The following is a 52,025-nucleotide window of genomic DNA, read 5'->3' as shown; positions in this document are numbered from 1 at the left end:
ATACTTGCCTTACATCACCCACCTAAAGGAAAGGGTCTTACGGCAATTGTTGATAAACAAGATAAAAAACGATTTTTTTACCTAAAGATCACTGGGCGCACTTGGCGCCCAGTTTTGTATCAATTACTTGGTGCTCGGCGTAGTGTCTGCTGCACTGCCTTTACCAGCCCAATAGGTTGCCAATAAAGGCCCTGAAATATTGTGCCAAAAACTAAAGATAGCACTTGGCACCGCCGTTACTGGACTCGCCGCAAAATGCACGCCCGCCAAAGCAACACCCAGGCCTGAGTTTTGCATACCAACCTCAATCGAGACCGCTTTCTGATCGGCATAATTTAGGCGGCAAACTTTCGCTACGATAAAGCCGATCAAATAACCCAAGCCATTATGCAAAACAACCACTGCAAAGATTAGCAGCCCCGATTCGATAATGCGATCTTTGGAGGCACCCACCACAAAAGCGACAATCAGCACAATACCGATGACGGACACTAAAGGCATCACCTCACCATAGGAGGCGGCCTTTTTACCCAACACAGAGCGCACAATCAAACCTAAGACGATGGGTACCAGCACAATTTGTAAAATGCTTTTAAACATAGCGACTGCGTTAATATCAAGCCATTCGCTTGCGAGCAAAAAGAAAATCGCTGGCGTCAAGAGCGGGGATAGCACGGTAGACACTGCGGTCGTACTGACGGATAAAGCGGTATTACCACGTGCCAGATAAGTCATCACATTAGACGAGGTACCCCCAGGGCAACATCCCACCAGAATCACCCCAACCGCTATTTCTGCCGGTAGTTGAAATAGAATGCACAGCCCATAAGCTAATAAGGGCATGATGGTGTACTGAGCTACCGTCGCTATCAGAACAGACTTCGGCTGCTTTAGAACACCTTTAAAATCATCAACCGTCATGGTGACGCCCATACCGAACATGATCACCCCCAAAATCAAGGCAATATAGGGTCCTACGAAGCGAAATAGCGTAGGATTTATAAAGGCAATCGCAGCAAAAAGTAAAACCCACAGGGCAAAGGTTTTTTGAACAAAACGACTAAAACTTATAATCATCGAACTCTCTCTTTCCAATCAAAATACCACTAGTATATCCTAGTGTTAAATTGTTACCTTCGACAAGCCGCCGCTAGTCGCTTATTGTTGCCTGATAGAATGAGCAAGTGCGCAAAATCGCTCACGTTTCAAATGATGTTTTAATTTTTTCTTTGGCGGTGTTATGACGGGATCGTTTTTAGATGCGATGCTCTTCTCGGTGGGCGTCACGCTACCTAGTATTTTATTATTGGTGTTGGGTTGGTATTTACGTCGTTCCGACCAAATTGATCAGCGCTTTTGTGATCAAGCATCAAAAATCGTGTTTAATTATTCCCTGCCCGCACTACTCTTTTTTAGTATTTATCGCAGCGATACCGACTTATTGGAAAACCTTAATTTGATCCTAGCCGGTGTGGTTACGATCATGAGCCTCTTTCTAGGTGCGGAGCTGGTGGCACGTCGCCTGGTTAAAGCGCCTCGCGATCATGGCGTGTTTGTACAGGGTGTATTTAGAGCCAATATGATGATTATTGGCTTAGCATTTGTTAGTAGTGCCTACGGCGCTAACGGTGTTGCCATTGCCGCTATTTTTGGTGGTGTGCTCACGCTATTACTTAATGTGCTTGCCGTGATTACGCTCAGCAAAGCCACTGGCAACAAAAAATTCAACCCCTTATTAATGGCTCGCCAAATCGTCACTAATCCATTAATTATCGGGATCCTATTGTCGCTCGCTTGTAAATGGCTGCATGTGCCCATCCCTTCACTCATTGCCGAAGCCGGCGGTTATGTGTCGAGTCTGGCCTTACCCCTAGCCTTAATTTGTGCGGGCGCAACGCTAGATTTTAGAAAAATCTTCAGCGCAAGCGATATTGCCATGTGGTCTAGTGTGGGTCGCTTAATTGTCGCCCCCATCGTAGCCGTGATTGTCGGCTTAGTCTTTGCTTTGAGTAGCATGGAGCTCGGTGTGATGCTACTGATGACCGCTTCTCCCGCCGCTGCCGCTAGCTATGTTATGGCCAAAGCAATGGGAGCTAATGACGTTGCCGCTGCCAATATCATTGGCATCACCACAGTCGGCGCCATGCCAACCATGGCCGTCAGCTTAACCCTATTGCGATTTTTTGGATTAATTTAGCAAAGCCATTACGCTCTCGAACACACAAAAAATAACCGACCAACTTACTAACACGAAGTTGGTCGGTCATCCTAGCAGAAGATGCGGGGGAGCCATCATGCTGCTAGCTCAAGCTTATTGTTAAGGGTCCTTGAGTAACCCTCCTTGCCGCATCCTCTTAGCCTGCGATAGGCTCCACCTTGGCAGGTAAGCCATTACGCACGACCGCACCGGACACACTATCAACCCAGATATTTTCATGGTTGCGGGTCGGATCGGTTAAGCCAATATCGTTAATATTGACCCCGGCACGAATAAAGGGTGCATCAGGCCAGGTGTGATCACCGATTTGGTGCGCACGACCGCCCAACTCAGTGTGACCGAAACCATGCTCAATGCCCACACAACCGCGCATCACGCCTGGGTACACGATAATCGTACCTTCAACCGCTCCGCCTGGAGTTGAGACCTTGGCCACTTGACCGGTGGTTAAACCAAAGCGCTTGGCATCATCCGGGTGAATAATCATCGGATTATCCGGCTTTAAAATCGTCAAGGAGGTACCGATGGTATACGGACTTAGCAACTGCGATTTAAAGCTCACCAATAATAATGGCCAATCCTCTTCGCTATAAATCTCACGCATCGGTGTACCGTTAGAGAAGTGCGGCTCACGGAACTGTGCCGTGCCCCAGTTATGCTCGCCGTTAAGGTAGTTTCTGGAGCTGCCGACATTCTCATTCCAAATCCACAGTACATTGCTAAAGCGATGCTTTTGCCACTCAGGGTTGTTTTTATCCTGCGCTTGATCGGCATTTTCAAAGCGTCCACCGCGGGTGTAGAGATAAGCAATTTTACGCCACTCTTCTGGCTTTAAACGGCTTTCTAAATCTGCGCGCATACGCTCTACGCCGGAGAAAAGCAAGTCTTCATCAGTCGCATCAGGCACTGGCTTGCCGCCGGCATACGCAATATTGGCCCCGCCACGGAAGTACCAGTCCTCAGCCGTTTCTAAGGGTACCGGATTACCATCAGCGTCCTTTAAACCCTCCTTACCAAAGCCCGGTAAGCCCATGTACTTAGCTAGCTCAATATGGAAGCTCTCCACCGCAATCGGCTGACCACTCGGTGTTTTGGCTGCGGCGGCTTCGACCACAGGCCAACGTGCTGCCATGGTTTTTGTAGGCACACCGTTCCACGGCGAGACCCAACCCCAGCTTTCATACAGCAAGCTATCCGGCACAATGTAGTCGGCATAGCAGTTTGTCTCATTAATAAATGGATCGATTGAGACAATCAACGGAATTTTCTTCGGATCGAGTAACTGCTCTTCAAACTTTTTCTTGAGACCAGCAATACCGTACACCGGGTTACACATCCAAAGGATCAAGGCATCCAATTTGTATGGATAGTCATTGGCAATGGAAGCAAACCACTCCGTACCTAAACCCGGCGCATTAGGGTACCACTGGGTTGGTGCCGGATAGAGAGGCTCACCCGCTTCCTTACGACGTTTAAACTCGCTGGTACGCTCAAACGGTACATTACGACCAATAGGAATACCGCGTGGCTGCACCTTGCCCTCAAAATCAACTAAGTTATAACGAGGACCGGCACTTGCATCACGGAAGCCGCCACCGCCCATCACAAAACCACCCTTGGTATTAAGGTTACCAATGAGCGTATTTAAGGTCACCACCGCAAAGGCATTGTAGAAGCCATTACCTGACATCATGCCACCGTGCGCCACAATACTGGCATTGGTGCCGTGTGAGGTAAACTCATCAGCCAAGCCTTCAATCACTGGTACTGGAATACCACAATAGGCTGACGCCTCCTCAATGGTCTGGCGCATAGCGGATTCTTTGAGTAGCTGTAAGGCAGTTTTTAGCTTGATATCTTTGCCGTTTAATAATAAACCCTCTGGCGCTTCTAATTGCGCTGGGCTCATTAGATTAATCGCCGACTCAAATTCATTATGCTCATTGAGCACAATATATGGGTCATCATCACCGTAGCGCTTTTCTTCCTCAATCTCTACGCCAATATCGGAACCGCGTAAATACTTACCGTAACGCGGATGGCTCGGCTCCTGAATCACTAACCAAGCAGCGCTACAGTACGATGGAAAACCACGCGACTCAGCATATTCAGGGTTAGCACAAGATAAATAGTCCTTGTTATGACGGTCATTTTCAAAAATCCAACGCATCATCGCCATCAATAAGGCACTATCCGTACCTGGGATAATTGGCACCCAGTTAGAACGGTCACCGGCGGCGCGGTTATCGGCATTACTCAGCACGGGGTCAATGATGACGTAATCCATTTTACCGTCCGTACGTGCTTTGGCAATTAACTCACCCGTGCGACGGAATGGGTTACCGGTTGCACCCGGCGCGGTACCAATAAAGATAACAAACTCCGCATTTTCCATATCCGGCTTAGCGTGCGGCATGGCTCGGTGATCCCCGAACACTGCACCCGAACCTGAACGCCAAGAGCCACCACACCAAGCACCGTGACGCACAAAGTTTTGCGTACCGAATGACTGGTTCCAGAAGCGACGTATTAAGGCCTCACGACCATCGTTGACCGAGGTGATAACCCCCACTTTATTCGCAATGGGACCAAATTCTGGGGCCTCTGCTTTGATCGGCGTTTTTAAATCGCGTAATTCTTTAAAGCCTTTGACATGACCTTCACCAAACAAATCACCGCCTTCGGCCACTTCACGAATTAATTGCTCAAAGGAGATGGGCTCCCATTTACCTGAGTTACGTGGACCCACACGCTTGAGGGGTTGCAATACACGGAATGGCGAGCTATGGTGCTCTTTTACCGCATTACCACGACCGCAAAGCGTGGCACGATTTCGTTGCCCTAACTCCTGATGCTGTGAGGTAGCGATAAAGCTGTCTTTAACCGAGGTTTCATAGGGTAAGTGATTGGCCGCTGCCAATGGATGGAAAGGGTTACCGCCCACTCGTAGCACACGACCTGTTTCCTTATCAATGCGCACACGCACACCACAGATGGTGGTACAGCCTAAGCAAGTGGTGTAACTAACCTGCTGCTTCGGATTCAGCGTGATCTCACCAGTCTCTTTATTCACACGATACTCCGGCTCGTGCGAATAACCGTTTAACTTATCCTCTTTGGGATCTTTTTTTGCCAGCATCCCATGAGCCATACGACTAAGAGTTTGTGAAAAACCCAGCGCACCGGCCGCCAGACCACCGGCTGCAATCATTTCTCTACGCTTTAATTTCATGATAGTACTCCTAGATTAATTCTCTTCTAAATCCAACTGTCTTAAAGGCACGAGGGAAGTTAAGACGATATACACAAAGACACATAAACCTAAGGTGCCAACAATCCCCAATAAACCATCTGGACCCCACGGTAGGGTGTAGCTATAAGAACCAGCACCGGTTTTAGGAATTTCCTGACCACCCATAAACACGGTCCAGCGGAACATCCATACCGTAATCACCGTCAATAAGCCTAATAACAAGCCATTACCAGGGAAGCGCCAAGCCATTAATAAGGTGGCAAACACAATCAGCACGCCAACGATGGTAAATAGCTCCCAATGATTAATAAAGGTAATTAAGCTCATGGCCTGAGCAATTTTCGGGCTTAGACCGCTAAAGCCTAAGAGCAACCAAATACCGCCTACCACCACCATCGCTAATTGGGCCCAGAAAATCACCTTTACCAAAGGATTCATCACCGCTTTATCGCCGCGATTGGCAGTAAAAAAGTTTAGGATTAAGGCAGCACCCGCAGCACCCGCCATGGCGGTTAAGACAAACTGCACCGGTACCGCAAAGTTATTCCACATCGGGCGTGATTTAATCACCGCGACCTCCATCCCGGTGTACACCATCACTAACATGGCGCCAATAAAAGCAAATAAGGCAGCTACCTTAAGCCAAGTCGCCTTAGGTTGCTTTTTAAGCGTCACCCAAGCAGCCAATTTAGCGTAACGGTGATTCGCTGCAGCGGATTCTTTGAGTAGGGGCTGCAAGGCTAAAAAGCCGTAAATTACCATCCACGCCACATAGAACACCAAGAAAATCGAACCCCACGACATCCATGACGTTTTTTGGAAATGCAAATAGAAGTTCATAAAGCGTCCCGGCTGGTGTAAGTCAGCCAATAGCGCAACGGGTGCAATTAAGCCACAGGTGAGCATAACAATCAGGGCATAGTTAGACGCCACCTTCCACTGAGGCTTTTTAAATACAACCCCCGGTAGGGATAGTAAGAATGAGCAATAGCAAATACCAATTAAAAAGAAGTACTGCACTGCCCACGGTAACCAACCCACTTTGTGGGTGATGTTTAAGGTTTCAATAATTTGTGCTTCCATGATTCTCTCCTACGCCCTAAGCCTTAGCCGCTTCACCACGATTACGTGGCTTCCATAGGGTGCTATCACCCTCGATTTTGTCGGTAAAGCGATCGTCTAAGCCAATGTAGTAAACGCGTGGTTCCGTTGACATTTCCGGTTTCAACACTTTAAGTTCGGACTTATGCTCTTCCATACGTTGGCGAATTTCACTCTCAGGATCGTTTAAATCACCAAAGATACGGGCGCCGCCCACACAGGTTTCAACGCAACCAGGTAACAAGCCCGCTTCAACGCGGTGCAAACAGAAGGTGCATTTATCGGCTTTATGCGTTACGGGATTAATAAAGCGCGCATCGTATGGACAGGCTTGTACACAGTAGGCACAGGCCACACAGCGGTCGCTGTCGACCACCACAATACCGTCTTTACGCTTATAGGTTGCACCGACCGGACAAACTGGCACGCAAGGTGGCTTATCGCAATGATTACAGAGTCGCGGCAAAACGTAGGAGCCGGCCTGTTGTTCTGTCGGATCATCCGACATTTTGACGCTGTAGGAGGAAACAATGGTTCTGAAGTTGCCCTCAGGCACGGCATTTTCCTGAATACAGGTCATGGTACAGGCTTGGCAACCGATGCAACGACGCACATCGATTAACATGGCCCAGTATTTGCTCGCATCATCGGGGGTGGAGGCGGTTGCCACCTTAGGCATTGCCACGGCACCCGCCGTCACCACGGGTATCCCCTTTAAAAAGCTACGACGCGACTTTTCGACTTGGTGTTTACAGTTGACGTGAGTATTCATTTTTAACTCCTTTTGTTTATATGCTTATTCTAGGAGTCGGCTATTTTTTTGCCTATCGGAAGTTCTTACCCTCACTAGATGAAATCATCTAGTTTTGGGGCTTTTTAAGAAAAATTAGCGCTAACACTTGATGTAGATCAATTGACGTACAATAGTAAAAAAGCTTTGTTATGCTGCTCTTGTTGAAGCGGCATAGCGTTTAATTTATAAGCTAGAGCGAGTAAAATACCCGCATCGCTATTTTTTTTAAGGAACGCATCCATGACAGCACAGGAACAATTCCTACAAGCAACCGCATCCCTACAACCGATTAAGGATGAAAGTTTATACACCCAATTTTTAACGGATTTTACCGATATCAAGCCGGGCAAGCCCTTGGCTGTATTTCGCCCTAAAAGCACTGAGCAGGTGGCCGCCATTATGCGCGCCTGCACCGAGTATGGCATTAAGGCAGTGGTGCAAGGTGGCCTCACCGGTCTAGCCGGCGGCGCCACGGTGCAAGATGATGAAGTCATCATCAATATGGGACAAATGAATCAAGTAGTGGAGTTCGACGAGGTTGGCGGCACCCTCTGCGTTGAGGCCGGTATGGTGTTAGAGGAGCTATGCCAATTGGTTGAGGCCAAAGACTGGTACTTCCCACTGGATCTGGGTGCGCGCGGCAGCTGCCGTATCGGTGGCAATGTTAGCACCAATGCGGGTGGTAATCGCGTGCTACGCTACGGCACCACACGTGACTTAGTGATGGGGATTGAGGTCGTGCTACCTGATGGTACCGTACTCAATATGTTGCGACGCCTGATCAAAAATAACACAGGCTTAGACTTAAAGCACCTCTTTATCGGCACAGAGGGTCGCTACGGTATTATCACCAAGGTCATGTTACGACTCTTTCCAAAACCGCAACGACGCTACTCCGCCCTCCTGGCCACTGACAGTTTTACGCAAGTCACGGACTTATTAAAGGCCGCCCGTGCTCAACTGCCTGAGCTTTCTAGCTTTGAGCTTATGTGGAAAAACTACATCTCGGTCGCGGCCGAGGTCACACAATCTGAGATACCTTTTGAGGGCGCTTATGCGCATTACATCTTAATTGAAATTGAAGGCGCTGATGACGAGCAATTAGAAGAAAAATTCCAGCGCTTTTTAGAGCACGCGATTGAAGCAGGCCTAGCTGATGACGCCATTATTCCGCAAAATATGACCCAGGCTAAAGCGCTATGGGTATTACGTGATGCGGCTGCGGAGGCCATGCGTGCGCGTGCCCCCTACGTAGCCTTTGATATTGGCATCCCATTGCGAGATATGCCTAAGTTTATCGAGGAGGCGGAGGCTGCTATTGCTGCTGCCTACCCACAGATAGAGTGTCAGTTATTCGGCCACTTGGGCGACGGTAACTTACACCTTACCACGGGTAAAATGCGTGAGGAGGACTATATTCCGGTTGAGCAATTAGTCTATGAAATCGTTGAAAAACATCATGGCAGTGTCACTGCGGAACATGGTATTGGGGTGATTAAAAAGCCATTTTTGCACCATAGCCGTAGCGGTGAAGAGCTACTGTTAATGTCGCTCATCCGTAAACTACTTAACCCGCACAACACCCTGAATCCAGGGCGTGTGATTGATTAATGCATTCAGGAGAAAGCGCATGTTAGCCAAAGCACTTAGAAACGGCTTAGGGTGTATCCTTGCCAGCGTCGACCAACTGACGCGACCTACACCACGACAACGCAGCGCAGAAGCGCAGGCAGAGGTTAATGCACGCACCGCCAAGATGTGCTTATACCAGTTTCACGGCTGCCCTTTTTGCATTAAGGTACGCCGTGAAATGCATAAGTTGAATTTAGCGATACAAACGCATGATGTGAATAAGGATCCGCAAGCCGAGCAAGCATTAATTAGTGGTGGCGGTAAACGCACCGTGCCTTGCTTACGCATTGAGCATGAGGATGGCACGGTACAGTGGATGTACGAGTCGCAAGATATTATTAACTATTTACAGGATCAGTTCGGCTCACTTTAAGTCCTGCTATTGAGCGGGAGAGACGGTCGTAGTCGCATTGCTAGAGGATTTAATTAAGTCATGATAAAACGTATTGCTGTGATTGGCTACGGCGCCATTGCCAAGGATGTCTTAAAGGCATTGCAGGCATTGATAGACACGCATCACATTGCCATCTTAGTACATACGCGCTCAGCACTCAGTGATGCCGACTTAGCAAACCTACCCACGACAGCCGAGGTTACGCAGGAGCCGGCACGGCTTTGGTCATTTAAGCCAGACTTAGTGATTGAAGCAGCGGGACAGGCAGCGGTGGCCCAATATGTGCCTGCCTGTTTAAGTGCCGGCGCCGATGTGTTAATCAGCTCCATTGGCGCCTTGGCCGATACGGATTTGTACGCCGAGCTACTTAAAGTGGCGCAGCAGTTTCAGCGCCGTATTCTCCTGCCGGCTGGCGCCATTGCCGGTTTAGACTATCTCCAATCCATTCAAGGAGCAACAGCGCTACAGGTTATTTACGAATCACATAAACCGGTGGCTGCGTGGTTGCCAGAGCTTGTAGCATTAGGCATTGCACCGGCATCGGTGCAGGAGCCTTTAACGCTGTTTGAGGGTTCGGCCGCTGAAGCCGCTAAACGCTACCCACAAAATCTTAATGTTGCCGCCACCCTCGCCTTGGCCGGGATTGGCATGGAGCAAACACAGGTGCGGGTAGTGGTCGATCCTCACATTCAAGAAAATCAACACCATATTTTGATCCGCAGTGAATATGGCGAAATGCGTCTGCAACTCAGCAATACCCCTGCACCGAGTAATCCTAAATCCTCCTGGGTGGTTGCGCAAAGCATTGCTGCCGTGGTGAAAAAAGAGTTTGCGCAGTTAAGAATTGCTTAAACAGCGACTTGCGAGGCTTTGACTGCTAGTACCAACGGCCTAGCGTGCGTTGAGAGCCTAAGGCGGTTGCTCAGGAGCTGCGTTAGAGGCTCGCCCAACACCCTGGTTGCACCCCTACCCCCCTAATAAACACCAGCTATCCTATTATTTTTACGCTTATTTTTATCCTATCAAGGGTTATTCCTGATTGTTCAAATATGGCAAAAGCTATATAAAACAACCGCAAAGTATAAAAGGTTGCACCTTTTTTACGCCGTTTGCAACCCACCTTAGGAGAATGTGATGAGTGCCACCACCTTGGGCGTCAAGGTTGACCCCGTTTTAAAAGAGCGTATCCGTGAGGCCGCCGAACGCATCGGTCGTACCCAGCATTGGTTTATTAAGCAATCCATTTATTCCATGTTGGAGGAAATTGAGGCCGGACGTCTACCCGCCTCCCTGCAACATGCCTTAGCCTCAGAGGCTGTCAGCCTAGCGGATTTAGAAGAGGCCGGTCTTAGCCCGAGCAATGAGGAGCAGCGTCAGCCCTTTTTACATTTTGCACAAAACATCGCCGCCCAATCGGTTTTGCGTGCCGCCATTACTGCCGCCTATCGTCGTAGCGAGCCAGAATGTCTACCGATGTTATTGGCCTTGGCCGATCCCGGCGAACAAAAAAATGCCATTTTACAAACTGCCCGCAAACTGGTTGATGCCCTACGCAATAAGCGCATCGGCAGTGGCGTCGATGGTTTAATTCATGAGTACTCTCTGTCCAGCCAAGAAGGCGTCGCCTTAATGTGCTTAGCCGAAGCCTTGTTGCGCATCCCAGATAAAGAAAGCCGTGACGCCTTGATTCGCGACAAAATCAGCCGTGGTGACTGGCAATCGCACCTCAGCTCCGGTTCTTTATTTGTAAATGCCGCAACCTGGGGTCTAATGATCACTGGCAAACTTGTCTCCACCAACAGTGAAAAGCGGATGTCATCTGCCCTCAGCCGTCTCATCGCCAAAGGCGGTGAGCCTTTAATTCGCCAAGGGGTAGATCGAGCGATGCGACTGATGGGAGAGCATTTTGTCTGCGGTCAAACCATCGCCAACGCCCTCGCCAACAGTCGCAAATGGGTTAATAAAGGCTTTAACTACTCCTACGATATGCTGGGCGAAGCAGCGATGACGGATGCCGATGCCTTAAACTACTACGCCGCCTATGAGCAAGCGATTCACGCCATCGGTAAAAGTGCCGCCGGCTTGGGTATTTATCAGGGACCGGGCATTTCCATTAAACTCTCCGCTCTGCACCCGCGCTACTCGCGTTCACGCTACGATACCGTGATGACAGAGCTGTATCCACGCTTACGCGACTTAACCCTGTTAGCGCATCGCTACGATATCGGCATTAATATTGATGCCGAAGAAGCCGATCGCTTAGAGCTCTCGCTTGACCTCTTAGAGCGTCTCTGCCATGAGCCGGCACTTAGTGGCTGGAATGGCATTGGCTTTGTGATTCAAGCCTATCAAAAACGCGCGCCGTTTGTAATTGATTACGTTATTGATCTGGCACGCCGCACTAAGCGCAGACTGATGATCCGCTTGGTCAAAGGCGCTTACTGGGATAGCGAAATCAAACGAGCGCAAGTTGACGGTTTGGAGGGTTACCCAGTCTATACGCGCAAAGTGCATACCGATGTGTGCTATCTCGCCTGCGCACGTAAGCTATTAGATGCCCCAGAATTTATTTTCCCGCAATTTGCCACGCATAATGCACAAACCGTGGCCTCCATCTACCATATGGCGGGCAATAACTACTATCAGGGGCAGTTTGAGTTCCAATGTTTACATGGTATGGGTGAACCGCTATACGAGGAGGTCGTGGGCGCCAGCAGTGCCGGCAAGCTCAATCGTCCTTGCCGTATCTACGCCCCCGTTGGTTCTCACGAAACGCTACTGGCTTATTTGGTGCGTCGTTTATTGGAAAATGGCGCTAACTCATCCTTTGTTAACCAAATTGCCAATAAAGAGATCGCTATTGACGGCTTAATTGCCAACCCGGTTGATGTCGCTCGTGCCATTGAACCGTTAGGCTCAGCCCATCCAATGATTCCGGAGCCGCGCAAGCTCTATCAAAGCCAAGGTGAGGATCGATTAAATTCCCTCGGCTTAGATCTATCCAATGAGCATCGCTTAGCCTCACTATCGGCGGGTTTATTAGCGAGCGCCCTAAAACATCGCTTAGCCCTACCAGCAAGCTTTAAGCATGGTGAAGACAGTGAAACATGGCCAGCGGCGGCGCAAGCACGATTAATCGATATTATTAATCCGGCCGATCAGCGCGATATCATTGGTCAAGCCGTATTTAGTAATGCGGAGGAAATCGCTGCTGCCTTAGCACGTGCCGAGCAGGAACAAGCGATTTGGGCAGTCACACCAGCCCAGGAACGTGCCGACTATCTACTTAAAGCAGCCGATTTACTAGAACATGAAAGTTCGGATTTTATTGCGCTAGCGGTACGTGAAGCGGGCAAAAGCTACCCCAATGCCATTGCCGAACTACGTGAAGCGGTGGATTTTCTACGTTACTATGCACGCCAAGTGGCAGAAAACTTTGAAATCGACACCCATCCACCCTTAGGCCCTGTGCTATGCATTAGCCCGTGGAATTTCCCCCTAGCCATTTTCTTGGGGCAAATCAGTGCGGCCTTGGCAGCCGGTAATGTGGTGCTTGCCAAGCCAGCAGAACAAACACCCTTAATTGCTTATTATGCGGTGAAGTTACTACATCAAGCAGGCGTGCCGGAAGCAGCGCTACAACTACTACCTGGTGAGGGGGATGTGGGGGCTGCGCTAGTGGCAGATGCACGTATCCAGGGGGTGCTCTTTACGGGCTCCACGGCGGTTGCCAAAGCCATTGCCGACACCCTATCACAGCGTTTAAATGCAGCGGGTCAGCCGATTCCTTTGATTGCCGAAACCGGTGGTCTTAACGCCATGATTGTGGATTCCTCTGCCTTGGCTGAACAAGTGACTGCCGACGTGATTAATTCGGCCTTTGACTCGGCCGGTCAACGCTGCTCCGCCTTACGCTTATTATGTGTGCAGGAGGATGTGGCAGAAGCCATTATCACCATGATCAAAGGGGCCATGAAGGAATTATGCTTAGGCAACCCTGACCGCTTACGCACTGATGTGGGGCCAGTCATTGATGCGGAAGCACAAAAGAACATCGCCGATTATATTGAATCAATGCGAAGCAAAGGCTTTAAGGTTGAACAGTTGCCTCGCCCTGCGCACACAAATCACGGCACCTTTATTCCGCCCACCATCATTGAAATCAATCAGGCAGGCGATTTGGAGCGCGAAGTCTTCGGTCCCGTGCTGCATATTGTGCGCTACCGTCGCGAGCAGTTAAATGACTTAATGACGCAGATTAATGCCAGCGGCTACGGTCTGACCTTTGGCGTGCATTCACGTATTGATGAAAGCATTGATAAACTAACTGCACAAATCAAAGCAGGTAATGTCTATGTGAACCGCAATATTGTCGGTGCGGTGGTGGGCGTACAGCCCTTTGGTGGTCAAGGGCTGTCTGGTACAGGCCCGAAAGCAGGTGGACCGCTCTACCTACATCGTTTAGTACAACAAAGCCCAGCCTTAACCCTGGATCCTGATGCATTCAACGAGGAAACCAGGGATGCGGCGGCATTCAATGCGATTCAACATTATCGCGAGTGGATTAAGACGCACGCTGAGGCCGAGGAAGCCGCCCTAGTGGAAAAAACTTTAAATCAGCAGACCCTGGGCTATAGTCAAACGCTACCCGGCCCTACTGGTGAGCGTAATATTTACCGCTTATTACCACGCGGTCGTGTGCTATGTATGCCAAGCACGGCATTAGGTTTTAAAGTGCAATTGGCTGCGTGCCTAGCGGGGGGTAATCAGGCCGTCTTTGTGACGGAGGCAGCCTTAGATAGTCAGAATTTACGAGCACAATTACCGCCGGAAGTTCAAGCCTATGTTGAGCTACAGCCCGCCTTAGAGCCATTACTCAAGGATCAGGCGAAGCCACTGGATGCGGCCTTATTTGAAGGTGACAGTGACCGCTTAAAGCCTTTAGCACAGGCCTTAGCCAATTATGAGGCAGCCATTATTCAACCGCAAGCACTGAGTAGCGAAGCCCTGAAAGCGGGGCAACTGTACCGTGCCGAAAGGCTCTGCGTTGAGCGCTCTCTAAGCATTAACACGGCCGCAGCAGGAGGTAACGCCACCCTAATGACCATGATTTAATCTGAGAGCAGGCAGTGAGGGCTTGAAACATGTTGTGCGCAATTGCTGAAAGCACGGATTTCAAGCCCGATAAGGCTTGATTATTTTAAATAAATACTTTTAAATAAACACACTTTCACTTTTTTCCAATATGCAAAGGAGATTGATATGCATGGTGCAGTGAGCTCATCGATTATTATCGTCTTCTCGATTTATATTATCGGGATGGTACTAATCGGTTATTTAGGCTACCGTTCGACTAAGGACTTATCCGACTATATCTTAGGCGGCCGCAGTCTAGGTCCTTTTGTGGTGGCATTAGCAGCCGGCGCTTCCGATATGAGTGGTTGGCTGTTGATGGGTTTACCAGGTGAGGTATTTACAGCCGGTATTTCCGCTTCGTGGATTGCCATCGGCTTAACCATCGGTGCTTATATTAACTGGTTACTCGTTGCTGGTCGTTTGCGTGCCTACACCGAAACAGCGGGCAATGCCCTCACCCTATCGGACTATTTTGCTAATCGCTTTGAGGACCGTAGCAACTTGCTACGCATTGTATCGTCCATTGTGATTTTGCTATTCTTTACGCTCTATTGTGCCTCCGGTGTGGTCGCTTCGGCACGCCTCTTTGAGAGTATGTTCGGCTGGGATTACAACACCGCCATGCTCTTAGGTGCGTTATTTACCATTGCCTACGTTTTTATCGGCGGTTTCTTAGCCGTCAGCTGGACCGATGCAGTGCAAGCCTCCATGATGTTTACCGCCTTAGTGCTAACGCCAATCATCGTGCTGAATCAAGTGGGTGGTGTTGAAGCGGCTTCAAGCATCAGCTTGGACTTTAACCCCAATAGCTTAAGCATGTTCTCAGGGGTTAGCGCCATCGGCATCATCTCCTCTTTAGCATGGGGTTTAGGCTACTTCGGTCAACCGCATATCTTAGCGCGCTTTATGGCCGCTGAATCCATTAAAAGCATTCCGGCAGCGCGTCGCATCAGTATCACATGGATGATTTTGTGCTTAGCGGGTGCCGTCGCCGTGGGCTTTTTCGGTATTGCTTACTTCTCGCCAGTCGAGACCATCACGGATGAGGCTACCTTGGCCGCTGCTAACCGTGTCTTAGAGAATCCTGAGCGTGTCTTTATTGAGTTCTCCGTACTGCTGTTCCACCCTTTAATTGCGGGTCTACTACTAGCAGCGATTTTAGCAGCGGTGATGAGTACCTTATCAGCGCAATTATTAGTATGCTCTAGCTCGCTGACCCAAGACATTTATAAGCCCTTTATTCGTCCGGGCGCTAGCCAAAAAGAATTGGTCTGGTTCGGTCGCTTTATGGTGTTAGCAGTGGCCTTAGTTGCTATCTACCTCGCCAGAGATCCAAACAGCAAGGTGCTAGGCATGGTGAGCTATGCGTGGGCTGGTTTCGGTGCCGCTTTCGGTCCGATTGTGATCCTCTCCGTCTTCTGGTCGCGTCTAACGGCTAAGGGTGCCTTAATCGGTATGATTGTCGGTGCAGCCACCGTGTTGCTATGGAAAAACTATGTTGACAGTCAACTCTATGAAATCGTACCGGGCTTTATCTTGTGCGGTTTAGCTGCGATCGTCATGAGCTTAATCGACAAAAAACCATCGGCCACGATGCTACAAACCTTTGATAAGGTCAATCAAATCATGATCGACTCACGTCGCTAGGTCGATTGCTGACGATTGGATAAAGCGCCTCGCTTACCCCATGGGTGAGCGAGGTTTTTTAATCTAAGCTGTGGGGATCGGCCTTTAGCATCAAATGAGCTAGTTCTGCGGCACTGCTGATCTCCGCCTTTTCCATCACATTTTGACGATGAATATGCACCGTTTTTTCGCTAATATCTAATTGCTGCGCAATTAAGCGATTGGATTGACCACGGGCAAGTAAATTGGCCACCTGCTTTTCGCGCGGCGATAAGCGCGCCAAAATCTCTTCGGCCTCCTGCTGACGTTGTAGATTTTCCCTCGTTTGCTGAGCAAAACGCACCGCTGCCGCCACCTCATCTAACAGCACTTGGTCTTTAAAGGGCTTACTTAAAAAACCATATGCACCTAACTTCATGGCTTGCACGGCCATTTCAATATCACCATGACCCGTCAGAAAAATGATCGGCGTAATCCAACCCAGCTCATTTAACTTAAGCTGTAATTCCATACCGCTCATCAAGGGCATACGAATATCCAATAAGATACAACCCGCCTCCGCGACCGGTTCGGGATAGACCTCTAAAAACTCAGCCGCCGAGGCAAATGCTTCGACGCGCCAGTCCAAATCCTCTAATAAAAAAACCAAGGAACGACGAAAGGCATCGTCATCATCAATGACAAAAACTAGATTCGTATCTATGGCGTCCATGGTGGTCCTAATAATGCGTGTAATGAATAATTAAGGATAACGACAAATTACTGATCAGGCAAACTTAAGGTGAAAATTGCGCCATTTAATGCCATCCCAGCGTGCCCCGACAAATGATCAGCAGGGGGCGCTAAATCGACCTCCAACTTACCGCCATGGGCCTCGGCAATGGTTCTACAAACCGACACGCCCAGACCCAAACCCTCAGCCTTACTAGTGTAAAAGGTTTCAAATAGATTGTCATAGGCTTCAGCGCTTAAGCCTGGACCATTATCCTGTACCGTAAGATGTACTTGATGCTCCGTTTGCCAGAGGTGTAGGTACATCATCGACTGCTCGACCTTCGCTTCAACCATCGCATCATAGCCATTTTTTAAGAGATTAATTAAGGCTTGTTGAATTTGCACCGGATCCACGGTCAAGCGCTTATCGGGCGCCAAATGGTCAATTATCAGGACATCAGGCGGCATGGACAGCATACCACTAAATAACTGCACCGCCTCCTCACATACCTGACGAATCGGCAGCTTTTCTAAACGCATCGGTCGTTTACGGGCAAAGGAACGCACGCCCTGAATGATATTCGACGCCCGTTCAGTTTGCTCGATAATTTCATTGGTGGCCAAGCGTAAATCGTCCTCACTTAATCGCTGCTTATCCAAACGGCGTAACAGACTGCGCGAGTAATTGCCGATGGTCGCCAAAGGCTGATTCAATTCATGCGCCAAGGTTCCGGACATTTCCCCCAAAATCACCAATTTTGCTTGGTGATTGGACTGTGCCTGCACCTCATTAATACGGTCTTGTAAGGCCTTTTGATATTCCAACGCGTGCTCTAAGGCAGCGGTTCGTTTACTGACCAAATAACGTACCCGCGCGGTATACAAACCACCGCAAGCAATTAACACTAAAAGCGCTGCTAAGAGCCACCAATAGCGCTTAAAATAGTCGAATAGTGGAACCTCAGTGGGTTGATAAAACACCAATTCCAGCTCTTTAAACAAATCAAAGAGGTCAAGCGCATTGCCCAAAACCGACCACAACATGGCACCGCTACCACCATCATACGGCGGGGCATCTAACAAGCTGCGCAGTAACTCACGATGCTGCTCCAGTTGCTCATTTTTCACACCAGAAAATACCCAGCCAGGATAGAGGCGAGTGCTCACCAGGCAAGGAAAATCGCTATTTGCCACTGGCTCAAGCACCTCAAAGCGGCTCTGCCAATCAGGCATATTTTCCAACACGCAAGCACGCAGCACGCCCGTGTCGGCTTGACCATTTGCCACCGCCTCCAGCACACGGCTCATGGGAAAGCCCACAGTCTGTAATTGCATTTGCTTTTCAGGATTAACGCCGCGTGCGCGAAGCTCACGCAAGATCATACGATAACCACCAAAGGCCTCATTACTCACAATCGCCATACTGTGACCGGGCAAATCCTCAAAGCGCTGAATAGCGTGGTTATCACGCCGTTTAATCAATACCGAACCCAAACTATAAGGCGATAATGGCTTGGCGGCATAAACTTGCACGAGCATATTATTAATGCCATAGTCATAGTGCAATTCGGAATACAGCCCGGGATTGCTTATCACATAGTCCACCGCTTGATGGCGCACCAAGCTAATCAGCTCATCATGCTCCACCGCAATCAATTCAAACTGATACTGAGGCAAGTCCTGACGCAACCAGTCCAACATAAAGCGCCACTCTTCTAAGGTATGCTCGGTGCCCAAATAGCTTTGCGCCGCAATGCGTATCAATGGCTTCTGCGCTAAATCATGCGCTGACTGGGACTGATTGGCAACAGAGGTGGGCGGCTGTTGAACACTCGCAGCTTGTGCAATCACCGGTGTTAACAGAAGTAGCAGGCTTAGGCAAAGTACAGCGAGCAGCCTGCTTATAGTTAACAGGCATTGATTGCTCGCTTGTGTTGGCTGATTTAATACTTGTTCACAATGCTTCACCGCACTCACCATGTATAGGAAAACTCTCATGCTGACCCTCGCTGTAGGCATAGCTTCAGCCTTCTCACCCAGTAGTATAACCTGAGCCAAAAGCTTGCACTTTACATGTTTCAGCAGTTGCAGGCTTAGGAGGTGCTCTATTGGCACTAATCTTGAGAGGGATAGTACCTTATCCATCAAATCTTAGGGGCGACTTCTTTCCACTGCCCTGGCTGTAAATCACCTAAAGACCAAGGACCAATTCGCACTCGCACCAAACGCAAGGTCGGCAGCCCCACCGCCGCTGTCATACGGCGCACCTGTCTATTTTTCCCCTCTGTAATCGTCAATGCCAACCAGGCGGTCGGGATAGTGGCTCGATAGCGTATCGGTGGTTGCCGCGACCATATATCTGGCGCTGCGATTAATTCCACTTGAGCGGGCAAAGTCATACCGTCCTTTAACATCACCCCCTGACGCAACGACTCTAACTGCGCTGCTGTCGGCTCACCCTCTACTTGCGCCCAATAGGTCTTTTGCATACCGTATTTCGGTTCCGCGATACGAGCCTGCAAACTGCCGTCATTTGTTAGCAATAATAAGCCTTCGCTATTTCTATCCAATCGACCGGCAGCGTACACCTGCTGAATCGGAATATAGTCCTTTAAGGTGCGACGTCCCGCCTCATCCGTAAACTGCGTGAGCACATCGTAGGGCTTATTAAAAAGAATCAATCTTGGTGTTTGCTGTGAGCGCTGTGACTGGCGAGTGCGTTGACCACGATAAGGACTACGTTTTTTATAATCGCCTTGCATTATAATTGCTCCAATGCCGCACCCAAGGCCTTAAGTGGCTCAGCTACCTGCTCAATTAACTGCCTCAAATCAAGGCGCGATGAGGGCACACTCGCATTGAGCGCATACAAACCATTTTTTGCGGCATCATTACGCACGGGGATCGCAATGGCCGTAATATCATGCGAAAACTCGCCCACCGAATAACAAAAGCCATACTGCTGATACACTTCCATTTGTCGTTCTAAGAGCGCTTTTTTAGGACCATAATCCTGCGCTAACAAGGGGCGTAAATGACTCGCCTCCAACAGTATCCGTTGCGCTTCAGTTAAGGCACAATAATAAACCCGTCCAATGGCGGTATCAATCAGCGGCACCGTCGATCCCACCGTCAACTGTACAGCCAGTCGCGCAGGCGAACGAATACTTTCCAGGTAAAGCATCTCCCCACTCTCTTCAACCGCCAGACTCACCGAGACCTCGTACTTTTCCGCAAACGCCATTAATAAGGGCTTAGCATCACGCACCAAATGATCGCTATGGAGCGCAAAGGCGCCTAACTCACGTAGGCGTATATCACTCACATATAAACCGGTCACCGGATGCTTACGTAGAAAGCGCATTTTAATCAGGGTATTCAATATACGACTGACGGTGGCCTTAGGTAATTGCGTCATCTCCGTGATTTGTTGATGCGAAATACCATGGCTATAAAAACGCAAGGCATATAACACCGCCAGTCCACGTGCCAAGGAGGTAATAAACTGACGGTCCTGCTCCGCTTCGCTCTGCGCAATCGTTGCTAATAACTCATCTAACACTTTACAAAACCATTTAAAAAGAGTAAATTTAAGCCTAATGTTCCGCTAAGTATATCATTAATTTCGCACAGCGAAACTATATTTTTTTAAACCGGCTGAGGAGAGTTAACACTATGTCACGAGCACCTTTTAAATGGGAAGACCCTTTTTTACTAGATGAGCAGCTTACTGAAGAAGAGCGTATGGTCGCCGAGAGCGCAGAGACCTTCTGTCAGGAAGTATTAATGCCCGGTATTCTTGAGGCGAATCGCAATGAGCATTTTGATACCGAGCTGATGAAGCGCATGGGTGAGTTGGGACTATTAGGCGCAACCATTGACGGTTACGGTTGTGCCGGTATGTCACATGTTTCTTATGGCCTTATTGCTCGTGCAGTAGAGCGTGTAGACTCCGGTTATCGTTCGGCTATGAGTGTACAGTCCAGCTTAGTGATGCACCCAATCTGGGCTTATGGTACTGAGGAGCAAAAGCAAAAATTCCTACCTAAATTAGCCAGCGGTGAGTATATCGGCTGCTTCGGTTTAACTGAACCCGATGCAGGTTCCGACCCCGCTTCCATGAAAACCCGCGCCCGCAAGGTTGAGGGCGGTTACTCGCTAACTGGCAATAAAATGTGGATTACCAATAGCCCAGTGGCTGATGTTTTCGTAGTTTGGGCTAAAGACGATGCCGGCGAGATTCGCGGCTTTATCCTTGAAAAAGGCATGCAGGGCCTATCTGCGCCTAAAATTGAGGGCAAATTCTCCCTCCGCGCTTCCATTACTGGTGAAATCGTGATGGACAATGTCTTTGTCCCAGAAGAAAATGCATTCCCCGATATCCGTGGCCTTAAAGGTCCTTTCGGCTGCTTAAATAAAGCTCGCTACGGTATTGCTTGGGGCGCCATGGGTGCCGCCGAATTCTGCTGGCATGCCGCCCGCCAATATAGTTTAGACCGCAAACAATTCGACCGTCCTTTAGCGGCTACTCAGCTATTCCAATTAAAACTAGCCAATATGCAGACGGAAATCAGCTTAGGGCTACAGGCCGCTTTACGCGTGGGCCGTTTGATGGATGAAAACCGTGCTGCCCCAGAAATGATTTCCCTCATCAAGCGTAATAACTGCGGTAAGGCCTTAGATATCGCTCGTATCGCCCGTGATATGCACGGTGGTAACGGTGTGTCCGATGAGTTCCATGTTATCCGTCATGTGATGAACCTAGAAGCCGTTAATACCTACGAGGGTACGCATGATGTGCATGCGCTGATTCTTGGACGTGCCCAAACAGGCATTCAAGCCTTTGCGGCGCGATAATCACTACCTCCTATGCGTCCCTGTGCCTGCCCTGGCTGTGATTAACACGCGGGCAAGCGCAGGAGCGCAGCTTATACTACCGCATGGTTGATTATCTTAAGAGTAAATTATGACGACGTCCGCCCTTGCTGGCATCAAAGTGCTTGATTTATCACGGGTACTGGCTGCACCTGGCTGCACACAAATTCTGGCTGATTTGGGGGCTGAGGTCCTAAAGATCGAGCGACCCGTTCAGGGTGATGAAACTCGCCAATGGACACCGCCCACCTTTGAAGATGGCACTTCGGCCTACTTTGCCACGGTTAATCGTAATAAAAAATCCCTCACCATTGATATGAGTCGCCCCGAAGGTCAGGCAATAATACGTCGTCTGGCCCAAGAAGCCGATATTCTGGTAGAAAACTTCAAGGTCGGCGGCTTAAAAAAATATGGCTTAGACTATGAATCGCTCAAAGCCGTCAATCCGCGACTGATTTACGCTTCCTTAACCGGTTTTGGACAATACGGCCCCGATGCCCATAAGCCTGGCTATGACTATATTATTCAAGCTTTATCCGGCTTAATGAGCATTACTGGTCCGGCCGACGGCATGCCGCATAAGGTAGGCGTGGCGGTGGTGGATTTATTTACCGGCTTACAGCTTAGCATCGGGATTTTAGCCGCCTTACGTGCACGCGAACAAAGCGGATGCGGTCAACAGGTTGATGTGTCATTACTAGACAGCGCCTTGGCGATGACAGCAAATATCGGTCAAAACTACCTCGCCAATGGCAAAACGCCTCAGCGCTTGGGCAATGCCCATCAAAGCATTGTGCCTTATCAAGTATTTGAAGTGGCCAATCAACAGCATATGGTCTTAGCTTGTGGCAATGACAAGCAATTTGCCGCGGTCTGCCAAGTGATGTCTGAAGCGTGGGATCAAGATGCGCGTTTTGCCACCAATCCGCTGCGCGTTCAACACCGCAAGGAGTTGATTCCCTTGATGCAGCATGTGTTTTTAAGCAAATCACGAGATGAATGGATTCGCCTATTTGAAGCGGCAGGCGTGCCTTGCGGTGCCATCAATACCATTGATGAGGCCCTGCAATTGCCGCAAGCCGTGGCTCGTGAGATGACAGTCTCATTTGAAAATAGCCCAGTGCGCGTCTTAGGCAATCCGATTAAACTTTCCGATACACCGGTGCAGTATCAAAGCCCACCACCTCGCTTAGGGCAGCATACGGAAGAGGTGCTAAAGACCTTTTTTGATAGCGCAGAAATTGCGCACTGGAAAAAAGACGGCATTATCTAAAACCTAGCGATTGCTCAGCACCAGTTTGACTAGGGTGAGGCTGCGGTCTTGCCCTAGTTAAGGATGTACTCAAGCACGAGAAGGCGCCCGTTATGGCGCGAGGACTGGCTCTTTAAACAGCCTTGATTGCAAATAATCACGCACTTGTGCCGATTCTAAACCGTACACAGCAGCCAAATTTTCTACGCTTAACACATCTTCACTGCGTCCCAAGGCAAAAGGACGTCCAGCCGCTAGCAGCAAAGCCGTATCCGCCACGCGCGCCGCATGCTCTGGTTGATGCGTACAAAGCAAAATCGCTAAGCCCTGTTGCCTGAGTTGCTGAATTTGCTCCAACACCAAAATCTGATTAGCAAAATCCAAACTGGCCGTTGGTTCATCCAAGATCAAGGCCTGCGGTTGTTGTGCCAAGGCGCGTGCCAACAACACCAATTGTTGCTCACCCCCGCTCATTTGCGGAAATAAGCGCTCGGCCAAATGACTAATGCCCAGACGTTCCAATGACTGTGCTGCTATTTCCCGATCGGCTTTGGAGGGCGAAGAAAAAAAATCAACATAGGCACTACGCCCCATCAACACCATATCCAAGGCACTAAAGGAAAAGCTCATACTACTTTGTTGCGGCACAAAGGCCAGCGTTTGAGCTATCTCACGACGACGCCATTGTGCCACATCCTTTGCCAATAACTGCACCGAACCACCCAGACTCGGTAACAGCGCTAATACCGTTTTTAATAAAGTGGATTTACCGCTGCCGTTGGGACCTAATAAACACAGCACCTGCCCCGCCTCTAGTTCAAAACTAATCCCCTCGGCAACCCGTTTATTGGCATAACCAATGGCCAAATCACGTACGCTTAAAATACTTGCTTGCTTAGCCATCAGTGCGTCTCTTTAATAACAAATAAAGAAAAAAAGGCGCGCCGATTAAGGCTGTCAGCACACCTAAGGGCAATTCAATCGCTGCCGCATTTCGTGCCACATTATCCGTTAAAACTAAAAAAATCGCCCCTATCATCAAGGAGGTTGGCATCAATCGCGAGAACTCGGGACCAACGATCAAGCGCGCAATATGCGGTATAACCAGACCAACCCAAGCAATAATACCGGTAAAGGACACCGCAGCGGCCGTCAGCAAGGTCGCACATACAATCACCAACACCCGCAATAAAGCCACATTCAGCCCCAAAGCTTGTGCTTCCATCTCGGACAAACTGAGTAAATTAATGCGCCAACGTAGTAAAAATAAGGGGATCAGCGCCACAACCATCAAGGGTGAGGCCCACAACAACTCCTCGCTCGACACCGCATTTAAACCACCTAGCAGCCAAAAGGTAATGGTAGCTAACTGCGAATAAGGATCGGCCAATATCTTAAGTAAAGAAATACCTGCGCCTAGTAAACTCCCTACAGCAATGCCGGCTAACACCAGTAATAACACAGGATCATAATGACGGCGACTGCTAAGCGAAATCAAATAAACCACAGCCACTGCGATCAAACCGCCAATAAACGCAAATAATTGCACCGTGGCCAAAGGCAAGGACAGAAAAATGGCCAGCACCGCCCCCAAACTCGCCCCAGCAGAGACGCCTAAAATATCCGGTGACACCAAAGGATTACGAAACATAGACTGATAACTGGCACCGGCAACCGCTAGCGCAGCACCCACCAGTATCGCAGCCGACAAACGCGGCAGGCGTAAATTCCATAACACCACATCAGCGTTGCTACCCTCACGGCCGGCGGTCACGAAACTATGCCATAACTCAGCCAGGCTTAAAGGGTATTTGCCGCTCATCAAAGTGAACAGTGAAAGGGCTACCAAAAGCACAAAAAGTAAAGCAAACAACCCCACAGACCGAGTTTTTGCTAACATCGTCACTCCCTAGCGCTCGTCGAAAATGACAGGCGCAATCAAAAAAGAACGGATTTGCTCATCATCCAACGACACAACATAAAATAAGCGATAAAACTCCCTTATTTTAGCGATTTGTTCAGCTTCTGGTGCTTGTTTTAACCACTGACTTAACCACAATAGCCCTAACAGTCGATTAACCCCTGGTGGCTCATCTAGCGAACCAAAGGGCAGCGATGGCACAAGATACACTTGTTGCTTTTGTACCGCTGGCACTTTACGCCAGAGCGGATGCTCATAGACGGTGGCTAAAAACGCCTCGCTATGCGTCAAAATCACGTCTGGTTGCCATAGCAACACTTGCTCCATGGACACTCGGGCTAAACGCTCACCTGCCAGCTCATCAGCCACATGGTGAATGCCTAGTGTTCTCAGCAGCTCGGTATGGATGGAGTGACTCAGACCAGTTTCTAAACCATCTACCGAACGTGCCATATAAACCCTATGGTAGTTATAAGCGGAAAAACGGCTGTGCTTAGGATCGTGCAAAGCAAGGTCTAAACCACCAGCAGCTTCCTCTATCTTCGTTATTGGTAAAAAATATAAATACTATAAAATCGCTCTTAAACGATATATCCTAAATAAATAACGAAATTAACATAGAGTAACAACAATAACAAGCAATAACATTTCTTATCACGAAACGCTTACTTTCTAACAACAAAAATCCAAGCCTTCCTTCGAAGGCTTGGGTTTTGAAGCTAGTCCACATCCTTTTTATGCTAGAATTGCTTAAACAACAAGGATGATTAGGGATGTCATGCTGAGATACATTGGCGCAAAAGCGCTGCTGCTTCAAGAGATAGAAGCACTACTGAACAAACATATCAACGGTACCGAAGAAAGCTTCCTAGACCTATTTGCAGGTACAAATATCGTCGGTAGACATTTTAAAAAGGACTACCGAATTATCACTAATGACTTACTATACTTCTCCTATTGTCATAGTAAGGCTGTGATTGAGAATAATTTACCACTTCTGTTCAAAGGCTTAGGCTTCGATCCTTTTGTGTATTTAAATGACAAGAATAATGTCCAGCAATATAGAGGGGACTTATACTACACGAAAAACTATACTCCTCTAGGTGAGGCAATGTATTTCAGTGAAGATAATGGTAGGCGTTTGGACTTTATTCGCAATACCATTGATGAGTGGTTTAGCGAGAAACGATTAGAAGAGCACGAGTATTTTTATCTCCTTGCATGTTTAATAGCAGCTGTCCCGCCAGTAAGCAATACAACAGGCACATATGGCGCCTTTTTAAAGCATTGGGATAATCGAGCCTTAAAACCGCTACAGCTCAACCCCTTAGCAGTATTAAACAATAACAGAGCTAATCAGGCCTACAACCAAGATGCTAACCAGCTGGTGAAAGAGGTTTCGGCAGATATCGTATACATTGACCCGCCATATAATAATAGACAATATGCGGCTAACTACCATGTGCTCGAAAATATTGCGCTCAATACAAAACCACGTTTAAAGGGGGTCACAAGACTTTTTGACTGGCAATCAAAAAGAAGTAACTACTCCACATCAAACGGAGCCTTAGCGGCGATGACAAACCTTATCGATAATATTGAGGCCACTCATATTATTATTAGTTACAACGATGAGGGAATCATAAACCACGAGGATATGTTGAATTTACTAAAAGAACGTGCTATTGATAAACGCATAGATGTAGTTAAAATTCCTTACCGTAAATATCAATCCAAAATTTCCTCAAAAAAAGCCGATCTAAACGAGTATCTCTTTTATATCAAGAAGAAAGAATTACAGCAAAATAAGCAATTTTTTTTAAGAAGTCCAACGCATGAGGCAAGCACGTGGACACCAAAAAGAAATGCTTATATCAAAAGCCCTTTGAACTATATAGGAGGCAAATATCGCCTGCTAAGTCAAATTATTCCTTTATTCCCAAAGCATATTGATACCTTTGTGGACTTGTTTTCTGGCGGTGCTAATGTGGGCATTAACGTGCCTGCTAAAAAACATATCTTTAATGATATGAACACTAAGGTTAATGAGATGTTCATTTTTTTTGCTAGTCAAGATACGGAACGTTGTATTGCGGCCATCAAAAACAATATCGAAAAATATGACTTAAGCAAAACAAATGAAGAAGGTTTTTTGAAGTTGCGTGAAGCTTACAATGCGCAGCCTAATCCACTCGACTTATATACTCTGGTGTCGTACAGCTACAATTATCAGCTGCGATTTAATAATGAGATGAAGTTCAATAATCCATTTGGTAGGAATCGAAGCTCCTTTAGCCAAAATATGGAAAATAATTTGCGTGCGTTTAATAATAAGCTACAGACCTTAGACTATCAGTTTACTAGCGATTATTTTGACAATGCGGACTTAACATTTTTAGATAGTAATGACTTTGTGTATCTTGACCCGCCATACCTAATCACCACTGGAAACTATAATGATGGCAACCGTGGTTTTAAGAACTGGGGTGATGAAGAAGAGCGTAAGCTTTTGAAGCTTTTAGATTACCTAAACGCTAAAGGTGTTAGATATGCGCTTAGCAATGTCATTTCTCATAAGGGCAAGGAAAATTACTTACTAAAAGAATATCTTAATAATACAAACACAACTGTGCATCAAATAAATTCCTCTTATGGAAACGCCTCTTATAACACCAAGAAAGAGGCCAGCAAAGAGGTTTTAGTGACAAATTATTGTCCTACCAGCTTTGAACTCTTAAACTAAGTTAGTAGTCAATCGATCTTTGATGAATTAGATTGATTGACAGCCTCTACTCAAAACTGATCACGCTGTTATTAAAATAAGATGGTAAATCGTTAATATCGATTTTACCCTTTTGAATCGCATCGGCTCCGATTAAAAACTGCCGTGCGCTTAGCGCCCCGCCTCTATAACCCGTTTCATAATTCAACTGATTAATCTGTGTATCGAAGTTTCTTTGAAATTTACCTGATATCCATAAAAAATAAAAGTTATTCGCTGGAATATGCTCATTAAATGAGCGCCACCATAATGACTGATTCCTCTTCGGGTCTCTTTTCTTGTTATCTTCGATATAGCGGAACATTTTATCTGCCTCAGCTCTACTCCTCGAATAAACACCTTTATACGCTTTAGTGTCAACAATGATGCCGAAGTTTTGATTAAAGGCTATACCATCGGGCTTTAAACCACCTCCTAAATGGATAGACTCTAATTGATAGTAATCCTTAAAAACCTCTGCACTTAAAATTTCTAAATCCCGATTTTTGGAGCCATCAAAAGCTATTTCTAATATTGAAATATGTCGTTTGCTGAGAGCCGTATTTTTGTAAAAATATGCTTTCTCTTTCTGTAACGCAATATCAGAAATCTCCTCAGTTACTTCAACTATTGGAATATCAAAATCTTTGATCTCGTCCAATAATTTAATTCTATCCGAATCAAGCTCTATTCTTAAGCCAAAATTAATTAAACCCTCGATATCCAGGTTCATGATGGCCGGCTCTGTATAAAATCCAAGATATTGCATCCGTTTTATAATTTCGTTTGCAGAGCTCGTTTTTTGTAGGTTTTTAATAAGATGCGCTCTCCTTGTCCTTATATAATCGACGCTAGAAACATCAGTAGCCAAAAACTCCCACATTAGAAATTTTGCTTGTTTTTTATGCCTTGATTTACCAAGCGACTGATTATAACGGTGAATACCCTTTGCAGTAATACTATACTTTTGAAAGAGCGCTATCCCTTCTTTTTTTACTGATTGCGTTTTCACAAGACCTAACTTGTTCAGCCAACTACAAATCATTCGTGCATACTTGTCACTCGTCCCCTCCACATTCGAACGTATTTTTGTCCGCTCCTTAGGGTCAGTTTCTTCCATCAAATAGTCCAACATCACTTCTTCACCGTACGAAGTGAAGCCACTTTCACCTATAAAACCCAAACGGTTGCCAATATAAAACTTATTTTTTGGTTCATTAGCATCAGATAAGAGCTGTAGCACTCTAGTTGCAGGAGGATATGACAATAAGGCTGTAATTAGGATGTCTTGTTGCTCTTCTGAATCATTGTCGGACTCAGAAAACTGCTTGCCTAATTCAGTTATTTTAAAGCTGTCATTCTTGCGGTCTACTTCTACAAAGTTAAGACTAACTGCCCATCTAAGAAAGCCATCTGAAGTCCAATCGTCAACATATGCTTTTGCTGTTTTTTTATGAGTTTGTGGCAATAGTGAAATCTGTATCAGTCCATTCGCTACCGCATCAGCCCTTTTCCCTGCTCTCTCATTATTTTTATTACGGCTGCTGCCAACAAGCTCTGCATATGTAAACTCCTCAACAGCATGATTAAACTTTTCTTGTAAAGAGCTTCTTAGCTGAGGGAAATAAATTTTTTGATTAATCCAATCGTCTCTTAATAATTGATAATGTCTTGAACGATTATCGAAAATTTGTACAGTGGTTTTGAGCTTATTAAAATCCGATGGATTTTGAATCCAACCATAAGTTCGACGTTTAAAATTAATAGACATGGACATAACACAAAAGCAGCTTTAAAGGTTCAAACTAATTTCTTATTCAACAAAGCAACGGTAACACTATATGGTCACCTAGCAATCATTATGCCTTTAATTGTATTTAATTATTAGCTTATTTTAAGCTTATCTGAATGTGTGCATCATGGCTCTAAGGGTAATACTCTCTTTTTCAAAAGCTGCATCAAAGCAAGTCGAAATGCATATATAAATTAATGCACCTATTACCCATCTTTTATACCCACACCTACTCTGTCGCAACGGCAACCACCCTAGGGGAGTATTACCCAAGCCCTCCTTCGAAGACTTGGGCTTTAAAGCTAGTCATTTGATGGCTGTTTAAACGGCCATTGCTTCAACGATAGGTTCTTTATTTTGTTGAAACCAAGCTAACTGCTTCTGCAAACTAACCACCTCACCAATCACTATCAATGCTGGACGAGGCACTTCAGTTGCTAGCTGAACTAAATCACTCAACACACCGAGTCTGACCTCTTGCGCTGCCGTGGTACCGCGACTAATAATCGCTACCGGCGTATTAGCGTCACGACCATGAGCAACTAATTGCTCCTGTATCACCGTCGCTTTCAACGTGCCCATATAGATCACCAAGGTTTGCTGACTCTTGGCCAAGGCCTGCCAATCATTAGCGTCATGATCCTCCGTACCATGGCCACTAATCAAAATAGCGCTATGTGCAAGCTCTCGATGAGTTAAAGGAATACCTGCATAAGCCGTGGCGCCGAGTGCCGCACTAACACCGGGCACCACTCGATAAGGGATCCCTTCAGCAGTCAACACCTGCGCTTCTTCACCGCCCCGACCAAAGACAAAAGGATCGCCACCTTTGAGACGAACCACGCGTTTACCCTCTTTGGCTAATTTCACCATCAATGCGTTGGTATTTTCCTGAATCACATGGTGCGCGCCAGCACGTTTACCGACATTCACCCGATCTGCATCACGACGCACTAACTCTAGCACCTCAGGTGAGACTAGGGCATCATACAGCACGACATCTGCGGCTTGTATCGCTTGTAAAGCCTTTAAGGTCAGCAAACCCGCATCGCCCGGACCCGCCCCCACGAGCACCACCTCGCCAAGCGGTTTTTTCTTCTGATTAATTTGAGCCTGCAATAGCGTCTCACGCATAATTTGATCAGCGCGTTCCTCGTCGCCCACCTCAATGGTTCCGCTTAATGGACCGATAAAGATTTCTTCCCAAAAATAACGACGCTTAGCAAGAGTTTTAAGCGTACGTCTCACCTCTTGGCGCCACTTCTCAACAAAGCTCGCCCCCCTGCCGATATGTTGAGGCAAAATGCGCTCAATCCGCTCACGCCATAAACGTGCCAACACCGGTGCCGTACCGCCACTACTGATCGCAACTTGTAAGGGGTGCCTATCGATCACCGCAGGCGTAATATAAGAACAATGCGCTGGACTATCCACCACATTGCAAAGTTTAGACCGAGCCTCTGCTGCTGCAAAAACACGTTGATTTAAGGCCTCATCATCGGTTGCCGCTACCGCTAAATACACTGGCGCTAAGAGTTCAGGAGAAAACTCCTTGCCCAGATACTCAATGGTGCCCTCTTCTTGCCAACACACAAATCGCTCAGATAACTCCTGCGCTACGACTTGGATGCGTGCGCCGGCTTTTAATAATGCGAGCGCTTTACGCTCAGCCACGACACCAGCCCCAACTAAAAGCACAGGTCGGTTCTGTAAATTCACAAAAAGTGCAAAAAAACTTGGAGAGTCACTCATAACAAACGCTTAATCATTTAAATAAAAAACAGACTCTTCATTAAAGGACAATTTTTCTCTAAAACAAACGAATAAAAAACTCTATGCTTAGTCAATTTGGTTATATGCCCCTCAGATATAAAGCCTGTTATTAAAGGCCAAATGATACTTTTTACATAGTTTAAGATTAAATAATATGCTTATTAGCTTAAAACCAAATGGCATATACACAGGCAAGCGCTGATCAAGCCTAGCTTATGATTTAAAGGTATATGGATAGAAAAAATAAGTCTTTTTAATCTTGAAGTGCCTGTTGCTAGACTGAATGACACCCAAATTAACACGAATGTATTTCGGTAAATAGCTATGTTTAATCAGCAACTATGGCACGTTCCCATGGTGAGCGAAGCCATTTTTAAACAATTGCCCCTGCTGCAAGAGGAGCTTCAAGAAAATTTGCGCCATATCGCCACCAGCCATCATGACGTTCGCTTTGCGTCTAGTTTAGCGATTGAGGATATGGTGATCACAGAAGTGATTGCCCGTCTTAAACTGCCAATTAAGGTGTTTACCTTAAACACTGGCAAATTACACAAAGAGACGCTGGAACTACTGGCTGCCATCAATACGCGCTTTCCAACACTACAAATCACACAGTACGAGCCAAAAGAAGAGGCGCTTCGTGACTTTGATCGTAAGCATGGCATCCATTCAATTTACGAAAGTCTTGAACAGCGAAAACTCTGCTGCCACATCCGCAAAATCGAGCCCCTGCAACGTGCACTCACAGGTGCTGATGCCTGGATCACCGGACAGCGTCGGGCTCAATCAACGACTCGCAGTGAGCTCGCTTATGAAGAATGGGATGAGCAACGAGGCATTGCTAAATTCAATCCACTTTATGCTTGGCGTGAGGACGCCGTTTGGGGCTATAGCAAAGCCCACAAGCTACCACTAAATAAACTCTACGAAAATGGTTACCCCAGTATTGGCTGTGAACCGTGTACCCGCCCCATCAGACTACATGAAGACATTCGCGCCGGTCGTTGGTGGTGGGAACAACAAAACAGCAAAGAATGCGGTCTCCACCAACAACAATAATTAATTACATCAGTAGGATGAACAACCATGTTTATTGATAATCAACATTTAAATGACTTAGAAGCGGAATCGATTTATATCATTCGCGAAGTCATCGCTGAGGCCAACCATCCGGCCTTGTTATTTTCCGGGGGTAAAGACTCTGTCGTGCTTCTTGCCTTAGCCGTCAAAGCCTTTCAGATCCCTGGTCGTCCCTTGCGTTTACCTTTTAAATTACTGCACGTCGACACGGGTCATAACTACCCCGAAGTGATTGCATTTCGCGACCAAACCGTGGCCGAACTACGCGCCGATTTAGTGGTTGCGCATGTGGAAGACTCGATCAAAAAAGGGACCGTGGTGTTACGTCATGAGACCGACTCTCGCAATGCAGCGCAGGCCATTACCTTACTTGAAGCCATTGAAACTCACGGTTTTGATGCACTGATGGGTGGCGCTCGACGTGATGAAGAAAAGGCTCGTGCTAAAGAACGTATCTTCTCCTTTAGAGATGCGTTTGGTCAATGGGATCCCAAAGCGCAACGACCCGAACTTTGGGACATATACAACATGCGCCTAAACCCAGATGAAAGCATGCGAATTTTTCCCATCTCTAACTGGACTGAACTGGATGTTTGGCAATACATTAAGCGTGAACAACTTGCCTTACCACCGATTTATTACGCTCATCAACGTGAAGTCGTCAACCGTAACGGTCTGCTCGTACCAGTTACTCCACTCACGCCAAAACGTGAGAATGAAACCAGTGAGCTTCGCTCTGTACGCTTTAGAACAGTAGGTGATATTTCATGCACCTGCCCAGTAGCCAGTCATGCACTTAGCGCCGCAGAAATCATTGCTGAAACGGCGAGTAGCACCATTTCAGAACGCCGTGCCACCCGCTTGGACGACCAAGTTTCTGAGGTGGCCATGGAAGAAAGAAAGCGCGCGGGTTATTTTTAAATTGGAAGGTCAGGTATGTCAAACAATTCTCTTTTACGCATTATTACCGCCGGCAGCGTGGATGACGGTAAATCCACCTTGATCGGTCGTCTTTTATACGATAGCCATAGCCTGATGAGCGATCAAATAGCGCATCTGGAAAAAAGTCATGATGCCACCAATAACAGCTTGGATTTTGCTCAATTAACTGACGGTCTAGCGGCCGAGCGGGAACAAGGCATCACGATTGATGTAGCCTATCGCTACTTTGCCACACCTAAACGAAAGTTTATTTTGGCAGATACCCCGGGGCATGAGCAATACACCCGCAATATGGTCACCGGTGCGTCAACAGCCGATGTTGCCATTCTCTTAATTGATGCAAGTCGTTTAAACCTAAACCAGGCAAATATCGAGCTGCAAAGACAAAGCAAAAGACATAGTGCGCTGTTAAAGCTGCTCGCGACACCAACGATTATCGTGGCCATTAATAAGTTGGATTTACTAAATTACGAGGAGACGGCTTTTCATCAAATCGTTGATGCCTATAAAAAACTAGCCGCACAAATTAACTTAACCGCCAGCTTACACTTCATCCCCATCTCAGCGTTGCACGGTGAAAACATCGTCACAAGCAGCGCTCAAACGCCGTGGTATGGTGGACTTGCCCTATTACCTTTATTAGAAAGCCTACCGAGTAAAAAGCAAGCCCAAGACGACAGCATTCAACACAGTCTATTTCCGGTGCAACGCGTGCTGCGACAAGACGGTAGTGCCCTCGATGATTTCCGCGGTTATCAGGGCCGTTTAAACGTCGGCACCTTACGCATCGGTCAAGAAGTACGCGTGGAACCTCAAGGTCAACGCAGTCGCATCAAAGAAATTTTTGGTCCTAACGGATCCCAAGATGAAGCCCACAGTTCTCAGGTTTTAACCATCACCTTAGAAGATGATATTGATATCTCTCGCGGCAATACCCTAGTCGCCGCTGACCATCCAATTCAAGCCAGTCGTTCTATTCGCGCGCATCTTGCCTGGATGGACGATAAACCACTGAATCCGGCTCGCCGCTATTGGTTAAAACATGGTCACCAGTCCGTTTACGCCAAAATTAAGCACTTGGATTATCGATGGGATGTCAATAACTTAGCTCGCGAAGAAAACATCGACCAGCTCGCGATAAATGATATCGGCCAAGTTCAACTATCGTTACAACAAGCCATTACCGCTACCCCCTATGCCGATAATCAACTGAGTGGCGCCTTTATTTTAATTGATGAGGCAACGAATAACACGGTTGCTGCTGGCATGATTAACCAGCTGTTAGACCAATAGGAGCAAGAATAACATGCTTGATCAAGCACCACAATCAGTCATAGGGAGCAATAACCCTCCGCTGACATACATTATCCAACAACTTACGACCCTGGATCCGACTCAGTTAGCTTGGGTTTCTGGCTACAGCTGGGCTCTCAGTCAACAAAACACGAGCTTAAATAACGGCGATAATTTAAACGGCATCAATGGTATCAGCCCTCCTGAGACCCTAGCGCCTAATGTAGCCATCGACGCTGTCGCGCCTGCAGAAGAACGACGGATTTTGATTTTATCGTGTTCTCAAACCGGCAATGCCCAAAGCGTTGCCAAGCGTTTATTTGAACAATTACAAGGCCTTCATGCCGACATTCGTTTTGTGTCGGCCAACGATTATCGCAGCCGTAGCTTAGTCAGCGAAGACATTGTGCTGTTAGTTACCTCAACTCAAGGTGAAGGTGAGGCACCGGAAGAAGCGGTACCGTTGTACAAATTTATGTTCCACAAAAAAGCACCGGATTTGAGCGGTGTCAGCTTTGCTGTATTAGGTCTTGGCGACTCAAGTTACCCTAAATATAATCAAGCGGCCAAAGACTTTGATAAGCAATTTGAAAAGCTAGGGGCGAAGCGCTTAGTTGAACGTATGGACTGTGATCTGGACTTTAGCGCTCAGGCTAACGAATGGCGCAACGCAATTGAAAAGCAGCTAAAAACCTTGCTGATCGATACCCCGAGCAATGGCACTACCGAGCATACCGTTACCACTAGCACGCCCGTAGAACAAGGCCAACACTATGGCAAAAGCAATCCCTACCGGGCCGAGCTATTGACTAAGCAGCGCATCACGACGGAGCAGGCGAATGAAGTCATTCATTATGAAATTGACCTTGGCGATTCCGGTATCAACTACCAAGCAGGGGACGCCTTAGGCATCTATTTCTCAAACGCCGAACGCCTAGTCGATGAGCTCTTAGACTTATCCTCAATCAATGCAGATGAGCTCATCCACCTAGCCGACGGTACCGAAACAACGATCAAAGATGCGCTTATCAATCACCTTGATATCACGGAAACCACACCACAATTCGTGCGCGCTTACGCCGAATACCTAGCCAGCACGGACAATCAGGCGTTGTCTGCTATCGTGGCAGACTCCACCACGCTGAGCGAATTTATTCAGGCCCGTCCGCCGGTATTTATTATGGCTGAACACCCCATCCCACTGAAGGCACAGCAATTGCACGACTTATTCAGACCGTTAACGCCAAGACTCTACTCCATTGCCAGTTCACAGGAGGAAGTGGGTAATGAAGTGCACATCACTGTCAAAACTGTACGCTTCAACAAGGATGATACGGCTTATCAAGGTGCAGCTAGTGGCTTTTTGGCTGATCAACTCGAAGAAGGTGATGAGGTCAACGTTTATATTGAACCTAACCGCAACTTCCGTCTCCCTGAAGAGGGTGAAACCCCCATTATTATGATTGGTGCAGGCACCGGCATCGCCCCTTTCAGAGCCTTTTTACAGGAGCGTCACGCCAAAGGCGATGCTGGCCAAAACTGGTTAATTTTCGGCAATCAACGCTTTACGGAAGACTTCTTATATCAAAACGAATGGATTCAGTTAAACCAAGCCGGCTTTTTGCACAAATACGATTTTGCTTGGTCGCGCCAAGGCGACAAAAAAGAATATGTTCAACACAAACTCGCTCAGCGTAGTCGAGATGTTTGGGACTGGCTACAACAAGGTGCGCATATTTACCTCTGTGGTGACGCTAACCGCATGGCTAAGGACGTAGAAAACACCTTAATCGACATTATCAGCCAGGAAGGAAAACTATCCCTAGACGATGCAGAGGACTATTTAAATGAACTCCGCGAAGAAAAACGCTACCAACGCGATGTTTATTAACTTAACAACAAAGCATTTAGGATATTAACAATGAGTCAACACAAGTTTACAGAGGACGATCGCCTAGTCGTTGATGGCCCTCTCTCAGATAACGAACGCTTAAAGGAGCAAAGTGACTATCTCAGGGGTGGCATTGCCGATGACCTGCAGGATGGCTTAACGGGTGGTTTTAGAGGCGATAACTTTCAATTAATTCGCTTCCATGGCATGTACGAACAGGACGATCGCGACATCCGTGCCGCTCGACTAGAGAAAAAACTAGAACCCAAAAAAAACGTCATGCTAAGATGCCGCTTGCCAGGCGGTATCATCACACCCAAGCAATGGCTAGGGATCGATGAATTTGCCACTCAGCATACGGACTACGGCAGTATTCGCATTACCAATCGTCAAACCTTTCAATTCCACGGCGTCTTGAAAGACGATATTAAGCCAATGCACCAATGGCTCCACCAATTAGGATTAGATTCGCTAGCTACGGCCGGCGATGTTAATCGTAATGTGCTTTGCACCTCGAATCCAGTCGAAAGTGAGTTACACCAAGAGGCCCATGAATGGGCTAAAAAGATTTCGGAACATTTATTACCCAAAACCAATGCCTATGCGGATATTTGGTTAGATGGTGAAAAGCTCTTTAGCACTGAGCACTCAAAACCCACAACCCGTGAGGCCAAGGATCCTAATGAGCCGATCTTAGGAAAAAGCTATTTGCCGCGCAAATTCAAAACCGCCGTGGTTATCCCACCGCACAACGACGTGGACATCCATGCCAATGATATGAGCTTTGTGGCCATTGGGGACAATGGCAAACTGATTGGTTTTAACCTCTTGGTTGGTGGCGGTTTATCTTTTGAACACGGTAATACCAACACCTTCCCTGAACTTGCGTATGAGGTCGGTTTTGTAAAACTGGATGATGTGCTTAAAGTCGCCGAGTCGGTTGTCACCACACAACGCGACTGGGGTAATCGTAGCGACCGCAAAAACGCTAAAACCCGCTATACAATCCAGCGAGTTGGTCTTGAGCGCTTTATCGCTGAGGTAGAAAAACGTGCCGGTATTACCTTTGGTGAGCTGCGACCATACGAGTTTACAAGTCGTGGGGATCGTATCGGTTGGGTAGAAGGGCTTGATAAAAAATGGCACCTTACGCTCTTTATTGAAAATGGGCGTTTAATAGACTATCCAGATCGCCCGCTTAAAACCGGCGTGCGTAAAATCGCCGAAATTCATACTGGCGATTTTCGCTTAACGGCCAACCAGAATATCATTGTCGCCAATGTCTCAGCAGCACAGAAAGAAACGATCGAAGCTATCGCTCGCGAACACGCCTTACTGCTTGATAGCGTAACGCCTCTACGCAAACAAGCCATGGCTTGCGTCTCCTTGCCGACTTGCCCATTAGCCATGGCTGAAGCGGAGCGCTACTTACCATCCTTTATCGATACGCTAGACGGTATTATGGCTAAGCACGGTGTGGCCGATGAAACCATCATCACGCGGATCACTGGCTGTCCGAACGGATGTGGTCGTGCCATGCTCGCTGAAATCGCCTTAGTCGGCAAAGCGCCTGGTCGCTATAACTTGCATGTGGGCGGCAATCTGATCGGCACACGGATTCCTAAACTGTATAAGGAAAACATCAGCACCGATGACATTATCGAAATCATCGATGGCTGGGTCAAGGATTGGTCTGAGCACCGCTTGGATAACGAATGCTTTGGCGATTTTGCGATTCGACGTGAGATTGTAAAGCCGGTCATTAATTCAGCCAAGGACTTTTGGGCGGCGAATTAAACAACCCACATAGTCATAGCACACATCAAAACATGGTCCATACTTCTTTATATGAGTATGGACTATGTTTTATTTTTAGTAGAGCTAATTAAGCACGACGTATTTAGTAACTAGCTTCCCATTTCTTGACTTCTTCCGCTTGCTCACGTGCATAGCCGAACTGCGCTCAGACTCGACCAGCGGTTCACGATAATCACGCACCAAAAACATCTCGATTTCCAGACGAGCGATGGCGTAACTGATGGATTTAACGACTTTATAGATAGCGTTCAATTCATTGATTTAAAAGAAAATGGCTCGGCTATCCTGACTAAAACGATGAATACAGGAAAAATGACCCCCCAAAAGATTAGATTATTTTAGGTCTAACTTTTGGAAGTCACTTCAAAAGGCCCTCTTTTTAACCCTATTTGGATCGTAAATGCTTTAGTATAGGTAAAACAAAAGGAGCTCTAAGACACCATCTCGCAGAAACGTTGTCTCACATTCCGACTATTTGCCAGCTTTACCCAGACTACATTCATTTAGCTATCACAAAATATCTCTAAAAGAAAATGCAACGTATTCATGTTAAAAACCATTAACATGAATAAAACTCATGCTAAATTGAAAAACTATCATTTTCTTTTATCGCTTAAAACGAATATGATTTAGCTATTGATTTTTTCACTCATGCTGAGGCATGAGGACGCTTTTTAGAGGTATTACATGTCTTTATTCCGATCCTTGCCCCCTTTTCGTGCAGATGTAGTGGGCAGCTATTTACGTCCAACCGCTTTAAAACAAGCGCGTCAAGCCTTTGAAAAAGGTGAATTATCCGCCAGTGGGTTACGTGAAGAAGAAGATAAAGCCATCCGTCACAGCGTACAAAACCAGTGTAATTGCGGTCTACACGTTGTTACCGATGGCGAGTTCCGTCGCACCTGGTGGCACTTTGACTTTTTTGATGGGCTTGAGGGCGTTGAGCGCTACGACGCCGACGAAGGCATTCAGTTTTCTGGCATACAAACTAAATCACACAACGTTCGTGTCATCGGCAAGGTCAAGTTTGGTGATCACCCCATGCTTAAAGACTTCGAGTTCTTAAAATCACTCGAATCCGGCGCCACCCCTAAAATGACTATCCCCAGCCCAAGCGTTTTGCATTTTCGTGGCGGCCGTAATGTAGTCAGTCCAGACGTTTACCCCGATTTAAACGAGTTTTTCGACGATTTAGTGCAAACCTACCGTGATGCGCTCACTGCGTTCTATCAAGCAGGCTGCCGCTATCTACAGTTAGATGACACCGTTTGGGCGTATCTCTGCTCCGAAGAACAAAAACAAATTGTGCGCGATCGCGGCGACGACCCCAACCAACTCGCTAAAATCTACGCCGATGTTTTAAACCGCATCCTCGAAGGCAAACCCGATGACCTCGTTATCAGTCTACATGTATGTCGCGGCAACTTCCGCTCTACATGGATTTCTTCGGGTGGTTATGAACCCGTCGCCGAACTGCTCTTTGGCACCGTCAATGTGGATGCCTTCTTCTTAGAGTACGACAACGATCGCTCTGGCGATTTCCGTCCTTTGCGTTTTGTAAAACCGGGTAAGCAGCAGGTGGTATTGGGCTTAGTCACCACTAAAACCGGCGAGCTTGAAGACAAAGAATTAATTAAAGCCCGTATTCAAGAAGCCTCACAATATGTCGCCCTGGACCAACTTTGTCTCAGCCCTCAGTGTGGTTTCTCTTCCACCGAAGAAGGCAACAACATCACTGAAGCCGAGCAAGACGCCAAGCTGCGCTTTGTAGTAGAAGTCGCTAACGAAGTTTGGTGCACACCCAACAACTAAACCCCAGCGGTTTAGCGCTATTCGCTACAGCAAAGAGCTCTTCGGAGCTCTTTTTCCCTTTTTCACAGCAAATCCCTATTTCGTGAACTGAGCCGTACGTTGCTATGAACTCTTCAACCACTCCTGCCCCTCTCACCTTACGTCAACATTTAGACGCTGCCTCCATGAGCACCTTGCAGTGGCGTGCCATTGCTTTATGTTTTTTAATTAATGCCATCGATGGCATTGATGTCCTTGTGATGGCGTTCACCGCTTCAGCGGTTTCCAAAGACTGGGGGCTAAATAACGTCGTGCTGGGTTGGTTGCTCTCGGCAGGCATTATTGGCATGACGGTGGGATCTGTGTTTTTAGCCCCACTCTCAGACCGCTGGGGCCGTCGTCCCATGGTCTTAGCCAGTTTGGTCGCAGCAGGGGCGTTTATGGTGGTGACTGAATGGGTACAAGATCCATGGACACTGGGCGCTTTGCGCTTTCTGACGGGCATAGGCATTGGTTGTAGCATTGTGAACGCTAACGTGCTCACTAGCGAATACGCCAACGCCAAGTGGCGCGCTCTGGCGATTGGTTTGCAATCGGTGGGTTTTGCCCTAGGCGCTACCTTGGGCGGTATGCTGGCGGCCTATCTGTTAAAACACAGCGCTTGGCAGGACGTGTTTGTTTGGGGCGGTATCTTAACGTGGACCACAGCCTTGTTAATTGCCATTGGCCTACCCGAGTCCCTCGATCAGCTCTTACAAGGACGCCACCCTAAAGACAAACAACGCGCCCAGCGCCTCCTGCAACGCATGGGGCAAGCTCAACTTCCTGTGTCGGCCACCCCAACCCCCAGTCTGAAACCCAACGCTTTACAAGCGCTGCGACTTTTGTGGAGCCCCGGTGCAGTACGCACTTGGTTACTGGGCGGTAGTTTTTTTACCTTAATGTTTAGTTTTTATTTTGTCACCAGCTGGACCCCTAAACTACTAGAACAAGCCGGTCTTTCTGCTGACAAAGGCGTAGCCGGTGGCGTCCTGCTGCATGTGGGCGGTATGCTGGGCGCGTTGGCTTTGGGCTTATTAGCCAGTCGCTGGCACTTACAGCGCGTGGCTCAATCATTAATGGTATTAGGCGTCTTCGCGTTGTGTACCGTCATTCCAGCCACTAACTGGTCCCTGCCCGCCGCCATTGCTCTAGGTATTGCCATTGGTTTTTTAATTAATGGATCCATTGCCGGACTGTATGCCACCACCCCGCAAAGCTTTGAAGCCGCTACCCGTAGCTCGGGCGTCGGCATGGTGCTTGCTTTTGCACGCCTAGGCGGCATGGCCTCGCCGGTAGTAGCCGGCCATTTGTTGGAAGCCAACTGGTCTGTTAGCCATTTATATTGGTTGTATGCGGGAGCATTACTACTGGCGGCAACATTTTTACAGCTATTTTTAAAAACACAGCCGCGCCATGCCTAAGGACGGGTGCGAGCGATGCTGGTTGTATAATCCAATCCAGTCCGCTAACACTCGCTTAGCATGCTGTATGATCTCAAAACGCTGACGATAGACACATTGCTCTTTGAGCGTACGAATAAAGCGTTCGCCATGCTATTCTGTTGAGGGCAATGTGGCATGATAAACTCCTGGCGCAACCCGTAGCTTCTAAGCAACGACGTATCATGCTGTGAGGTAAAGATTAAGCCCTTGTTTGAGTGCAAGGTGAGTGGTCTTGTGACCCGTCCTAATGTCCCAAAACGATTAACTCTCGATGATGGCAGTCAATCACGAGCACTAAGCTTGCCAAACCATCACGACCGGTCCACACGCTGCAAAGGGCTGTAGCCCGCCGTTCCTTAAGAGACAGCTAGGACTGCTCATAATAGACAGCTTAGGCTGCTTCCGCTAAGCTATGCTTTAGTAATCACAATAGAAACCTAAGGAGACTGCTATGACGGCTACCCCTCGTATGAGCAATTTATTTTTACAACTCGGCTTAGACGCCAGTGATGAAGCGATTGCTGAGTTCATCAACAAGCATCAATTAGCGGCTGATGTGCATATCGTCGATGCTCCGTTTTGGAACGAAGCTCAGCGTCAATTTATCGCAGAAAAACTGGCTGTTGATGGCAGCTGGACAACGGTTGTCGATCAACTCAATGAATCCCTACACGAAGATGCGGTTAAACGTCAAACCGGTTTAGATTAAGCAAGCTCAGCAATTAACTGCATTCGTTTAAACTTAATCTGACACCTCGGCCATTAGTGGGTAGTTGTATCAGCGACAAGCCGAGTTCAATTTAGCTACAAACATATTCCGTGGCAGCTTTTGCATAGTTTTAGTCTTTCTCTGCCATTTGCATATATAAACGACTGCCATAGAATGGTTAGTACAACTCAAGTCAGATACATAGCAATCTAGACTAAAAAAATAGTGCCGCATTAAAAATCGATAGCGGCAATTACAGGAGACATCACTTAGGCTTAGCGCAACCAGCGCTAGTCTTATGGCTAACATGCTTTTAGGATTGGCGCCTCAAGTAGTCGCTACAGCTTACAGCTAAGGCGTATCGGTCACGGCATAGCAGTGGCTATTATTGTGGAGGAACTCGCATCATGAATCACCAAATCGCAAGAAAAAACACCATCAACGAGGCGATTAAAAGAGCTATCAGGAAGTTTTCTGATAAAGAAGCCATTGCCTTTGACGGCCGCCGTTGGACTTATCAGCAAATGGACATCGCCATCGATCATATTGCTAGCTATTTGCTTGAGCAAGGCTTCAAGAGCGGTGATCATATTGCGGCCTACGGCGCTAATAGCGATGCCTATGTCCTACTGTGGCTAAGCTGCGTACGCTTAGGTATTGTGCATGTGCCAGTCAACTTTGCACTGACCGCCAAGGAGTTAAAATACATCCTCAAACAAAGTGAATCCGTCGCTGTCTTTTATGACAAAGACTTAAGCAAGACCGTTGAGTCATTAAAAGATGAGCTGCCCAATATGCGCCTCTATGGCACAATCCATGGCAGTGAAACTGCGCATGATATTCTCAACATCGCACTAAACAAAGCAGCCCTTGAGACCCCACTAGAAGACAGCGCCTTGTATCAGCAAGCAGTAGACTTCAATGCGCAATCAGCAGCTCAAATCCTTTATACCTCAGGCACCACCTCACTACCTAAAGGCGCTTTATTAAGCCATGAGGCCTTTTTAGCCGAATATATGAGCGCCATTTATGCCTTAGAATTCAATAGCGAGGACCGCCACTTAGCCGCCTTGCCACTGTATCATTCAGCGCAAATGCATGTATTTTTAATGCCAGCCCTACTGACCGGCGCAGAAAATATTATCATTAAATCGCCTAAACCAGAAATCTGCTTCAAGCTCTTTGTGGACGAAAAGATTAACACTTTCTTTGCCGCACCCACCGTGTGGATCTCATTGTTGCGACACAGCGAATTCACACCAGAGCATTACACCAGCCTACGCAAAGGCTATTATGGTGCCTCCATCATGCCTTTGCCCGTCTTACAAGAGCTGCGCAAGCTGCTACCAGCGTTACGATTTTTTAACTGCTATGGCCAAAGTGAATGTGCGCCCTTAGTGTCTTGCCTCTCTCCTGAAGATCATGAAATCGCCCCCGCATCTGCTGGTCGCCCTGTACTTAATGTCGAGACTCGCATTGTCGACATCAATATGCAGGACGTGCCATTAGGCGAAATGGGTGAAATTGTCCATCGCACCCCACACTTAATGACTGAATACTGGAACAACCCTGAAGAAACCGATGCGGCATTCGAGGGTGGTTGGTTCCACTCCGGTGACCTAGGTTATATGGATGAGCATGGCTTTATTTATATCGTCGATCGCATTAAGGACACCATCAATAGTGGTGGCGTATTAGTTGCCAGCCGCGAGGTTGAAGAATGCCTTTACAAGCACCCTGCCGTAGCTGAGGTAGCCGTGATTGGTCTTGATGACGAAAAGTGGGTTGAGGTCGTCTGCGCTGTCGTCACGCTCAAAGAGGGCAGCCAAGTTAGTGCGGAGGAGCTCATCGCCTATGCCAGACAGCACCTAGCACCTTTTAAAGTGCCCAAGGCCGTACATTTCAAAGACGATTTGCCACGCAATGCCTCTGGTAAATTATTAAAACGCGAACTGCGCAAAGAGTTCAAAGGCCTTGAAAACGCCTAATCACTAATCCAAAAACCCAAACTTTCCTGTGATCGTTTGGGTTTTTTTATGCCTGGCAATTGACTCATAATCTAGCGACAGCGCCATGGGCACATCAACGCCAAAAAATTAAGCACCAGCTGCCAACTGAGACTAGGAGAAATTAGCTTGACGCTTTTCCATAAAAGCAAGTATGCCTTCTTGCGCATCCCCTTCGGCCGCACTGTCAATAATCAATTTTCGTTCTAGGCCTAAATGATTTTTAAATGTCCGTTGAGTGATCGAATGATCGAGCAAATGCTTTACCCTAGACATCGCTTTGGCGGAGCCACCACGAAACGCCTCTACCAAACGCTGGGCTTGCGTCAACAAATCAGCATCTGGATAAACCCCATCAACAAGCCCCAGATTTAAACAAGCCTGTGCATCGAGGGTTGAATTAGAAAGCAATAACTGCCTCGCACGAAATGCGCCAACGCGATTTGCCAACAACCAGGAACTACCTGCGTCAGGGGATAAACCAATGGCCGTATATCCACAACGCAACTTCATGGACTCTGCGGCCAATACAAAATCAGCAATCAAGGCTAAACCAATTCCAGCACCACCTACGGCACCATTAAGCGCCGCTACAATAGGAAGATGCGAGGCCTCTAATTGCGCTAGCGCATTGTGCAAAGGCTCAGTGATGGCAGCAACAAAACCGGATAAATCATCTCGTTCCTCTATAAACGACTGTATATCACCGCCTACGCAAAAATTCTTGCCAGATCCGGTTAACAAGACCACTCGCACCGATGAAGTATTCACAATCTGATTGACTGCATTCGCAAAGGCCTCAACCAGCGCCATATTAAGCGCATTGCCATGATTCGCTCTATTCAAACGAATCGTTGCAACGCCTGCATCAATATGACAATGAAGCACTTCACTGCTCGGTGGAAGATTATTATCTGCGGTTGTCATGTTGTCTCCTAAATACTCTTGTTTTTACTAAGGGGTGCTCTTATGCAAGCATATTTTTGTACATATATTCTCATGCTTTCAACACATCTCATCACATTTTTTTTCGCTAAAGTATAGCCCTAAGCAGTTAAAACCGTCTGTTTACGATAGGCACCAGGTGCACTACCGGTCCATAGTTTAAAGGCCCGATTAAATGCTGCCGGATCCTCGAAACCCAGATTAGTACCGATCGTTGCGATAGGGGTATCTGTTTTATTTAACAACTCAATCGCAACATCCCGCCGCAAATTATCCTTGATGGTTTGAAAGGTTGTGCCTTCTGCAGCAAGGCGCCTAGCTAGGGTTCGGGGCGATATATGATGAACTAATGCAACATCGCTAACGGTTAAATTTTGATCTAATCTGCCTTGCAAATAGTGACGCAACTGGTGCGTGTGTGGTCTGTCATTGGGTGAAAAATAAAACCAGTTAAGCGGTGCGTTGCGTATAAATTCATTTAACACAGCTGGATCCTGACGAATTGGCTCACGCAAATAAGCCGCATCCAAGTAAAGCGCTGTTATCTTTTGATCAAAGACGATAGGACCGGGATAAAGCTGATCGTATTCTGACGCATGGCTTGGCTTAGCAAAAGGAAAAGCGATACGTTTAAAGGGTATTTTGCGTCCTATTAACCACGATGAAACGCCCTGCACCAGCATCAACATCAACTCGAGTGTCAGTATGCGTGTATGGCCTAAATCCTTTTTTTCTTCGAGCTCTATTTTAATGATCCCCTTTGAACTGGTTTTGACCTTAAATTCCACATCGTCAAGCAGTAGATAGAAAAAATTTCTAAACCGATTAAGCGCCACACCCAGATCCGGGGCATCTAACATCACCATGCATAAGTATTTAAGCGTGCCGTTTCGCAAAGGCCGTGAAAAAAGACCGGGCGTCTCATCGTTGAACTCAATCGCAATCATACGATAGAGCTGAGCGAATTTGCTCATACTAATGCGTGTACCCTCACAGTCCAACAATGCCGGTGAAATCCCAATTTTGGCCACCCACTCCTCACCGTTACTTGTGTACTTTGAGGCACCAGCGAGCAGGGCATTCACAAAACGTACGGAAATGGTCTGGATTTCCATGGCCTATCACCCCAATTTACGTGTTTATTTAAAAGAATGACTTAGCAATTAGGCAAATCAACTGAGTTCATTTTACATATAAACATACTTCGTGGCAGCTTTTGCATAGTTTTAGTCCTTCCCTGCCATTTGAATATATAAACGACTGCCATAGAATGGTTAATAACAACTAAGGTCAGAAACATAAAAATAGTGCCGTATTAAAAATAGATAGCGGCAACGACAGGAGACATTGCTAACGCTTGATGAGGTCACAACAACCCTGAAAGATAGGCCCTCAAGGCCCCACCAAGAAGAGACAGAGGCTATCTACGCCACTTAGCTTTTAAATGACTTTAACTATTTATATTTAACTGAATAACAGCCTCTTAGTGCTGTTCTAGGGTGCTTGTTGCCTGCATTTTGTGACATGCAGCAACACCAAGGGAGTATAGCCATGCAATTTGAATTAACTCAAGAACAGAAGCAAATACAATCGTTGGCACAACAATTCGCAAACAACGAAATAAAACCCATTGCCGCTCAAGCAGACCAAAACGCACAGTTTCCCATGTCTATCTATGAGAATGCCTTTTCTCTTGGCTTATTAAACTCATCACTACCACAGGAGTACGGGGGTGCAGGTCTAGGTTGTATGGAATTGGTGCTGATCACAGAGGCACTTTGCTATGGTTGCTTAGGCATCGGTGCCGCCTTATGTATCAACTCCCTTGCCTCTGAGCCAATCTTAATCGCTGGTACTCACGAACAAAAAGCAAAGTACCTAAGTCGCCTGACGTCGGGGGCGATGGCAAGCTTCGCGCTAACTGAGCCTTCAGCCGGCTCTGATGTCGCATCGATAAAAACCAAGGCAGACAAGGTTCAGGGCGGCTATCGATTAACAGGTAGCAAAATATGGATATCCAACGCCAATATGGCTGAGTTTTTCGTGGTCTTTGCAAAAACCGATCCTCAAGGTGGCTATAAGGGCTTATCTGCTTTTATCGTACCCGCCGACACAGAGGGACTCTCGGTAGGTGCCCCGCTGTCCAAAATGGGGCAAAAGGCAGCGCCCGCGTGCGAAGTATTTTTGGATAATGTCTTTGTACCAGACGAGCAATTGTTGGGCGAAGAAGGCAGTGGCTTCAACATCGCAATGAAAGTGTTTGACCGCTCAAGACCGATGGTAGCCGCCTTTGGGGTTGGCTTAATCCAGCGCTGTCTTGATGAATCTCTTGCCTATGCCAGAGAACGTGAATCAATGGGTAGACCGTTGATAGCACACCAAGCGATTGCACACAAGCTAGCAGACATGCGCATGCGCTTAGAGACTGCCCGTTTGCTCACATACCAAGCCGCATGGCGTTTAGATAATGGTCTTAACAACACAATCGAAGCATCAATGGCCAAGGTAAATGCCGCTGATTCAGCCATGTGGGCAGCCACAGAAACCATACAAATTTTTGGTGGTATGGGATATTCAACCGAGTATCCGGCCGAAAAACTTTTCCGTGATGCCAAAGTATTACAAATCTACGAGGGCACTTCCGAAATCCAGCGCAATATCATCGCACGTGAACTAATGTAAATTGTCATTTAAAGGGTAATAATATGAGTAAAATTCATTCTGATGAAGTGGTTATTCTAGAGGCTGTACGTACAGCATTTGGTCGTCGTGGCGGCGCTTTGAGAGAAACACGCCCAGACACCATGTTAGCAACTGCGCTTAAAGGGCTTATCAGTCGTTCTGGCCTACCAAGCAACAGGGTAGGTGATGTGTTAGCAGGTTGCGTCAGCCAAGCCGGTGAGCAAGGGGGCAATATCGCTCGCCAAGCTTTGCTAGTTGCAGGCTTTCCTGAAACCGTACCTGGTGTCAGCATGAATCGCATGTGTGGCTCTAGCCAATACGCCATCCATGCGGCAGCCCAAGCGGTAGGTATGCAAGATATGGATTTTGCTATCGCTTGCGGGGTCGAAAGCATGAGTCGCGTCCCTATGTTTCTTGACTTAACTTTAGGACAACATGATTTTACCGGCTTCGACAATTTGCATCCGGACTTATTAAAACGTTTTGATATTCCGCATCAAGTAGAAAGTGCGGAGCTGATTGCAGAGCATTGGTCTTTAACTCGGACGGAATTAGATGATTATGCAGTAGAGAGTCATAAGCGGGCTAAAGCAGCGCGTGATGCCGGCTTACACTCTGAAATCGTGCCATTGCAAGGCGTGGATAAAGAGGGCAATCCCCTCACCCTAGATTACGATGAAGGCATCAGAGACACCATTGATAGAGCCCGCATGGATGCGATGGCACCGGTTTTTAGACCCGCTGATACAGGTAAAATAACCGCCGCCAATGCCAGCCAGATGTCTGATGGAGCCGCCGCAGTTTTAGTTGGTCGTTATGGTCCTGCCTCTGAATTAGGACTCAAAGCTAAAGCAAAGTTTTTAGCTAGAGTTGTGGTGGGCTCCGATCCCATCATGCAACTCACCGGTGTGATACCTGCCACACATCAAGCCTTAGCCAAAGCCGGGTTGAGCATTAAGGATTTAGACTGGATCGAAGTAAACGAAGCCTTTGCCAGTGTCGCCCTTTGTTTTGAGCGTGAATTTAAACCTGATACAACCATTCTTAACCCGTGGGGTGGCGCCATCGCTCATGGTCACCCTCTAGGCGGCACAGGCGCTGGTTTAATGGCCAAAATGCTCTCGGGACTACGCCATGTCGATGGCGAGCTAGGTTTACAAGTGATGTGTATTGGTCATGGCATGGCAACGGCAACGATCGTACAGCGCTTGGATTAAGGCCATGATTAGTTAATCACGGTCATCAGCAAATCATGCGTAGATGAGCCATGTTAAATCAGACACATACTAAAAACCTCAACCCCAGGTTGGGGTTTTTTGCTTTTCTTAACAAAACATAAAATCTGTAGATAGCTTCATGATAGACATGTTAAACCGCTTCCGCTAAGCTATTCTTTGGTAATAAAAACGCTAAAGCTAAGGAGAATTTATGACAACACCACGTATGACGAATCTGTTTTTACAGTTAGGCTTAGATGCGAGCGAAGAGGCGATTGCCGAGTTCATTGCTAAGCATCAGCTGGCGGCCGATGTAGAGATTCAAGACGCACCCTTCTGGACAGATGGGCAGCGTCAATTTATTCAGGAAAAGTTGGCAAGTGACGGTGAGTGGGCACCCATTGTGGATCAATTAAATGAGGCCTTACACGAAGATTCGCTAAAAACACAAAATTAAGGAGATAAAAGCCAAGTCGTTTGATGATCGAGTCGGATGTGGCTTAGGCCACATCCGACTCACAGAGCCGTGGGTACGGGGTCCGTAACGATACTCACACTTAACGCCTTCAGTATGATCCGCTGAACAGCCTAGGCTTAGCAAATCAGTGACACTTCTGGGGTGAGCATCAAAGTAGCAATGCGGGTAGGTTGCAACTAGTTGTGTAACTATATAGCTCTAGACAATCTACTACGGAGAACTAAACTCCTCCGCCATACAGATTCTGATTGTGCTCAGAATTATTATCATTATCACCAAAATCGGCGAAATAGTCTGAGTCAAAGAACGACAGGCTTTCTAGCTCCTCCAAACGAATAACCACTCTAAATTTTGATAATTTAGAAAAGCTATCTGTTTCTAGAATGTTTTTCTTCTGGTAAATCGAATGATAATTATGATCTATAATCATTCGAAGAGTATCTTTGTCTCTGTGTCCACTGAGATAAGGAATAATTACAATATTATCTATATCCTCTCTTTCGAACTGTTCACTCTCAATAATTCCTATATAAACTTTGCGAGATTTTAACGATATCCTTAATGGTGTTTGTGTTTCAGCCGCTTCAAGGATTATGTTTAATACAGCGTCTTGATTTTTAAACGACTCCTTCCACGCTTGTTTATTTGCTTCATCAATATGCTTTTGGTAATAGTAAAAATATGAAAAGCAGATAACTAAAACATCAAAAACATAAACCTTTCGATACACATCAAAACTAAGAATACGATAAACAAACGCATAAGGCTTAATCTCTAGCTCAATAAACAACTCGACCAGATAAACCAAGGTAGCCAATATATAAAGCGGCATTACAGCCACTGAAAGGGTAAGCAATAAACCTGGAATTAAAATTTCTATCCCATTTTTTGCTAAATGAGCATACGCTTCCCAACCTTGGTTGCGCCTCAGTGTTATCTTGCCAAAAGGTGTCGAAGTCAGCTTAAGATAGCCAAAGCATAAAACCACTAGAATAAAAACTAGCCACACCTCTTTTTTTCCTATCTATATATCAATACATTTAAGAGTGATTGCTTTTATTTATATCAATTCGAGCAAGCGCCTCAAGTTGATGTGTAATTTTTCTTTGTACTTTTTTATTGGCTAAGTTGAGCGATATAGAACCATTATCGTGGTATAAAAGCGCTCCCGCCTGATGCTCAGACGTTCTTGGTGTAGTAGGAATCAATTTTGAAGACAGCTTATCTGCTAATTTTATTAAGAAATTAGTCATTACAGCCTCCATAATTAAATTAGATATACAGCAATAAGCTATTTATAATACCCTTTGATTCTAACATAGTTAATAAAAAGCAACTAAGGGTCACGGACTTTTTTATCTAGCCTATTGAGCGCTAAGATAGTTTGCCTAACCTAATTTTCTTTATCTTTGCTTTTTGCTTACAAGGTTCTTTGTGTAATGGCTTGTTCGTTGATGCCTTGCCGGTAATCTCCCCTCAAAGCCGGCGCTGCTAAAAACAGCAGGCCGGACTTTTATCTTATGGTCGTAACGTTTAGTTAAGGATATTAAATCCACCATCTACATAAATATTGCCACCAGTGATTGCTCGTGAACCATCACTCGCTAAAAACACACTTAAGGGTCCAACATCATCAATGTTCACGGCCCCCATCGGCGCACGCTGTGCATTTTCCTCAACAAGTGCATCAAAACTGGCAATCCCTGACGCAGCGCGAGTCATAATCGTTCCGGGAGAAATGGCATTGACTCGGATACCCTGTTCACCCAACTCATAAGCAAGATAGCGTACTGTAGACTCTAAGGCTGCTTTGACGGGCCCCATAATACTGTAATTAGGGACAACCTCCTGCCCTCCCAGGTAACTCATCGTCATCAAGCTACCACCGTCTTTCATCAAAGGCTCAGCCAAGCGTGCCATTCGTATGAAAGAATGACAAGAAATATCCATCGCCTGCAAAAAACCCTCTAATGAGCTATCAACGACCCGTCCGTGAAGATCTGCTTTAGGTGCAAACGCAATTGAATGAAGTAAGAAGTCAAGCTTGCCCCAACGCTGGCTAACTTCCTCAAACAATGCTTCCAGCTGTGATTCATTACTCACTTCGAGAGGCAACTGAATCTCAGCATTGAGCGACTGCAACAAAGGCTCTACATAAGGTCTTGCCTTATCGTTGAGCCAAGTGCCTCCCAATGTTGCGCCTGCTTCACGCATGGCTCTGGCACATGCCCAAGCAATACTATTATCATTGCTAATACCAAGAACTAAACCTTTCTTCCCTTTTAACACATCCTATCCTTTTATAAACAGGCAAAAGAAGCACTATGCTCTTTACCACCTAATCAGTAATTTAAACAATTCTGCAGCGTGTATATCACGATACGATGATTGTAAAGTAAAAGGGTTTCATAAATATCGAGTAGGGTGAGGTTTGCACCTCATCCCTCT

The 52,025-nt window shown here is 47.0% G+C and carries 40 protein-coding genes; 21 read left to right on the top strand and 19 right to left on the bottom strand.

Annotated elements, in window-relative coordinates; genetic code table 11:
* Window positions 1-123: 123 nt before the first annotated feature.
* Entirely contained in the window at window positions 124-1,077 is a 954-nt protein-coding gene (locus HMPREF3144_RS04430; RefSeq protein ID WP_048767977.1) for a bile acid:sodium symporter family protein, read from the bottom strand.
* Window positions 1,078-1,240: 163 nt separating this feature from the next.
* Between HMPREF3144_RS04430 and HMPREF3144_RS04425 the strand changes: the two genes are divergently transcribed.
* Window positions 1,241-2,197: an AEC family transporter gene (locus HMPREF3144_RS04425; protein ID WP_036559101.1), complete on the top strand. Its 957-nt coding sequence runs from the start codon at window positions 1,241-1,243 to the stop codon at window positions 2,195-2,197.
* Between the two features lie 157 nt (window positions 2,198-2,354).
* Here HMPREF3144_RS04425 and HMPREF3144_RS04420 read toward each other — a convergent pair whose 3' ends face one another.
* Genes HMPREF3144_RS04420 through dsrO form a run of 3 tightly spaced genes read right to left on the bottom strand, consistent with a single transcriptional unit; the run spans window position 2,355 to window position 7,344 of the window.
* Window positions 2,355-5,450, bottom strand: a complete 3,096-nt coding sequence (locus HMPREF3144_RS04420; protein ID WP_036559098.1) for a molybdopterin-dependent oxidoreductase — start codon at window positions 5,448-5,450, stop codon at window positions 2,355-2,357.
* A 15-nt stretch (window positions 5,451-5,465) separates the two neighbouring features.
* On the bottom strand, window positions 5,466-6,554 hold the full coding sequence (gene nrfD / locus HMPREF3144_RS04415; protein ID WP_070476630.1) for an NrfD/PsrC family molybdoenzyme membrane anchor subunit: 1,089 nt from the start codon (window positions 6,552-6,554) through the stop codon (window positions 5,466-5,468).
* Window positions 6,555-6,570: 16 nt separating this feature from the next.
* A complete protein-coding gene (gene dsrO / locus HMPREF3144_RS04410) occupies window positions 6,571-7,344 on the bottom strand; it encodes a sulfate reduction electron transfer complex DsrMKJOP subunit DsrO (RefSeq protein WP_036559091.1) in 774 nt (257 codons plus the stop codon).
* 261 nt (window positions 7,345-7,605) lie between these two features.
* On the opposite strand from dsrO, the gene HMPREF3144_RS04405 reads away from it, so the two are divergent.
* From HMPREF3144_RS04405 to putP, 5 genes are all read left to right on the top strand, one after another.
* Complete coding sequence (locus HMPREF3144_RS04405) at window positions 7,606-8,976, top strand: FAD-binding oxidoreductase (protein WP_070476628.1); 1,371 nt, start codon at window positions 7,606-7,608, stop codon at window positions 8,974-8,976.
* A 19-nt stretch (window positions 8,977-8,995) separates the two neighbouring features.
* A complete protein-coding gene (locus HMPREF3144_RS04400) occupies window positions 8,996-9,370 on the top strand; it encodes a glutaredoxin family protein (RefSeq protein ID WP_070476625.1) in 375 nt (124 codons plus the stop codon).
* Window positions 9,371-9,430: 60 nt separating this feature from the next.
* Window positions 9,431-10,243: an aspartate dehydrogenase gene (locus tag HMPREF3144_RS04395; protein ID WP_070476623.1), complete on the top strand. Its 813-nt coding sequence runs from the start codon at window positions 9,431-9,433 to the stop codon at window positions 10,241-10,243.
* A gap of 282 nt (window positions 10,244-10,525) precedes the next feature.
* Window positions 10,526-14,506: a trifunctional transcriptional regulator/proline dehydrogenase/L-glutamate gamma-semialdehyde dehydrogenase gene (gene putA / locus HMPREF3144_RS04390; RefSeq protein WP_070476621.1), complete on the top strand. Its 3,981-nt coding sequence runs from the start codon at window positions 10,526-10,528 to the stop codon at window positions 14,504-14,506.
* Window positions 14,507-14,653: 147 nt separating this feature from the next.
* The gene (gene putP / locus HMPREF3144_RS04385; protein ID WP_083290383.1) at window positions 14,654-16,174 is read left to right on the top strand and encodes a sodium/proline symporter PutP; all 1,521 of its coding nucleotides are present in this window, start codon (window positions 14,654-14,656) and stop codon (window positions 16,172-16,174) included.
* Window positions 16,175-16,232: 58 nt separating this feature from the next.
* Here the strand turns inward: putP and HMPREF3144_RS04380 are convergent, their stop codons facing one another.
* The 4 genes from HMPREF3144_RS04380 to HMPREF3144_RS04365 form a co-directional block, all read right to left on the bottom strand.
* Complete coding sequence (locus HMPREF3144_RS04380) at window positions 16,233-16,865, bottom strand: response regulator transcription factor (RefSeq protein WP_018026711.1); 633 nt, start codon at window positions 16,863-16,865, stop codon at window positions 16,233-16,235.
* 47 nt (window positions 16,866-16,912) lie between these two features.
* A complete protein-coding gene (locus HMPREF3144_RS04375; protein ID WP_246823891.1) occupies window positions 16,913-18,865 on the bottom strand; it encodes a sensor histidine kinase in 1,953 nt (650 codons plus the stop codon).
* A 146-nt stretch (window positions 18,866-19,011) separates the two neighbouring features.
* Complete coding sequence (locus tag HMPREF3144_RS04370; protein WP_036559072.1) at window positions 19,012-19,629, bottom strand: pseudouridine synthase; 618 nt, start codon at window positions 19,627-19,629, stop codon at window positions 19,012-19,014.
* Window positions 19,629-20,429 (bottom strand): IclR family transcriptional regulator, encoded by an 801-nt coding sequence (locus HMPREF3144_RS04365; protein ID WP_070476619.1) that lies wholly within the window; start codon window positions 20,427-20,429, stop codon window positions 19,629-19,631. Before HMPREF3144_RS04365 ends, HMPREF3144_RS04370 begins: the two co-directional genes overlap by 1 nt.
* 113 nt (window positions 20,430-20,542) lie before the next feature.
* Between HMPREF3144_RS04365 and HMPREF3144_RS04360 the strand changes: the two genes are divergently transcribed.
* Window positions 20,543-21,724, top strand: coding sequence for an acyl-CoA dehydrogenase (locus tag HMPREF3144_RS04360; RefSeq protein WP_018026706.1), 1,182 nt, complete (start codon window positions 20,543-20,545; stop codon window positions 21,722-21,724).
* A gap of 109 nt (window positions 21,725-21,833) precedes the next feature.
* Window positions 21,834-23,015: a CaiB/BaiF CoA transferase family protein gene (locus tag HMPREF3144_RS04355; protein WP_018026705.1), complete on the top strand. Its 1,182-nt coding sequence runs from the start codon at window positions 21,834-21,836 to the stop codon at window positions 23,013-23,015.
* A gap of 90 nt (window positions 23,016-23,105) precedes the next feature.
* Here HMPREF3144_RS04355 and HMPREF3144_RS04350 read toward each other — a convergent pair whose 3' ends face one another.
* From HMPREF3144_RS04350 to HMPREF3144_RS04340, 3 genes are read right to left on the bottom strand one after another with little or no spacing between them, the layout of a single operon-like run.
* Window positions 23,106-23,897 carry an ABC transporter ATP-binding protein gene (locus HMPREF3144_RS04350; protein WP_070476617.1) on the bottom strand — a complete coding sequence of 264 codons (792 nt, stop codon included), beginning with the start codon at window positions 23,895-23,897 and terminating at the stop codon, window positions 23,106-23,108.
* Window positions 23,890-24,894 carry a FecCD family ABC transporter permease gene (locus tag HMPREF3144_RS04345; protein WP_070476615.1) on the bottom strand — a complete coding sequence of 335 codons (1,005 nt, stop codon included), beginning with the start codon at window positions 24,892-24,894 and terminating at the stop codon, window positions 23,890-23,892. The genes HMPREF3144_RS04350 and HMPREF3144_RS04345 overlap by 8 nt, the downstream gene beginning before the upstream one ends.
* 9 nt (window positions 24,895-24,903) lie before the next feature.
* The gene (locus HMPREF3144_RS04340) at window positions 24,904-25,368 is read right to left on the bottom strand and encodes an ABC transporter substrate-binding protein (RefSeq protein WP_018026702.1); all 465 of its coding nucleotides are present in this window, start codon (window positions 25,366-25,368) and stop codon (window positions 24,904-24,906) included.
* Between the two features lie 325 nt (window positions 25,369-25,693).
* Between HMPREF3144_RS04340 and HMPREF3144_RS04335 the strand changes: the two genes are divergently transcribed.
* Window positions 25,694-27,658 (top strand): Dam family site-specific DNA-(adenine-N6)-methyltransferase, encoded by a 1,965-nt coding sequence (locus HMPREF3144_RS04335; protein ID WP_081941632.1) that lies wholly within the window; start codon window positions 25,694-25,696, stop codon window positions 27,656-27,658.
* A 46-nt stretch (window positions 27,659-27,704) separates the two neighbouring features.
* Here the strand turns inward: HMPREF3144_RS04335 and HMPREF3144_RS04330 are convergent, their stop codons facing one another.
* On the bottom strand, window positions 27,705-29,453 hold the full coding sequence (locus HMPREF3144_RS04330) for a restriction endonuclease FokI recognition domain-containing protein (RefSeq protein WP_070476614.1): 1,749 nt from the start codon (window positions 29,451-29,453) through the stop codon (window positions 27,705-27,707).
* 336 nt (window positions 29,454-29,789) lie between these two features.
* Window positions 29,790-31,220, bottom strand: a complete 1,431-nt coding sequence (cysG, locus tag HMPREF3144_RS04325; protein ID WP_070476612.1) for a siroheme synthase CysG — start codon at window positions 31,218-31,220, stop codon at window positions 29,790-29,792.
* A 345-nt stretch (window positions 31,221-31,565) separates the two neighbouring features.
* On the opposite strand from cysG, the gene HMPREF3144_RS04320 reads away from it, so the two are divergent.
* The 7 genes from HMPREF3144_RS04320 (at window position 31,566) to HMPREF3144_RS04290 (ending at window position 41,519) form a co-directional block, all read left to right on the top strand.
* On the top strand, window positions 31,566-32,300 hold the full coding sequence (locus tag HMPREF3144_RS04320; RefSeq protein ID WP_246823884.1) for a phosphoadenylyl-sulfate reductase: 735 nt from the start codon (window positions 31,566-31,568) through the stop codon (window positions 32,298-32,300).
* A gap of 27 nt (window positions 32,301-32,327) precedes the next feature.
* Entirely contained in the window at window positions 32,328-33,242 is a 915-nt protein-coding gene (cysD, locus tag HMPREF3144_RS04315) for a sulfate adenylyltransferase subunit CysD (protein WP_018026697.1), read from the top strand.
* A 15-nt stretch (window positions 33,243-33,257) separates the two neighbouring features.
* Window positions 33,258-34,556 (top strand): sulfate adenylyltransferase subunit 1, encoded by a 1,299-nt coding sequence (locus tag HMPREF3144_RS04310; RefSeq protein ID WP_018026696.1) that lies wholly within the window; start codon window positions 33,258-33,260, stop codon window positions 34,554-34,556.
* A gap of 13 nt (window positions 34,557-34,569) precedes the next feature.
* Window positions 34,570-36,447, top strand: a complete 1,878-nt coding sequence (locus HMPREF3144_RS04305; protein ID WP_070476608.1) for an assimilatory sulfite reductase (NADPH) flavoprotein subunit — start codon at window positions 34,570-34,572, stop codon at window positions 36,445-36,447.
* A gap of 30 nt (window positions 36,448-36,477) precedes the next feature.
* Window positions 36,478-38,244 carry an assimilatory sulfite reductase (NADPH) hemoprotein subunit gene (gene cysI / locus HMPREF3144_RS04300; RefSeq protein WP_018026694.1) on the top strand — a complete coding sequence of 589 codons (1,767 nt, stop codon included), beginning with the start codon at window positions 36,478-36,480 and terminating at the stop codon, window positions 38,242-38,244.
* A gap of 708 nt (window positions 38,245-38,952) precedes the next feature.
* Window positions 38,953-40,077, top strand: coding sequence for a cobalamin-independent methionine synthase II family protein (locus tag HMPREF3144_RS04295; RefSeq protein WP_070476606.1), 1,125 nt, complete (start codon window positions 38,953-38,955; stop codon window positions 40,075-40,077).
* A 104-nt stretch (window positions 40,078-40,181) separates the two neighbouring features.
* Window positions 40,182-41,519 carry an MFS transporter gene (locus HMPREF3144_RS04290; RefSeq protein ID WP_018026692.1) on the top strand — a complete coding sequence of 446 codons (1,338 nt, stop codon included), beginning with the start codon at window positions 40,182-40,184 and terminating at the stop codon, window positions 41,517-41,519.
* Here the strand turns inward: HMPREF3144_RS04290 and HMPREF3144_RS11790 are convergent.
* Window positions 41,493-41,588 carry a transposase gene (locus HMPREF3144_RS11790; RefSeq protein WP_239660530.1) on the bottom strand — a complete coding sequence of 32 codons (96 nt, stop codon included), beginning with the start codon at window positions 41,586-41,588 and terminating at the stop codon, window positions 41,493-41,495. The two genes, HMPREF3144_RS04290 and HMPREF3144_RS11790, sit on opposite strands and share 27 nt — an antisense overlap.
* Before the next feature lie 403 nt (window positions 41,589-41,991).
* On the opposite strand from HMPREF3144_RS11790, the gene HMPREF3144_RS04285 reads away from it, so the two are divergent.
* Together HMPREF3144_RS04285 and HMPREF3144_RS04280 are read left to right on the top strand one after the other, a co-directional pair.
* Window positions 41,992-42,249, top strand: a complete 258-nt coding sequence (locus tag HMPREF3144_RS04285; protein ID WP_018026691.1) for a DUF2789 domain-containing protein — start codon at window positions 41,992-41,994, stop codon at window positions 42,247-42,249.
* A gap of 407 nt (window positions 42,250-42,656) precedes the next feature.
* Window positions 42,657-44,237, top strand: a complete 1,581-nt coding sequence (locus HMPREF3144_RS04280; protein WP_070476604.1) for a fatty acyl-CoA synthetase — start codon at window positions 42,657-42,659, stop codon at window positions 44,235-44,237.
* Between the two features lie 132 nt (window positions 44,238-44,369).
* Here the strand turns inward: HMPREF3144_RS04280 and HMPREF3144_RS04275 are convergent, their stop codons facing one another.
* On the bottom strand, window positions 44,370-45,182 hold the full coding sequence (locus HMPREF3144_RS04275; RefSeq protein WP_048767495.1) for an enoyl-CoA hydratase/isomerase family protein: 813 nt from the start codon (window positions 45,180-45,182) through the stop codon (window positions 44,370-44,372).
* 119 nt (window positions 45,183-45,301) lie between these two features.
* The gene (locus HMPREF3144_RS04270; RefSeq protein ID WP_070476600.1) at window positions 45,302-46,315 is read right to left on the bottom strand and encodes an AraC family transcriptional regulator; all 1,014 of its coding nucleotides are present in this window, start codon (window positions 46,313-46,315) and stop codon (window positions 45,302-45,304) included.
* A 436-nt stretch (window positions 46,316-46,751) separates the two neighbouring features.
* Between HMPREF3144_RS04270 and HMPREF3144_RS04265 the strand changes: the two genes are divergently transcribed.
* The 3 genes from HMPREF3144_RS04265 to HMPREF3144_RS04255 all read left to right on the top strand — a co-directional run bounded on the left by HMPREF3144_RS04265 (window position 46,752) and on the right by HMPREF3144_RS04255 (window position 49,556).
* Window positions 46,752-47,882: an acyl-CoA dehydrogenase family protein gene (locus HMPREF3144_RS04265; protein WP_018026687.1), complete on the top strand. Its 1,131-nt coding sequence runs from the start codon at window positions 46,752-46,754 to the stop codon at window positions 47,880-47,882.
* A 23-nt stretch (window positions 47,883-47,905) separates the two neighbouring features.
* Window positions 47,906-49,099 (top strand): thiolase family protein, encoded by a 1,194-nt coding sequence (locus tag HMPREF3144_RS04260; RefSeq protein WP_070476597.1) that lies wholly within the window; start codon window positions 47,906-47,908, stop codon window positions 49,097-49,099.
* 211 nt (window positions 49,100-49,310) lie between these two features.
* Window positions 49,311-49,556 (top strand): DUF2789 domain-containing protein, encoded by a 246-nt coding sequence (locus HMPREF3144_RS04255; protein ID WP_036559693.1) that lies wholly within the window; start codon window positions 49,311-49,313, stop codon window positions 49,554-49,556.
* A gap of 241 nt (window positions 49,557-49,797) precedes the next feature.
* Here HMPREF3144_RS04255 and HMPREF3144_RS04250 read toward each other — a convergent pair whose 3' ends face one another.
* From HMPREF3144_RS04250 to fabI, 3 genes are all read right to left on the bottom strand, one after another.
* A complete protein-coding gene (locus tag HMPREF3144_RS04250) occupies window positions 49,798-50,586 on the bottom strand; it encodes a hypothetical protein (RefSeq protein ID WP_052043644.1) in 789 nt (262 codons plus the stop codon).
* Between the two features lie 31 nt (window positions 50,587-50,617).
* On the bottom strand, window positions 50,618-50,830 hold the full coding sequence (locus HMPREF3144_RS04245; RefSeq protein ID WP_036559696.1) for a hypothetical protein: 213 nt from the start codon (window positions 50,828-50,830) through the stop codon (window positions 50,618-50,620).
* Window positions 50,831-51,110: 280 nt separating this feature from the next.
* Window positions 51,111-51,866 (bottom strand): enoyl-ACP reductase FabI, encoded by a 756-nt coding sequence (gene fabI, locus HMPREF3144_RS04240; RefSeq protein WP_070476595.1) that lies wholly within the window; start codon window positions 51,864-51,866, stop codon window positions 51,111-51,113.
* Window positions 51,867-52,025 lie beyond the last annotated feature (159 nt).

The sequence above is a fragment of the Oligella sp. HMSC05A10 genome (assembly GCF_001808335.1).
In the GTDB taxonomy this organism is placed as follows: domain Bacteria; phylum Pseudomonadota; class Gammaproteobacteria; order Burkholderiales; family Burkholderiaceae_B; genus Oligella; species Oligella urethralis.
Note: the sequence above shows the minus strand (reverse complement) of the source record. Positions and strands in the feature narration are given on the sequence as shown.

Excerpts from the sequence above, each read along its gene's own strand:
- cysG (WP_070476612.1), bottom strand. The coding sequence starts at position 31,220 with ATGAGTGACTCTCCAAGTTTTTTTGCACTTTTTGTGAATTTACAGAAC.
- HMPREF3144_RS04360 (WP_018026706.1), top strand. The coding sequence starts at position 20,543 with ATGTCACGAGCACCTTTTAAATGGGAAGACCCTTTTTTACTAGATGAG.
- HMPREF3144_RS04265 (WP_018026687.1), top strand. The coding sequence starts at position 46,752 with ATGCAATTTGAATTAACTCAAGAACAGAAGCAAATACAATCGTTGGCA.
- HMPREF3144_RS04255 (WP_036559693.1), top strand. The coding sequence starts at position 49,311 with ATGACAACACCACGTATGACGAATCTGTTTTTACAGTTAGGCTTAGAT.
- HMPREF3144_RS04310 (WP_018026696.1), top strand. The coding sequence starts at position 33,258 with ATGTCAAACAATTCTCTTTTACGCATTATTACCGCCGGCAGCGTGGAT.
- HMPREF3144_RS04430 (WP_048767977.1), bottom strand. The coding sequence starts at position 1,077 with ATGATTATAAGTTTTAGTCGTTTTGTTCAAAAAACCTTTGCCCTGTGG.
- HMPREF3144_RS04280 (WP_070476604.1), top strand. The coding sequence starts at position 42,657 with ATGAATCACCAAATCGCAAGAAAAAACACCATCAACGAGGCGATTAAA.
- HMPREF3144_RS04320 (WP_246823884.1), top strand. The coding sequence starts at position 31,566 with ATGTTTAATCAGCAACTATGGCACGTTCCCATGGTGAGCGAAGCCATT.
- HMPREF3144_RS04355 (WP_018026705.1), top strand. The coding sequence starts at position 21,834 with ATGACGACGTCCGCCCTTGCTGGCATCAAAGTGCTTGATTTATCACGG.
- HMPREF3144_RS04370 (WP_036559072.1), bottom strand. The coding sequence starts at position 19,629 with ATGCAAGGCGATTATAAAAAACGTAGTCCTTATCGTGGTCAACGCACT.
- cysD (WP_018026697.1), top strand. The coding sequence starts at position 32,328 with ATGTTTATTGATAATCAACATTTAAATGACTTAGAAGCGGAATCGATT.
- HMPREF3144_RS04290 (WP_018026692.1), top strand. The coding sequence starts at position 40,182 with ATGAACTCTTCAACCACTCCTGCCCCTCTCACCTTACGTCAACATTTA.
- HMPREF3144_RS04375 (WP_246823891.1), bottom strand. The coding sequence starts at position 18,865 with ATGAGAGTTTTCCTATACATGGTGAGTGCGGTGAAGCATTGTGAACAA.
- HMPREF3144_RS04400 (WP_070476625.1), top strand. The coding sequence starts at position 8,996 with ATGTTAGCCAAAGCACTTAGAAACGGCTTAGGGTGTATCCTTGCCAGC.
- HMPREF3144_RS04395 (WP_070476623.1), top strand. The coding sequence starts at position 9,431 with ATGATAAAACGTATTGCTGTGATTGGCTACGGCGCCATTGCCAAGGAT.
- HMPREF3144_RS04405 (WP_070476628.1), top strand. The coding sequence starts at position 7,606 with ATGACAGCACAGGAACAATTCCTACAAGCAACCGCATCCCTACAACCG.
- HMPREF3144_RS04295 (WP_070476606.1), top strand. The coding sequence starts at position 38,953 with ATGTCTTTATTCCGATCCTTGCCCCCTTTTCGTGCAGATGTAGTGGGC.
- putP (WP_083290383.1), top strand. The coding sequence starts at position 14,654 with ATGCATGGTGCAGTGAGCTCATCGATTATTATCGTCTTCTCGATTTAT.
- HMPREF3144_RS04270 (WP_070476600.1), bottom strand. The coding sequence starts at position 46,315 with ATGGAAATCCAGACCATTTCCGTACGTTTTGTGAATGCCCTGCTCGCT.
- HMPREF3144_RS04245 (WP_036559696.1), bottom strand. The coding sequence starts at position 50,830 with ATGACTAATTTCTTAATAAAATTAGCAGATAAGCTGTCTTCAAAATTG.
- nrfD (WP_070476630.1), bottom strand. The coding sequence starts at position 6,554 with ATGGAAGCACAAATTATTGAAACCTTAAACATCACCCACAAAGTGGGT.
- HMPREF3144_RS04340 (WP_018026702.1), bottom strand. The coding sequence starts at position 25,368 with ATGGCACGTTCGGTAGATGGTTTAGAAACTGGTCTGAGTCACTCCATC.
- HMPREF3144_RS04380 (WP_018026711.1), bottom strand. The coding sequence starts at position 16,865 with ATGGACGCCATAGATACGAATCTAGTTTTTGTCATTGATGATGACGAT.
- HMPREF3144_RS04425 (WP_036559101.1), top strand. The coding sequence starts at position 1,241 with ATGACGGGATCGTTTTTAGATGCGATGCTCTTCTCGGTGGGCGTCACG.
- cysI (WP_018026694.1), top strand. The coding sequence starts at position 36,478 with ATGAGTCAACACAAGTTTACAGAGGACGATCGCCTAGTCGTTGATGGC.
- HMPREF3144_RS04335 (WP_081941632.1), top strand. The coding sequence starts at position 25,694 with ATGCTGAGATACATTGGCGCAAAAGCGCTGCTGCTTCAAGAGATAGAA.
- HMPREF3144_RS04330 (WP_070476614.1), bottom strand. The coding sequence starts at position 29,453 with ATGTCCATGTCTATTAATTTTAAACGTCGAACTTATGGTTGGATTCAA.
- HMPREF3144_RS04350 (WP_070476617.1), bottom strand. The coding sequence starts at position 23,897 with ATGGCTAAGCAAGCAAGTATTTTAAGCGTACGTGATTTGGCCATTGGT.
- HMPREF3144_RS04345 (WP_070476615.1), bottom strand. The coding sequence starts at position 24,894 with ATGTTAGCAAAAACTCGGTCTGTGGGGTTGTTTGCTTTACTTTTTGTG.
- HMPREF3144_RS04285 (WP_018026691.1), top strand. The coding sequence starts at position 41,992 with ATGACGGCTACCCCTCGTATGAGCAATTTATTTTTACAACTCGGCTTA.
- dsrO (WP_036559091.1), bottom strand. The coding sequence starts at position 7,344 with ATGAATACTCACGTCAACTGTAAACACCAAGTCGAAAAGTCGCGTCGT.
- putA (WP_070476621.1), top strand. The coding sequence starts at position 10,526 with ATGAGTGCCACCACCTTGGGCGTCAAGGTTGACCCCGTTTTAAAAGAG.
- HMPREF3144_RS04275 (WP_048767495.1), bottom strand. The coding sequence starts at position 45,182 with ATGACAACCGCAGATAATAATCTTCCACCGAGCAGTGAAGTGCTTCAT.
- HMPREF3144_RS04420 (WP_036559098.1), bottom strand. The coding sequence starts at position 5,450 with ATGAAATTAAAGCGTAGAGAAATGATTGCAGCCGGTGGTCTGGCGGCC.
- HMPREF3144_RS04260 (WP_070476597.1), top strand. The coding sequence starts at position 47,906 with ATGAGTAAAATTCATTCTGATGAAGTGGTTATTCTAGAGGCTGTACGT.
- HMPREF3144_RS04305 (WP_070476608.1), top strand. The coding sequence starts at position 34,570 with ATGCTTGATCAAGCACCACAATCAGTCATAGGGAGCAATAACCCTCCG.